Annotated in this window: 50 protein-coding genes (2 of these 50 only partly in view); 38 read left to right on the top strand and 12 right to left on the bottom strand. The window is 40.2% G+C overall.

Translation table 11 applies throughout. The features are described from left to right. The 16 genes from ACFQZJ_RS16770 to dinB form a co-directional block, all read left to right on the top strand. A protein-coding gene (locus ACFQZJ_RS16770) for an AAA family ATPase (protein ID WP_379936035.1) crosses the window boundary here: on the top strand, window positions 1–8 show its 3' portion. 994 nt of this gene lie to the left of the window's left edge; only the last 8 of its 1,002 coding nucleotides appear in the window; the start codon falls outside the window, past its left edge; the stop codon is at window positions 6–8. 94 nt (window positions 9–102) lie between these two features. Continuing rightward, window positions 103–966, top strand: a complete 864-nt coding sequence (locus ACFQZJ_RS16775; protein ID WP_379936036.1) for a DUF58 domain-containing protein — start codon at window positions 103–105, stop codon at window positions 964–966. Then, window positions 966–2,651 carry a hypothetical protein gene (locus tag ACFQZJ_RS16780; protein WP_379936126.1) on the top strand — a complete coding sequence of 562 codons (1,686 nt, stop codon included), beginning with the start codon at window positions 966–968 and terminating at the stop codon, window positions 2,649–2,651. The genes ACFQZJ_RS16775 and ACFQZJ_RS16780 overlap by 1 nt, the downstream gene beginning before the upstream one ends. Further along, a complete protein-coding gene (locus ACFQZJ_RS16785; protein ID WP_379936037.1) occupies window positions 2,652–3,650 on the top strand; it encodes a vWA domain-containing protein in 999 nt (332 codons plus the stop codon). A gap of 3 nt (window positions 3,651–3,653) precedes the next feature. Continuing rightward, a complete protein-coding gene (locus ACFQZJ_RS16790) occupies window positions 3,654–4,700 on the top strand; it encodes a VWA domain-containing protein (protein ID WP_379936038.1) in 1,047 nt (348 codons plus the stop codon). A 1-nt stretch (window position 4,701) separates the two neighbouring features. After that, on the top strand, window positions 4,702–5,559 hold the full coding sequence (locus ACFQZJ_RS16795) for a tetratricopeptide repeat protein (protein ID WP_379936039.1): 858 nt from the start codon (window positions 4,702–4,704) through the stop codon (window positions 5,557–5,559). Between the two features lie 8 nt (window positions 5,560–5,567). Further along, a complete protein-coding gene (locus ACFQZJ_RS16800) occupies window positions 5,568–7,346 on the top strand; it encodes a BatD family protein (RefSeq protein ID WP_379936040.1) in 1,779 nt (592 codons plus the stop codon). A gap of 4 nt (window positions 7,347–7,350) precedes the next feature. Further along, window positions 7,351–8,109, top strand: a complete 759-nt coding sequence (locus ACFQZJ_RS16805; protein ID WP_379936041.1) for a tetratricopeptide repeat protein — start codon at window positions 7,351–7,353, stop codon at window positions 8,107–8,109. A gap of 64 nt (window positions 8,110–8,173) precedes the next feature. Then, window positions 8,174–8,464: a hypothetical protein gene (locus tag ACFQZJ_RS16810; protein ID WP_379936042.1), complete on the top strand. Its 291-nt coding sequence runs from the start codon at window positions 8,174–8,176 to the stop codon at window positions 8,462–8,464. A 442-nt stretch (window positions 8,465–8,906) separates the two neighbouring features. Beyond that, window positions 8,907–9,536 carry a carbonic anhydrase family protein gene (locus ACFQZJ_RS16815; RefSeq protein ID WP_379936043.1) on the top strand — a complete coding sequence of 210 codons (630 nt, stop codon included), beginning with the start codon at window positions 8,907–8,909 and terminating at the stop codon, window positions 9,534–9,536. Window positions 9,537–9,700: 164 nt separating this feature from the next. Then, window positions 9,701–11,593, top strand: a complete 1,893-nt coding sequence (locus ACFQZJ_RS16820) for a SulP family inorganic anion transporter (RefSeq protein ID WP_379936044.1) — start codon at window positions 9,701–9,703, stop codon at window positions 11,591–11,593. 127 nt (window positions 11,594–11,720) lie between these two features. Next, the gene (pheS, locus tag ACFQZJ_RS16825) at window positions 11,721–12,740 is read left to right on the top strand and encodes a phenylalanine--tRNA ligase subunit alpha (RefSeq protein WP_379936045.1); all 1,020 of its coding nucleotides are present in this window, start codon (window positions 11,721–11,723) and stop codon (window positions 12,738–12,740) included. A gap of 42 nt (window positions 12,741–12,782) precedes the next feature. Then, window positions 12,783–13,178: a hypothetical protein gene (locus ACFQZJ_RS16830; RefSeq protein WP_379936046.1), complete on the top strand. Its 396-nt coding sequence runs from the start codon at window positions 12,783–12,785 to the stop codon at window positions 13,176–13,178. 325 nt (window positions 13,179–13,503) lie between these two features. Continuing rightward, the gene (locus tag ACFQZJ_RS16835; RefSeq protein WP_379936047.1) at window positions 13,504–14,202 is read left to right on the top strand and encodes a carbonic anhydrase family protein; all 699 of its coding nucleotides are present in this window, start codon (window positions 13,504–13,506) and stop codon (window positions 14,200–14,202) included. Window positions 14,203–14,233: 31 nt separating this feature from the next. Further along, window positions 14,234–15,895, top strand: a complete 1,662-nt coding sequence (locus ACFQZJ_RS16840; RefSeq protein WP_379936048.1) for a SulP family inorganic anion transporter — start codon at window positions 14,234–14,236, stop codon at window positions 15,893–15,895. A 533-nt stretch (window positions 15,896–16,428) separates the two neighbouring features. Beyond that, on the top strand, window positions 16,429–17,538 hold the full coding sequence (gene dinB / locus ACFQZJ_RS16845) for a DNA polymerase IV (RefSeq protein ID WP_379936049.1): 1,110 nt from the start codon (window positions 16,429–16,431) through the stop codon (window positions 17,536–17,538). 65 nt (window positions 17,539–17,603) lie between these two features. On the opposite strand, the gene ACFQZJ_RS16850 is transcribed toward dinB, so the two are convergent. The 4 genes from ACFQZJ_RS16850 to ACFQZJ_RS16865 form a co-directional block, all read right to left on the bottom strand. Beyond that, complete coding sequence (locus ACFQZJ_RS16850; RefSeq protein WP_379936050.1) at window positions 17,604–17,981, bottom strand: plastocyanin/azurin family copper-binding protein; 378 nt, start codon at window positions 17,979–17,981, stop codon at window positions 17,604–17,606. 464 nt (window positions 17,982–18,445) lie between these two features. Then, complete coding sequence (locus ACFQZJ_RS16855) at window positions 18,446–18,994, bottom strand: carboxymuconolactone decarboxylase family protein (protein WP_379936051.1); 549 nt, start codon at window positions 18,992–18,994, stop codon at window positions 18,446–18,448. Window positions 18,995–19,151: 157 nt separating this feature from the next. Beyond that, the gene (locus tag ACFQZJ_RS16860) at window positions 19,152–19,307 is read right to left on the bottom strand and encodes a hypothetical protein (RefSeq protein ID WP_379936052.1); all 156 of its coding nucleotides are present in this window, start codon (window positions 19,305–19,307) and stop codon (window positions 19,152–19,154) included. A gap of 92 nt (window positions 19,308–19,399) precedes the next feature. Beyond that, entirely contained in the window at window positions 19,400–20,248 is an 849-nt protein-coding gene (locus ACFQZJ_RS16865; RefSeq protein WP_379936053.1) for a helix-turn-helix domain-containing protein, read from the bottom strand. A 202-nt stretch (window positions 20,249–20,450) separates the two neighbouring features. On the opposite strand from ACFQZJ_RS16865, the gene ACFQZJ_RS16870 reads away from it, so the two are divergent. Next, window positions 20,451–20,972, top strand: a complete 522-nt coding sequence (locus tag ACFQZJ_RS16870) for a PAS domain S-box protein (RefSeq protein ID WP_379936054.1) — start codon at window positions 20,451–20,453, stop codon at window positions 20,970–20,972. Between the two features lie 69 nt (window positions 20,973–21,041). Here ACFQZJ_RS16870 and pyk read toward each other — a convergent pair whose 3' ends face one another. From pyk to ACFQZJ_RS16895, 5 genes are all read right to left on the bottom strand, one after another. Then, window positions 21,042–22,484, bottom strand: a complete 1,443-nt coding sequence (pyk, locus tag ACFQZJ_RS16875) for a pyruvate kinase (RefSeq protein WP_379936055.1) — start codon at window positions 22,482–22,484, stop codon at window positions 21,042–21,044. 2 nt (window positions 22,485–22,486) lie between these two features. After that, entirely contained in the window at window positions 22,487–22,948 is a 462-nt protein-coding gene (locus tag ACFQZJ_RS16880; protein WP_379936056.1) for an IPExxxVDY family protein, read from the bottom strand. Window positions 22,949–23,066: 118 nt separating this feature from the next. Then, window positions 23,067–23,801 carry a ribonuclease III gene (gene rnc, locus ACFQZJ_RS16885; RefSeq protein ID WP_379936057.1) on the bottom strand — a complete coding sequence of 245 codons (735 nt, stop codon included), beginning with the start codon at window positions 23,799–23,801 and terminating at the stop codon, window positions 23,067–23,069. An 8-nt stretch (window positions 23,802–23,809) separates the two neighbouring features. After that, complete coding sequence (gene fabF, locus ACFQZJ_RS16890) at window positions 23,810–25,060, bottom strand: beta-ketoacyl-ACP synthase II (RefSeq protein WP_379936058.1); 1,251 nt, start codon at window positions 25,058–25,060, stop codon at window positions 23,810–23,812. A gap of 110 nt (window positions 25,061–25,170) precedes the next feature. Then, on the bottom strand, window positions 25,171–25,404 hold the full coding sequence (locus ACFQZJ_RS16895; protein ID WP_008269813.1) for an acyl carrier protein: 234 nt from the start codon (window positions 25,402–25,404) through the stop codon (window positions 25,171–25,173). A 286-nt stretch (window positions 25,405–25,690) separates the two neighbouring features. On the opposite strand from ACFQZJ_RS16895, the gene purN reads away from it, so the two are divergent. The 4 genes from purN (at window position 25,691) to ACFQZJ_RS16915 (ending at window position 30,071) form a co-directional block, all read left to right on the top strand. Next, entirely contained in the window at window positions 25,691–26,272 is a 582-nt protein-coding gene (purN, locus tag ACFQZJ_RS16900; RefSeq protein WP_379936059.1) for a phosphoribosylglycinamide formyltransferase, read from the top strand. Window positions 26,273–26,332: 60 nt separating this feature from the next. After that, window positions 26,333–26,968, top strand: a complete 636-nt coding sequence (locus ACFQZJ_RS16905; protein WP_379936060.1) for a ribonuclease H1 domain-containing protein — start codon at window positions 26,333–26,335, stop codon at window positions 26,966–26,968. A 147-nt stretch (window positions 26,969–27,115) separates the two neighbouring features. Continuing rightward, complete coding sequence (locus ACFQZJ_RS16910; protein WP_379936061.1) at window positions 27,116–28,042, top strand: PfkB family carbohydrate kinase; 927 nt, start codon at window positions 27,116–27,118, stop codon at window positions 28,040–28,042. A 130-nt stretch (window positions 28,043–28,172) separates the two neighbouring features. Next, window positions 28,173–30,071, top strand: coding sequence for an amidophosphoribosyltransferase (locus tag ACFQZJ_RS16915; protein WP_379936062.1), 1,899 nt, complete (start codon window positions 28,173–28,175; stop codon window positions 30,069–30,071). Window positions 30,072–31,657: 1,586 nt separating this feature from the next. Here the strand turns inward: ACFQZJ_RS16915 and ACFQZJ_RS16920 are convergent. Then, window positions 31,658–32,266, bottom strand: coding sequence for a superoxide dismutase (locus ACFQZJ_RS16920; protein WP_379936063.1), 609 nt, complete (start codon window positions 32,264–32,266; stop codon window positions 31,658–31,660). 118 nt (window positions 32,267–32,384) lie between these two features. Here ACFQZJ_RS16920 and ACFQZJ_RS16925 point away from each other — a divergent pair, with 118 nt between their 5' ends. The 4 genes from ACFQZJ_RS16925 to ACFQZJ_RS16940 all read left to right on the top strand — a co-directional run bounded on the left by ACFQZJ_RS16925 (window position 32,385) and on the right by ACFQZJ_RS16940 (window position 40,951). Next, window positions 32,385–35,486 (top strand): UvrD-helicase domain-containing protein, encoded by a 3,102-nt coding sequence (locus tag ACFQZJ_RS16925; RefSeq protein ID WP_379936064.1) that lies wholly within the window; start codon window positions 32,385–32,387, stop codon window positions 35,484–35,486. Window positions 35,487–35,493: 7 nt separating this feature from the next. After that, complete coding sequence (gene kbl, locus ACFQZJ_RS16930) at window positions 35,494–36,687, top strand: glycine C-acetyltransferase (RefSeq protein ID WP_379936065.1); 1,194 nt, start codon at window positions 35,494–35,496, stop codon at window positions 36,685–36,687. A gap of 113 nt (window positions 36,688–36,800) precedes the next feature. Continuing rightward, window positions 36,801–38,141 carry an OmpA family protein gene (locus ACFQZJ_RS16935; protein ID WP_379936066.1) on the top strand — a complete coding sequence of 447 codons (1,341 nt, stop codon included), beginning with the start codon at window positions 36,801–36,803 and terminating at the stop codon, window positions 38,139–38,141. Window positions 38,142–38,212: 71 nt separating this feature from the next. Beyond that, window positions 38,213–40,951 carry a PD-(D/E)XK nuclease family protein gene (locus ACFQZJ_RS16940; RefSeq protein WP_379936067.1) on the top strand — a complete coding sequence of 913 codons (2,739 nt, stop codon included), beginning with the start codon at window positions 38,213–38,215 and terminating at the stop codon, window positions 40,949–40,951. Window positions 40,952–40,955: 4 nt separating this feature from the next. Here the strand turns inward: ACFQZJ_RS16940 and ACFQZJ_RS16945 are convergent, their stop codons facing one another. After that, the gene (locus ACFQZJ_RS16945; RefSeq protein ID WP_379936068.1) at window positions 40,956–41,657 is read right to left on the bottom strand and encodes an SDR family oxidoreductase; all 702 of its coding nucleotides are present in this window, start codon (window positions 41,655–41,657) and stop codon (window positions 40,956–40,958) included. 78 nt (window positions 41,658–41,735) lie between these two features. Here ACFQZJ_RS16945 and ACFQZJ_RS16950 point away from each other — a divergent pair, with 78 nt between their 5' ends. The 13 genes from ACFQZJ_RS16950 to ACFQZJ_RS17010 all read left to right on the top strand — a co-directional run bounded on the left by ACFQZJ_RS16950 (window position 41,736) and on the right by ACFQZJ_RS17010 (window position 54,885). Then, window positions 41,736–43,109 carry a sugar porter family MFS transporter gene (locus tag ACFQZJ_RS16950; RefSeq protein ID WP_379936069.1) on the top strand — a complete coding sequence of 458 codons (1,374 nt, stop codon included), beginning with the start codon at window positions 41,736–41,738 and terminating at the stop codon, window positions 43,107–43,109. 109 nt (window positions 43,110–43,218) lie between these two features. Further along, window positions 43,219–44,307, top strand: a complete 1,089-nt coding sequence (locus tag ACFQZJ_RS16955) for a sensor histidine kinase (protein WP_379936070.1) — start codon at window positions 43,219–43,221, stop codon at window positions 44,305–44,307. 2 nt (window positions 44,308–44,309) lie between these two features. Next, entirely contained in the window at window positions 44,310–45,629 is a 1,320-nt protein-coding gene (locus ACFQZJ_RS16960) for a sigma-54-dependent transcriptional regulator (RefSeq protein WP_379936072.1), read from the top strand. A 235-nt stretch (window positions 45,630–45,864) separates the two neighbouring features. Next, a complete protein-coding gene (locus tag ACFQZJ_RS16965; protein WP_379936073.1) occupies window positions 45,865–46,323 on the top strand; it encodes a GreA/GreB family elongation factor in 459 nt (152 codons plus the stop codon). Window positions 46,324–46,330: 7 nt separating this feature from the next. Beyond that, window positions 46,331–46,693 carry a hypothetical protein gene (locus ACFQZJ_RS16970; RefSeq protein ID WP_379936074.1) on the top strand — a complete coding sequence of 121 codons (363 nt, stop codon included), beginning with the start codon at window positions 46,331–46,333 and terminating at the stop codon, window positions 46,691–46,693. Window positions 46,694–46,835: 142 nt separating this feature from the next. Continuing rightward, complete coding sequence (locus ACFQZJ_RS16975) at window positions 46,836–47,480, top strand: hypothetical protein (RefSeq protein WP_379936075.1); 645 nt, start codon at window positions 46,836–46,838, stop codon at window positions 47,478–47,480. Window positions 47,481–47,690: 210 nt separating this feature from the next. Further along, window positions 47,691–48,983 carry a Glu/Leu/Phe/Val family dehydrogenase gene (locus ACFQZJ_RS16980; RefSeq protein WP_379936076.1) on the top strand — a complete coding sequence of 431 codons (1,293 nt, stop codon included), beginning with the start codon at window positions 47,691–47,693 and terminating at the stop codon, window positions 48,981–48,983. Between the two features lie 323 nt (window positions 48,984–49,306). Next, window positions 49,307–49,726 (top strand): GreA/GreB family elongation factor, encoded by a 420-nt coding sequence (locus tag ACFQZJ_RS16985; RefSeq protein ID WP_379936077.1) that lies wholly within the window; start codon window positions 49,307–49,309, stop codon window positions 49,724–49,726. Further along, window positions 49,723–50,112, top strand: coding sequence for a hypothetical protein (locus ACFQZJ_RS16990; protein WP_379936079.1), 390 nt, complete (start codon window positions 49,723–49,725; stop codon window positions 50,110–50,112). Before ACFQZJ_RS16985 ends, ACFQZJ_RS16990 begins: the two co-directional genes overlap by 4 nt. Before the next feature lie 289 nt (window positions 50,113–50,401). Continuing rightward, window positions 50,402–51,763, top strand: coding sequence for a Na+/H+ antiporter NhaA (gene nhaA, locus ACFQZJ_RS16995; protein WP_379936080.1), 1,362 nt, complete (start codon window positions 50,402–50,404; stop codon window positions 51,761–51,763). 108 nt (window positions 51,764–51,871) lie between these two features. Then, on the top strand, window positions 51,872–53,113 hold the full coding sequence (locus ACFQZJ_RS17000; protein WP_379936081.1) for a mechanosensitive ion channel family protein: 1,242 nt from the start codon (window positions 51,872–51,874) through the stop codon (window positions 53,111–53,113). A gap of 64 nt (window positions 53,114–53,177) precedes the next feature. Continuing rightward, window positions 53,178–54,398 carry a sulfite oxidase gene (locus tag ACFQZJ_RS17005; RefSeq protein ID WP_379936082.1) on the top strand — a complete coding sequence of 407 codons (1,221 nt, stop codon included), beginning with the start codon at window positions 53,178–53,180 and terminating at the stop codon, window positions 54,396–54,398. A gap of 4 nt (window positions 54,399–54,402) precedes the next feature. Next, window positions 54,403–54,885 (top strand): monoheme cytochrome C, encoded by a 483-nt coding sequence (locus tag ACFQZJ_RS17010; protein WP_379936083.1) that lies wholly within the window; start codon window positions 54,403–54,405, stop codon window positions 54,883–54,885. A 1,284-nt stretch (window positions 54,886–56,169) separates the two neighbouring features. On the opposite strand, the gene ACFQZJ_RS17015 is transcribed toward ACFQZJ_RS17010, so the two are convergent. After that, window positions 56,170–57,671: the 3' portion of an FMN-binding glutamate synthase family protein gene (locus tag ACFQZJ_RS17015; RefSeq protein ID WP_379936127.1), read on the bottom strand. 88 nt of this gene lie beyond the right edge of the window; the window shows 1,502 of its 1,590 coding nt (coding positions 89–1,590); its start codon lies beyond the right edge, outside the window; the stop codon is at window positions 56,170–56,172.

The following is a 57,671-nucleotide window of genomic DNA, read 5'->3' on the forward strand; positions in this document are numbered from 1 at the left end:
TACCATAGAGCAAAGCTCTCAGTAGGCAGTAACAGCATGCAGTATCCTACTGCCAACTGCCAACTGCCAACTGCCACTGAACACTGCCAACTAATATTTAGGATGGATACGAAGGAACTACTCAAAAAAGTACGTAAAATAGAGATAAAGACCAGACGTCTTTCCGACCATATTTTTGGTGGGGAGTATCACTCTACCTTCAAGGGAAGGGGTATGACCTTTAGTGAAGTTAGGCAATACCAATTTGGGGACGATGTGCGAAGCATCGATTGGAACGTTACCGCAAGGTACAACGAGCCGTACGTAAAAATATTTGAGGAGGAACGCGAACTTACCATGATGTTGGTAGCGGATATTAGCGGCTCCGAGCTTTTTGGCACCACTAATCAGTTTAAAAACGAAATCATAACCGAAATCTCCGCAACCTTGGCTTTTAGTGCCTTACAGAATAACGACAAGGTAGGCCTCATTCTATTTTCCGACCAGGTAGAACTTTTTATTCCACCAAAAAAAGGAAAGACCCATGTGCTCCGGATTATTAGAGAGTTACTGGAGTTTAAACCAAAAAGCAATAAAACGGATATCTCCCAAGCCCTTAAGTACTTGACCAATGTAATGAAGAAGAAGGCAATCGTTTTTGTCCTTTCGGATTTTATAGCATCCGGTTATGAACGGAGCCTAAAGATTACGGGCAACAAGCACGATGTTACAGGGATACGTGTTTATGACGAGCGTGAAGAAAGTATCCCTAATCTGGGAATGGTACAAATGATGGATGCGGAAACAGGCGCGCTCCAACTCGTAAACACCCGTTCCAAGAAAGTACGCAACGCTTATGCCAAGTTTCATATTGAAAAAGTATCCTATTTTAAGGAAACCTTTAAAAAATCCGGTTGCGGTGTATTGGACTGCAGGGTAGACGAGAGCTATGTTAAAAAACTTTTGGGCTATTTTAAACGAAGATGATGCAAGAGATCCCTAGAAAAAATGCCGGCTCGGCGCCGCTAAGCCCCAATTGCTTCAAGACCACTTTTAAACTCAAATGTGGTCTTGTTGTGATATTGCTAGCGCTGGGATTTCTAGGATTTTCTCAATCCAAACCAAGCATAAGCACCCAAGTTGACACCACTTATATTAGAATCGGTGAGCAGGTGCAATGGACGGTTTCCGTTGAAATAGACTCCACCGATCAAGTGATTTTTCCGGAAGGCCAAACCTTTTCTCCCTTAGAAACCGTAGAAGCTTATGCTACAGACACTACTAGAAAAAAAGACCGTCTCACTTTACAAAAAATATATGCACTTACGCAATTTGATTCCGGTTCTTACAAACTACCAAAGCAACGCATTGAGATTAATGGAATAGGGTACTTCACAGATTCGCTCCAAATTAACGTAGAAACCGTTCCCGTAGATACTTTGGCCCAGAAAATGTACGATATAAAGCCATTGATGGCGGTCGACAAAACTAATCCCGATTGGTGGAAGTATCTTCTAGGCGGTCTTTTGATCTTAGCTATTTTGGGCGGACTCTTTTACTGGTTCGTGCTGCGCAAAAAACCATTGACCGAAGAAGAAAAAGTAGCCTTATTGCCCCCTTATGATCGTGCGCTCCTAGAATTAAAACGTTTGGAAAACTCCAAATACCTAATTCAGGACGAGTTTAAGGCATACTACTCCGAACTTACGGATATTGTGCGCTCGTACCTAGAAGAGGACGCCAACATACAGGCCATGGAAAGCACCACAGGGCAATTGATAGAAAAATTGGAACTGTTGAGCGATTCGGGAGAATTGGAGTTGGAAAAAGATACGATCAACCAGTTCAAGAACATCTTGCAAACGGCAGATTTAGTGAAGTTCGCAAAATCCAAACCGGCTATGTCCATTGCAGAGCAGGACCGCAAAATTGTAGAACAAATTGTAGAAAAGACCCATGAGGCCATTCCCGAACCAACAGCGGAAGAGTTAATGCATTTGGCAGCGTACCAAGAAGAACTGGAACGTAAAAAGAAAAAGAAAAAAATCATGTTGGGCGCAGCCACTTTAGCCGCTTTGCTCATTATCGGAATTACTGTTGCCGGTTTCAAATATGGGTTCACCTATCTTAAAGATTCCGCTTTAGGCAATCCTACCATGGAACTATTGGAAGGTGAATGGGTATCTAGCCGATACGGGTTTCCTCCCATCAGTTTAGAAACACCAAAAGTATTGATACGGCAAGAAGTCAAACTTCCGCCAGAGGCAAAAGCCAACATTAACGAAATGCAAGCATTCGCCTACAGAAGTGCCGAAGGTCTTTTTACGGTGGCAACGACCTCCGTCACCTTGGCCCAAGAAACAGAGCCCGATTTCTCCCAAACAATAGAACAGATTATTAAAAACTTTGAAGATCAGGGTGCCAAGAACATCATTACAAAACAAGAGGAGTTTAACACTATAAGTGGTGTTAAGGGTATTAAAGTATACGGTAGCGGAAAATTTACCGCACCGAGCTCCCAGGACCTTATTCAGGGAAAATACACTGTACTGTTGTTCGGTGGTAAAGGTTTTCAACAATATATTATTTTAACATGGCTGGACGATGACCCGTACGCAGACCAAATTGTAGATAGAATATTAACCACGGTTGAGGTAAAAACGGAATTTTAGATGTTCGAGAACATAACATTCGCAAATCCTGATTTCTTTTGGCTCTTTCTATTGCTGCCGTTCGCTATTGCATGGCAGTTCTTTAAACAGAAAGAAGAAACTGCGTCTGTTCGGATATCAAGTTTAAAAGGGTTCAACTATCCTAGTTTTTTGCCAAAACTTAAGCCCTTGCTTTTTATATTTCGGCTCCTGGCGATAAGTGCCATTATCGTAGCTATGGCAAGACCACAGACAGAGGATATTTCTACCCGGACAAAAACCACAAAAGGGATAGATATTGTTATGGCCATAGACGTTTCCTCAAGTATGTTGGCCCGGGACCTTAAACCAAATAGACTGGTAGCGCTCAAAGAAGTAGCAGCGGATTTTATCAGGCAAAGGCCCAACGACCGTATTGGCCTGGTTGCCTACGCCGGCGAGAGTTACACAAAAACACCGATAACCACCGACAAGTCCATAGTGCTCAACTCACTAAAAGACATTACCTATGGCCAGTTAGAAGACGGTACGGCAATAGGAATGGGATTGGCTACCTCGGTGAACAGGCTTAAAGAAAGTAAGGCAAAAAGTAAAATTATAATTCTTTTAACGGACGGTGTCAATAATATGGGCTTTATTGAACCACAAACCGCCGCCGATCTTGCCGTAGAGTTTGGTATAAAGACCTATACCATAGCCTTGGGTACGAACGGAAACGCCTTAACACCCATCTCCTATAATGCAGATGGTTCGTTTAGGTACGGAATGCGTCAGGTAGAAATAGATGAGGAATTGTTACAGGAGATAGCAAAGGTAACGGGCGGTACTTATTTTAGGGCGACCGATAACGAGTCTCTAGAGGAAATTTATGAAGAAATAAACAAATTGGAAAAAACCGAAATAGAAGAATTTAAATACTACCGTTACGAGGAAAAATTTAGACCTTGGGTATATATAGCCGGTATTTTACTCCTTTTGGAATGGTTCTTAAGAAATACGGTATTTAGAAGCTTTGTATAGACCATGATACAGTTAGACGAGAAAATATATTTTTATTTGCTGTTCATCATACCGGTGATCATTGTACTGTTTTTGCTGTTACTGGTCTGGAAAAAAAAGACACAGCAAAAATTTGCCGATGCCTTACTTTTGAAAAAACTGACGCCGAACCGTTCCTTTTACAAAGGCACGCTAAAACTTATTTTTTTTATTCTTGGGCTCTGCGGATTGATTATTGGTCTTGTTAACCCTAAAATTGGCACCAAACTAGAAACGGTAAAACGAGAAGGGGTAGATATTGTTTTCGCCATAGACGTATCTAAAAGTATGTTAGCGGAAGACATTGCTCCCAACAGGATAGAAAAAGCAAAAAGACTCGTCTCGGAAATCATTAATCAATTGGCAAGTGACCGGATCGGGATTATCGCTTATGCAGGACAGGCATTTCCACAATTACCGATTACGACCGACTACGGAGCGGCAAAGATGTTTCTACAGAGCATGAATACGGATATGCTAAGCTCTCAAGGCACTGCCATAAACGAAGCTATAGAACTAGCTACCACGTTTTATGATGACGAGGAGCAGACCAACAGGGTCCTTTTTATAATTTCCGACGGTGAAGACCACTCGGAAGGTAGTACACTAAATTCGGTAGAAGACGCGGTAGATGAAGGTATACGTATCTACACCATAGGCGTAGGAAAATCAAAAGGTGCCCCAATCCCGTTAAAACGCAGGGGAATAGTAGAAAGCTTAAAAAAAGATGCCCAAGGCGAAGTCGTAATAACCAAATTAAACGAGCAGGTGCTTGTTGATATTTCGGATGAAGGCAATGGCAAATATATAGACGGTTCCAATACAGATGCAGCGGTAGATTTGATCAAGGAAGAACTGCTTCAAATGGACAAGAAAGAATTCGAGGCAAAACAATTTGCCGAATATAAAGACCAGTTTCAATGGTTTTTGGGCGCCGCTCTTTTGTTTTTGTTCCTAGAAATTTTCATATTGGACCGAAAAACAAAATGGTTGAAAAAGTTAAATTTATTTAACGAAAAACAGATAGATTAAGATGAGAAAAATCACATACCTATTTCTGTTGTTTTTTGTAGCAACACCACTGCTTGCACAAGAAGAAGACCTGAAGGCTAAAGAAAAAAGCCTACGGGATTCAAAAAACCGTACTTGGGAAGGAAATAAAAAACTGTCCGAAGATAATTTTATAGCGGCCGAAGCAGATTACAGAATAGCTATTTCCAAAAGTCCTGAAAACGCGGCGGCTCCCTTTAATCTTGGAAACGCCTACTACAATAATGAAACCTACAGCGAGGCTTTTGGCAGGTTTAAGGAGGCGGGTGAAAGTGCCACGGCCAAACCAGAAAAACACAACGCCTACCATAATATGGGTAACGTTTTTATGAAGCGCAAAGCATACGACAAGGCGGTAGAAGCCTACAAAGAAGCCTTACGAAACGACCCTACAGATGAAGAAACCCGGTACAATTTGGCACTTGCCAAAGAACTCCTAAAAAAAGACGAGGAGAACAAGGACCAAAACCAGGATAATAAAGACGATAAGGACAAGGAAGATAAAAAAGACGAGGACAAAGAGGGAGAAAACGAGGAAGAAAAGGATAAGGACAAAAAGGATGAGGGAGATAAGGGAGATGAAGGGAATGAGAAAAATAAAGGCGACGAAAAGGAGGATGAAGATAAAGAAGGCGAGGGCGACCAGAAGAAAGAACAGAACAAGAAACCCGAACAAGGAGACAACCCTAAAGACCAGCCACAACCCAGACCCAACCAACTCTCCAAACAACAAATAGAGAACCTGTTACGGGCCATGCAAAATGCAGAGAAGAAAGTACAGGAAAAAATCGATGCCAAAAAAGTACAAGGAGCCAAAGTAAAAACAGAAAAGGACTGGTAAAAATAAAAATGGATTTTAAAAAAGGTATCTTATTTGTAGGCGTATTTCTGTTGGCCTTTGTTTTAAACGCACAAGATGCGACAGATGTAACGTTTGAAATGAAACTAAGCAAATCCAAACTGGGGCTTAACGAGCGTATACGCGTAGATTTTATCATGAACAAGGATGGGGATAATTTTAACCCTCCGGACTTTTTGGGTTTCAAGGTTCTTATGGGGCCCTCACAATCTATAAGTTCTTCTTGGGTAAACGGGGTGCGTAGCTATTCCAAATCCTATTCCTATACTTTGGCTCCTACCGCAAGGGGAAAATTTACGATAAAACAGGCTACGATAGTCATAGATGGGCAAGTGTATAAATCCCTCCCGCAAGATGTTGAGGTAACGGCCGCCGTAGACAAACCTAGCGATCAAATGACCGCAGACGATATAGCGGATGAAAACCTTCATTTGGTAGCAGAGGTCTCCAAGAACGACCCGTACATGAACGAAGCCATTACGGTGGTATACAAGTTATATGTGAGTCCGTCTATTAGTGTCTCCAACTACCAGCCCTTGGACAATCCCAAGTACAATAATTTCTGGAGCCAGGATATTAAAGTTACCAGCCTAAATGCTAAAAACGGCACGTATAAAGGAAAGCCGTACCGTTATGTAGTTCTTAAGCGGGTGGTACTCTACCCTCAGAAATCGGGCAAACTGGAAATAGAGCCGCTTTCGTTGGATGTTACGGTAGACGTGCCCACCAACAAACGGGATTTTTTTGGGGGAAGGGTATATGCACAGACAAATAAAACAGTTTCAGCAGGAAATAGAACTATTGATGTTAAGCCCTTGCCATTAACAAACCAACCTGAAAATTTCAACGGAGCCGTCGGCGATTTTGATTTTTCTGTCACCACTAGCAAAACAAGTCTAAACGCGTCCGAATCCTTACAGGCCACTGTTGAAGTAAGTGGAAAAGGAAACCTAAAACTGTTTAAACTACCGGAACTGGACCTTCCGAGCTCACTAGAAGTGTACGAGCCCGAATTTACCGAAGGCGTGAGAACGACCCTAGGCGGTATGCAAGGAAAAGTAAGTAATAGTTATACAGTAGTTCCTGCGTTTAGGGGTAAATACCCACTACCGCCCATCGCTTTTAGCTTTTTTAATCCCAAGACGGGAACCTACACCACCCTTAATTCAGATGAAATTGTTATTAACGTTTTAGAAGGACCCAATAACGCGGCAAGTATATCAACGAATCCAAGCGCAACCAACAAACAAAGCGTTACCGCCAGTAACAATCAGTTTAATTTTATAAAGCTAAATCCCAACCTTAGCACAATCGGCGATACCTATTTTTTTAGATCAAACCGCTTTTATCTGCTATTTTTCTTGCCATTGATATGTATTCCTATCGCTATTCTGTTTCGCAAGAAAAGGGATGAAATAGCAAATGATGTTGTTGGCAACAAAATTAAAAAAGCGAACAGACTCGCAAGAAAGTACCTTTCCAAGGCCAAAAAAGAATTAGGCAACAAGGATTCGTTTTATATAGCCTTGGAAAAAGCATTACACAATTATCTAAAAGCCAAGTTAAAAATTGAGACCTCTGAATTTACCAAAGACAAGATATCCGAGCTGTTGCTTAAAAAACAGGTAAACCAAGAAACCGTAGACGGCTTTTTAGCGCTACTAAAGAATTGTGAAGCGGCAAGGTATAGCCCTTTTTCCAATGTGCAGATGCAACAGGACTACGAAAAGGCCAGCGAGGTAATTTCGTTAATAGATAAGCAATTATAATATCGTGAAAAACAATGTCATCATATTCATTTTATTGTTAGGCCTTGCAGGGACAGCTCAAAACGAAACCAATTTTGAACGAGCTACGGTTGCCTATAACGAAGGGGCTTACGAAAAGGCGATCGATCTATATTCCGGTATTTTGGAAAGCGGCCAACATTCCGCGGCAATTTACTATAACCTAGGAAATTCCTATTACAAATTAAACGATGTTCCCAACAGTATCTACTATTATGAAAAAGCATTATTGCTAAGTCCTAACGATCCCGAAATACTGAATAATTTGGGGTATGCACAACAGATGACGCTAGACGCCATAGAAGTCTTACCTGAAACAGGATTGTCAAAACTATACAAATCGGTTACAGACGTCCTTACTTTTGATCAGTGGGCCTATTTAGGAGTTTTCTTTATGTTCCTTTTTGTAATACTGTACATCGTATTCTACTACGCCTACTATTCCTCAAGAAAAAGGTGGGCGTTTATTGGAAGTCTTGTTTCTTTAACAGCTGCCCTAGTTACCGTTGTTTTTGCCTTTGTACAATATCAAGATTATAATACCTACAGGCCGGCCATTATTTTTGCGGACGAGATTGGAATACAAGCAGAACCCAATACCACCAGTGATGAAGTCTTTGTATTACATGCAGGTACCAAAGTAAACGTGCTAGAAGAACTAAATAATTGGAAAAAAATAGCACTTACCGATGGAAAGACCGGATGGGTATCTTCGGACAATTTAAAATTACTTAAAGATTTTTAGTTAATTTTAACATATTATAATAGCATTACTTTTATATTTACTTTTTTATTCTGAAAGCAATACTATGAAGCTAACCATTGTCCTATTTTTTTCTATGTTCTTTACAGCAATTATTGTTGCTCCGGCTTCTTTTTTGTTGTTGGGTATAGACCAGGAAATAGAGATTCTTCTAAATTTAAACGAAGAAGAACGCAACAAGGAAAGCAATAAAGAGCTAGAAGAAAAAGAAGTGTTCTATTATGAACCCTATACTGTTATTCCTGTAAAACCAACTTCCAAAAGTGTTTTATCTACTAGCTATGTAGAACGTTATTATGATATGTCCTTAGAGGTATTTCTACCACCTCCCAAATAAGAACCTTACTATTATTGTATCGCGTTTAGCAGCTGTGTATCGACTGTCTTGTTATCGCCTAATTTTCCAAAGGTCTGTTTAAACATTCTTTTCCTATCCAAAACGTAGTCACGGTTCAATACCAATAAGGGTTTTGAAGCCATTTATAACACTACTTTTAAGGGTGTCATTATAGCGAAAAAGGAAGATTCCTAAACAAGATTATCACGCAGCTTTAACGGCACAATAATCCATCATAGTCCAAACATATACTAAACAGAGTTAAAGGCTCTTAATAAAGAAATAAAATTAAACAAGTAGGTCGTTAGTCAATTCAAAAAGGTGGTTTTAAAAGCCAAAAAGATATTAAAATCTTGGCGGTACTATCATTAAAAAAATACCGTGCCAAAAAGTCTAAAATTGGAACCCTAATCGACCCTGAAAACGATTAACAAAACAAATTATGAAAGCACATACAAAAGAAACACAATCATCTATAACTCCCTTAAAATCATTACAGTTTTTAAAAGAGGGGAACCAACGGTTCCAAGACAATCTAAAAGCGAACCGTAATCTCTTAGAACAAGTAAACGATACCAGTGAAGGACAGTTTCCCTTTGCCACCATACTAAGTTGCATAGATTCACGGGTTTCAGCGGAACTCGTATTTGACCAAGGGCTAGGGGATATATTTAGTGTTAGAATTGCCGGAAACTTTGTAAATGAAGATATCTTGGGCAGCATGGAATTTGCATGTAAACTTGCAGGTACAAAATTGGTCGTAGTTTTAGGTCACACTAGCTGTGGAGCCATTAAAGGCGCTTGCGACCATGCCAGAATGGGTAACTTAACCGCTTTAATAAACAAGTTGGAGCCAGCCGTAGCTGCTGTTAAAGAACCAAAAGATGAAAAAGTGCGAAACTCTAAGAACCTTGAATTTGTAGATAAGGTGTCTGAAAAAAATGTACATCTCACTATTGAAAATATCCGAGAACGCAGCAGGATTTTATTTGATATGGAGCAAAACGGGGAAATAAAAATTATAGGAGCCATGTATGATATCACAACAGGAAAGGTAAATTTTTACGAGTAAACAAACATTAAATGGTTGCTTCCAAACTATCAAACTGCTCTCTATTTTATTTTATATAATTCTCCATTTAAAGCGCATATTGATAAGGACCTAAGACCATCTAAAAACCTATCTTGTGATTATACAGGATATTATAAGTTAATTTAATAATACGCTACTCACTCATGAAAAATTTATTCACAAACTTTAAAGGAGACCTTTTAGGAGGTATCACCGCAGGTATAGTTGCCCTACCATTGGCACTTGCCTTTGGTGTAAGCTCCGGTCTTGGCCCAACAGCGGGTCTTTACGGAGCTATTTTTATCAGCTTTTTTGCAGCACTCTTCGGTGGCACTAATACGCAAATTTCAGGTCCAACGGCGCCCATGACCGCAGTAAGTATGGTTATAATAGCCGGTATTATTGCCACTTTTGACGGGAGTGTCGAAAAAGCACTGCCGGCAATTTTAACCGTTTTCCTATTGGCAGGGCTTATGCAGATCGGACTCGGAATTATTGGGATAGGAAAGTACATACGCTACATTCCCTACCCTGTCGTATCCGGTTTTATGACCGCCATTGGGGTTATTATCCTCGTCACTCAAATACTCCCGGCTTTAGGCTATTACCCCAAAGAAGATATGTCATGGGTAACACCGTTTAAACCACAAGCAGAGGAGTTGATATTGGAAAATATCCTAAGGGAAGAGGCAAACGAGGGTATTTTGGTTCTCGAAGATTTTGAACAGACCATTGCCCGCTCCGGAGAGATAACCGAAGCTACAATTATGGAAGAGGCCGCAACATTGGCCGCTAAAGAAGCTTCCGGCGTACTAGGAGCAATAAAAGTGTTACCTAAAGCTCTAAAAAGTATTAACTGGTTGGAACTGGCGTTGGCGCTTATTACCATACTCATAATATATGGCTTTAAACGCATAACCACAACAGTACCCAGCACCTTGGTTGCACTATTGCTGGTATCGGGTACGGCTTACGCCCTTGGACTTGATTACCGTACTATTGAAAGAATACCGGAAGGTTTTCCAATACCAAACTTGGAAATCTTTACGGAATTTAAGATTGGAGCCATAGCCCCCTATATTTTTACAGCGCTTACTTTGGCTTTGCTGGGCGCAATAGATTCGCTGCTGACGTCAGTAGTAGCCGACAATATGACCAAGACCAAGCACAAACCTAACAAAGAACTTGTAGGGCAAGGTATTGGAAATAGTATCGCCGCTATTTTTGGAGGGCTTCCTGGAGCAGGGGCTACCATACGTACGGTAGTTAATATAGACTCTGGTGGAAAGACACGTTTATCGGGTATGATCGCGGGTATTTTATTATTGATTATCCTATTGGCCTTAGGGCCTGTTGCCTCGCAAATACCTGCTGCTGTTCTGGCCGGTATCCTTATCACCGTGGGTATTGCAGTAATGGACTACAAAGGACTCAAAGCAATTCCCAATTTACCCAAAGATATTAAAATAGGGCCTTTAAAATTAAGCTCGGAAGTTGTGGTTATGCTTGTGGTACTTGTTCTTTCCACATTTTGGAACCTCGTATATGCCGTGGGAATAGGGCTTGTTATAGCCTCGTTAATGTTTATGAAAAAAATGGGGGATTTGATGTCCGAAAGATCTGACGTAAAATCATTGTCCGAAGAAAAAGCGTGGGCAGACGAAAAAGATTTTCCTCAATCACTAAAAGAAGAGGTCTTTATCAAACATGTAAAAGGCCCCTTATTCTTTGGGACAACAAGCGATTTCCAGACCTTAACGGATCAAATACCCAATACGGCATCTTATGCCGTATTGCGTCTAGACCGTATGCAATACATGGATCAGTCCGGTCTCTATGCCATGGAAGATGCGTTACAAGAATTGAACAAAAACAATATCACCGTGCTTTTTGTTGGTCTCTTGCCACAGCCAAGATATATGATGGAACGTATAGATATCATCCCGGATTTTATACCGGAAAATCATATTTTTGAAAACTTTAAGGAGTGTACTACATGGATTAAAAGCTATGTAAAGGACAATGTTCAACCTAGTACGGCATCCTTACAAAAGTAATGGTCATTTTAAAAGTTAAACAGCGGGCCCCTAAACTAACAAGGGGCCTGCTTATTTGTTATAAGGTTGAAAAAACAAAATTCGAGGTTCAACAAAATGTCTTAAATTTGTCGCATTAGAGAAATCCATGATCAATACATTAAAAGGGCATATTGCAGAAGTAGAAAAATTCTCTGCCGATACACCGGAAGCTATCGAAGCGTTCCGCATAAAATATCTAGGCAAAAAAGGACTATTGAACGTTTTTTTTGCCGAATTCAAGAACGTGCCAAATAACCAAAAAAAAGAATTTGGGCAAACTATCAATGAACTAAAACAAAGGGCAACGGACAAGGTAAACGAATTAAAAAATGCCTTGCACCACCAAACGGAAGAAAAAGGAAAGTTTGGAGACTTGACCAGACCTGGAAATCCGATAGAGTTAGGAGCCAGACATCCAATTTCTATCGTAAAGAACCAAATCATAGACATATTTTCACGTATTGGTTTCAATGTATCCGAAGGCCCTGAAATAGAAGATGATTGGCACAATTTCACCGCCTTGAATTTACCGGAATACCACCCAGCAAGAGACATGCAGGATACCTTTTTCGTGCAGACCGATCCAGACATCCTTTTACGTACCCACACCTCGTCCGTTCAGGTGCGTTATATGGAAAACAACAAACCTCCAATTCGTACTATTTCCCCAGGAAGAGTGTACCGCAACGAAGCCATTTCGGCACGTTCGCATTGCTTTTTCCATCAAGTGGAAGGATTATATATTGATAAGGACGTCTCCTTTGCCGATCTTAAACAAACGCTACAATACTTTACGACAGAACTTTTTGGTAAATCTAAAATCCGTTTGAGACCTTCCTATTTTCCCTTTACGGAGCCCAGCGCAGAAGTAGATGTGTACTGGGGGCTAGAAACAGAAACCGACTACAGGATGACTAAAGGGACCGGTTGGCTAGAGATTATGGGCTGTGGTATGGTAGACCCGAATGTGTTAAAGAATTGTGGTATAGATCCAGAAGAATATTCCGGTTTTGCATTTGGCATGGGTATAGACCGTATTGCCTTGTTGTTGCACCAGATTTCCGATATTCGCTTATTGAGCGAAAACGATATCCGATTTTTAGAACAGTTTAAGGGCGCATTGTAATAGTCGTTACTCGCCATCTACTAAATACCATGGCATATTTTTATGAAAAAAGATATAGAGATACCCATTGCTAAAGATGTTTACGTAGCTCTTGTTGATGAATGGAACAAAGAATTTTTGGCCAAAGAATGGAATGCGTACCTTCTTAACGATAGAGAAACCGCAATTGAAATGGTCATCATTGTTTCCAAAGGTTTTGATACGGAAAGAAACACCTCTACTATGCGGCATGCCATTGGTGAAGTTGGAGCCAAATCTTTCGAAAAGATAGAAATGGTACAAGAAGACGTCCTGGAACTTAATAACGAATTCTTTGTAACGTATTATGCCGATAATAAACTATACGAAAAACGTTTTATGTTCGAAAGCGGTAGTATAAGCTCCACCAATTTAAAACTTATTTCACTAATCGAAAAAGATGGGATTTTAGCAACGTAATGAGCACCGCTAAATGTAGACCTCCTTTTACACTAGTTTAGAAATCTTTTTCAACCTAGCACCTTAATTTATCTAAAGTAAAGTGCCATGTAGGTTTCCTTAGTGTGCCAAAGTTGATGGGTTCTGCCCCGAATCGGATTACACATACTTTTTATTAGAAAGGCCTTTTTGTACTTAAGTGTCTTCAACTGCTGTGTTTTTATGATTTTATGAAAATACATTTAGTTTTATTAATGCAAGCCATAATCATTTGTTATAGGTTAAATTTTAGAAAAACCCTTATCGAGTTTACATTTAACCATATTTAAACCATTAACAAAACACAATGAGCTCATTTAAAAAATTGACCATACAGGTCGAGTCTAATACGGGAGAAATAATCACAAGGGAAATAACTCCTTTAGTAGAACAGGTATTGACCGCAGATGAACAAGCGGCCTTAACTCCGGACAGCGTCATTCAAAGTTTACAGGAAGGCAACCAAAGATTCGTTGAAGGAGATCTTACGGCACGTGACCACACGGAACAAATACGGAAAACCGTTGGAGGTCAATTTCCAAAAGCTGTGATATTATCCTGTGTAGATAGTCGCGTACCTGTTGAAGATGTTTTTGATAAGGGTATAGGCGATATTTTTGTAGCACGCGTTGCCGGCAACTTCGTAAACGAAGATATCTTAGGTAGTATGGAGTTTGGTTGCAAGGTGTCCGGATCTAAAGTAATCTTGGTTTTAGGACATGAACATTGCGGTGCCGTTAAAGCTGCGGTAGACAATGTGAAACTAGGAAATATTACGGCGATGTTATCCAAAATAAGACCGGCCGTAGCCTCGGTAGCATATAACGGGGACAGAAGTTCTAAAAACGAGGAATTTGTGCACTTGGTATGTGAGCACAATGTAAATAAAACAATTCAGGACATACGCGACAACAGTCCTATTTTGAAGGAGATGGAAGACAAAGGTGAAATCAAGATTATTGGTGGCGTCTATGATATGGATACCGGAAAAGTAGATTTCCTATAACCTCCTTTATTCCAACCTTTAATCTATATACATGTTAAAGAATATTTTTGATTTTAGTAATATCAAGGGAGATATCACCGGCGGACTAGTGGCCGGTGTAGTAGCACTTCCTTTAGCCTTGGCCTTTGGTGTACAATCTGGCTTGGGAGCTATAGCTGGATTGTACGGCGCCATTGCCGTGGGTATACTAGCCGCACTTTTCGGAGGTACGGCAACTCAGGCAAGTGGCCCTACAGGCCCCATGACCGTAGTATCCGCAGCTTTGGTAGCCAACGCCATTGAAGTTGCCGGTAGCTTGCAGGATGCCATGGGAATCATTTTACTCAGTTTTTTGGTAGGTGGCGCCTTGCAAATTATTTTTGGATTGATAAACATTGCAGGCTATATAAAATATTTTCCCTATCCGGTAATCTCAGGCTTTATGAGCGGGGTGGGTTTGATTATCATCATTCTTCAGGTTTTCCCTTTTGTAGGTTTGGACTCGGCAAAATCGACCTTGAAGGTTATGGCCGATTTACCAAGGTTGTTCAGTGACTTTAATTGGCAAGCGCTAGCCTTGGGAGCAATGACCGTTGCAATCTATTACTTGTTCCCTAAAATCAATAAAAGCGTTCCCAGTCCCTTGGTGGCCTTGATCGTTGTTTCCATTTTTGCCTACTTTATCCAATGGGATGTACCTATTATAGGTGAAATTCCTTCGGGACTACCTTCATTACAATTAGATGGTTTGTTCACTATAGATAGTAGTGCCTACTTTTTAGTATTGGAATACGGTATGGTACTAGCCGTCCTAGGCTCTATAGATTCCTTATTGACCTCTGTCATTGCGGATAACATGACCAAGACCAAGCACAACAGTAACCGCGAACTTATAGGTCAAGGAATAGGCAATATGGTAGCGGCCTTGATCGGTGGTATCCCGGGAGCGGGTGCAACTAAAGGAACCGTGGTGAATATAAATTCCGGAGGAAGAACTAGATTGTCCGGAGCATTGCACGGGGTATTTCTATTGGCCATTTTATTGGGGCTAAGCTCTTTGGCGGCCTATATCCCACTAGCTGTTTTAGCGGGAATCCTAATCCCGATAGGATTTAAGATAGTTGATATGAAAGGGCTACGACATTTAAAATTAGTACCGAGGGCTGATGCCGCCGTTCTTATTTTGGTATTGCTCTGGACTACTTTTGGAAGTTTGATACAAGCCGTAGGCATAGGCGTAACGCTTGCTGCTCTTTTATTTATGAAACGAGCGAGCGATATCGGCGAGGAAGGTATGCAAGTAGGAACCTTGGCCGGGTTTGATGGAGAAAAACCATGGGAAGACGAAACAGCGTTTTATGAGAAGTTTAAAGATAAAATCTATATCAAACACTTATACGGGCCATTGTTCTTTGGTTTTACCTCTCACTTTCAAGAGCAGGTAAAAAACATTGATGCAGGCATAAAAGTACTAGTTATACGTATGGATCGGGTGCCCTATGTAGATCAATCAGGTATTTATGCACTGGAAAACGCCATATTGGATTTAGCGCTAAAAGATATAAAAGTAGTCCTTACAGGGTTACAGGAACAGCCTAAAGACTTATTGACTTCCATAGATATTATACCGGACCTAGTCCCCAAAGAACAACTTTTCGACACTATAGACGGTAGTTTTAGTTGGGTTCAAAAGCATTTGAACGGACAACAATAATCCTTCTACAAAGTCCAAAACATAGAACATGCAACGGTATTCAAAACCAAAGAAGCTATCCATAGTTTTGTTTGGCACAATTGTTTTCCGTAACACTTACGGATGCGGAAGGAACCGACCTTCTCGCCAACGGCAGCTGTTCGCCAGCAGGGATTAGCGTTACCAAGCAAGGTCGCAAGGTGAGCATCTCGGTTACAGAACCCAGCTCAGGGATTGTATTTTTTTGAGCGGCAAAGAAGGTGCAAACAGCTATCGAATACAGCTGAACAAATCCGAAACGGATATTTTGTTACTAAAGCTAACCATGGAGATTGAGGGTAGCGAACGCAGCGCGACAATTTTTACCATCAGTGAGGCAACTTACAATGGCGAACCACAATAAATTATAAGGGAAGAGGGAAAGCTAGACCGTATTGTCATAATAAAATACCCGTCAACTAGCTATTCTATAATTAGAACGGATATCCAGCTTCAATTATAACGGCACCTAAACAAGCTAACCCGGTCCATATCCCTAACTTTGTAGGGCTTAGATGGAGAATACAAGGCACATACCGCAAAGAAAGATCATTCATGTAGATATGGATGCTTTTTATGCCTCTGTAGAACAATTGGACAACCCGGAACTTAGGGGAAAACCCATTGCCGTGGGCGGAAGTTCCCAACGCGGAGTGGTGGCCGCGGCCAGTTACGAGGCCAGAAAATTTGGGGTACGCAGCGCCATGAGCAGTGTGCTGGCCAAAAGAAACTGCCCGGACCTTATTTTTGTAAAGGCACGCTTTGATCGTTATAAGGAAATCTCACAAAAAATACGTGCCGTTTTTTATGCATATACCGACTTGGTGGAACCCCTTTCTTTGGACGAGGCCTATCTGGACGTGACCATCAATAAAAAAGGAAATCCCTCCGCAACCTTGATCGCCAAGGAAATACGACAGCGTATTTTGGAGGAAACGGGACTTCATGCATCTGCAGGTATCTCCATAAACAAGTTTATTGCCAAGGTGGCCAGTGATATCAACAAGCCCAACGGACAAAAAACAGTAAACCCTGAAGAGGTCCTTCAATTTTTGGAGGACTTGGACATTCGTAAATTCTATGGGGTAGGCAAGGTAACGGCCGAGAAAATGTACCAACTGGGTATTTTTACGGGCAAGGACCTAAAAACGAAATCGGTCGCGTTTTTAACCGAGCACTTTGGGAAAAGTGGCGGGTATTATTATGATGTTGTGCGCGGTATCCATAAAAGCGAGGTAAAACCGCATCGGATTCCAAAATCGGTTGGAGCGGAACGTACCTTTAGCGAGAACCTGAGCAGCGAGATTTTTATGCTAGAGCGCTTGGACCATATTGCAGCAGAACTGGAGCGAAGACTTAAAAAAGCGGATATCGCGGGAAAAACCATCACCCTAAAAATTAAGTATAGTGATTTTACCTTGAACACACGTAGTAAGACCTTGCCCTATTTCATTGCCGATAAGGATTTGATCTTGGAGACCGCAAAGGAATTGTTATATCAGGAAGAACTTCAAAACTCCGTTCGTTTGCTTGGCATTTCCCTTGCCAACCTCAACACCGATAAAAAAGAAACGGCCAAAACCGGGGAAGAAGCTATTTTGGTCCAGTTAAAATTCGATTTTTAACCAAAGAAAAACTCCCGTAAGAAAGTTATTCTTAGGGGAGTTGGAGCATTGCTGGATTCCCGTACTTATTTAACGGTCAGCGTGTTGTCAGTGGCCGTTGGGTTCAACGGACAAAAATACACGTATTCCCCTTTTGCCAAGGTGGTAGGGCTGCTCTGCTGTTTTTGGCCATCGGCTACTTGTTCTGTTACATAAGCCGTTTGTATGTGGTTTTCCGGATTGGACAAGTCCGAGCCTTTTTTGGCCAATACAAAGCCTACATTATGACCTACAGCGTTGTTTGTAATCTCAAAGATGTAGGTACCCTCGTTCAGGGTCAACTGCTTTGTGATAAACTCACCGGGCACTTGCTCCAAGGAAACTATCTTGGCCATTTTATCTTGGGCGTTACCGCTTACTAAAGTTCCAAATACTAAAAATGCTACTGCTACTAATTTTCTCATAATTACGTGATTTAATTTCTCCGGGTTACGGAAATGTTGTTATGTTATTTCTTTTTTTTGACCCTACTTTAACGGAGGGCCTACGTTTTACTTCTGTTCAAATATTAAAATCGCAATCAAATCGCATGGCCACAATAATCGTTGCTTTATCTCGGGTATGTATTTTGTACATAATGAAGTTATTTATACTTTTCCGTTCGTTAAAAAATTGCTCTTTCTCGCCGCGCGCGGCAACTGGCTCCTCATTCAAAAGCCAAATTGTTGGCTTTGTTTCGGCCCTGTCTTTTTTCCTTCCGTAGCGATGCTATGCAACTCAAAAAAGTATTCAAATGTTCAAAAAATCACTAATTTTAGCTTGACCGTGAAAAGCTTAAACCACTTCTATCCTTGTTTTGGCAGCCAAAAGACTTGAATTGGTTTTAGGAATGATCTTCTCTTCCTAAAGGTGCACTATACATTTCCTTTTAGGCACTTACCGTTTCCAATGGTAGTGCTGCAGGAAAGTCTACAGGTACGTTGGTCGTTTTGTGCAAGTAGTTGGATATGGTCTTATCGCCTACGAGGACAATGGTGTCTATTAAATGCTCCTTGGTCCAGCCTGCGTTTAGAAAATCCGTTACTACCGCGGCGTCCGTAGCTCCCCTGTTTTCGGTCATGTTTTTGGCTAGTTTGGCCAAAGCGTCGAGTTTGTGGTCAAAAGAAGCCTGTCCGGCCCTAAGTTCCAAGATTTGCGCATCGTTAAAACCGTTCATTTTTCCTATGGCCGTATGGGCCGCCAAACAATAAAGACATTCGTTCACTTGGCTTACGGCCAGGTTTACCACTTCTTTCTGTTTGGCGTTCAAAGACGTTTTGGCGCCACTAAGAGCCAAGTAGTTGCCAAGGGCATTTTGGGAATGTGCATAAGTGGCGTAGAGGTTAGGTACAAAACCTAGGGCATTGTTAAGGTTGTCAAAAATTGCTTGGTTGGCCACGGTGACCTCTTCTCTTGTAGGTACATTAAATGTGCTCATAATTACGTTGTTTTTGTTATATTCCTAGCGTACCGCTATACCGTTTAGGTATCTCGGTACCAGCAGGAATATTTATGTTATTTTTTTGTTATTGTCTCGAAGCTTTATATCCATTTTTTGCATGCTTCGTTACAATACCGGTTTTGTTATTTTGTTTTTAAATGGATATATAGGGTCGTTCCGCATCGCAATAGAAATCATGATGCTGTTTTTGTTCGCAATGCGCTTCGGTATTGATAGGAATGACCTGCGTTTTTTTCGGTTGCCGAAATATCTCAATAAGATTAAAAATAGAAGGCTGTTTGTTTTTCATCTTTACTATATTTTTAAATACAGGACAAAGATGAGGCAACAAAGAAGGTATTTGTTAGGCGCTATTGCCCGAACGCTTGTACTTATTTCCCTTTATGCGGACAAACTGTTGTTTTCCCGATATTGGGAGGGCGAAAGCCCGGTCATCTTTTTAAAAAAGCGGCTAAAATGCGCTGGGTCGTTAAAACCAAGGTCATAGGCAATTTCCTGGTTCTGCTTATCCGTAAAACTCATAAGGCGCTTTGCCTCCAGTGCCAAACGTTCCAAAATAATCTGCTGGGGCGATTTTTGGTTGTACAGGGCAAAGAGATTGGACAGGGTCTTGGGGCTTTTAAAAAGCATTTCGGCATAATCACTTACCTTTCTTTTGGTCCTAAAATGGGTGTCTACCAATACGTTAAATTTCCGTACCACGTCTATCTGGTCATTATTCATTGTTTTTACGATCAACTGTTCTTTGGCCAACCGCGTACATATAATGATAAGGCGCTTTAGAAGCATTTGCAGCATATCACCTTGGATCTGGTCCGATGTAGAAAACTCCTCAATAAAGATCTCGTGCAACAGGTCAAATTTGGTCAACTGATCTTCCGGTATGGTAATAATGGGAATGTCCTGTGTTCCAAAAAATAGGATTCCATTACAGGACACTTCACTGTCATGGTCGTTGATACAATAGAATTCCCTATTAAAAAGAAAGGCCGTTAAGGGAGCCTCCATGGGTAAATAGGTCACATGCTGCAAGTAGGTAGTGGTGACCAATTGATCGGGGAGCAGTTCCATTTCCAGTCCGTCTATCCGCAAACGAACCGGTACCTTATTTTTATTCCATAACATATTGATGTTTCCCGACACGATGGAAAATTGGTTTTGATCATTCTTAATGTCATTGCTAAACCCTAAAAGCGACCCTAATTTGGCATCGTGATATTCGTAATACATAACAAAACGGGATTAAATACGGTTGTTTTCGATACGTTTGGTCTCTTTTTTTGTTCATACTTTACGATCTAAATGGAAAATAATTCGTATTAACTATTAAACAAGACTGTTAATCATTCCTATTAATTTGAAGGCTATAAACGGTTTTAATAGCTTTATAAGCTATTGCTATGAAAACGATTATTAATATTATTCAATCAATATGGATATTGGAAATTATGATGATGCGGTACGAAAATTTTATAAGACGCTAAAAATTACACAACTACCCGTATCTTCTTGGGATTTTTATGCTACGAATTTCGACAAGGTCTGTGAAACGGCAACGGACCTAACATCTCTTTTTAAAATCGCCAAGGAACGTTCATGGGCGTTTGACCAGAATATACTTAAAGAGGAACTGGAACAAAAAGAACATGTCATTGTAGTTACGGATGCTAAACTAAATATAGTTTACGCTACCAATAATATTTGGAAAATGAATGGTTACAGACCGGAACAGATTATTGGCAACAAACCAAAAATGTTCCAAGGAGAAAAAACATGTAAGAAATCTTTAGAACTAATTTCTACGGCTATAAAAGAAGAACGATCCTTTGAGACCATAGTAACCAATTACCGGCAAGATGGTTCTACATATAAGTGTTGGATACATGGACAACCGATTTTCAACAAAACCGGGGAAGTTATTAATTTTATAGCTTTTGAGCGAGAGGTAGCTTAAAGCGCAAAGAGTATTACAAATTAAAAAACCCGCGATCAGCGGGTTTTTCTTTGGGTATTATTGGTTAAATTAAAAATTACAATTCTCTATTTCCGTAACCCGTAACGTGTTTACCATCCCCTTGTCTTTCATAGGCATGGCCGCCAAACTTACGAGCATATCCCCAACTTCTAAGAATCCCTTTTTACAAGCTATTTGATTTACATCCTCTATAGTTTCATCCGTAGAAACATACTTGTCATAATAGAAAGCCTTAACACCCCATAACAAATTCAATTGGGTCAGAATCCTTTTATTTGAAGTAAACACCAATATGTGCGCGCTTGGTCTCCATGCAGAAATTTGAAAGGCCGTATAACCGCTATTGGTCAATGTAGATATAGCTTTCGCTTTTATCTCATTTGCCATAAGCGCGGCATGGTAACAAACAGATTTTGTCATAAACCGCTTGGTTCTTATATGTGGTGGCTCATGAGGGACTTTAATTAGATCACTCCCTTCAACACTTTTTAAGATATTGGTCATTTTCTCAATAACCTGAACCGGGTAGTTGCCAACAGAAGTTTCCCCAGAAAGCATTACGGCATCGGCACCGTCCATAACAGAATTGGCGACATCGTTCACCTCTGCTCTCGTAGGTGTAAGGCTCGTAATCATAGTTTCCATCATCTGTGTAGCGATGATTACCGGTATTCTAGCTTTTTTAGCCCTTAACACCAATTGTTTTTGAATCAATGGTACTTCATGTGCAGGAACCTCAACCCCTAAATCACCTCGGGCAACCATTAGCCCGTCGCAATAGGCTACAATTTTGTCTATATTCTCAACTGCTTCCGGCTTTTCTATTTTGGCAATAATCGGAATCTTATGCTTGGAATGTTTGCTAATGATATTTTGCAGGTCTATAAGGTCTTGACTAAATCGCACGAAGGAAAGTGCGATCCAATCTACCTCGAGGGAGATTGCATATTCCGCATCCTTGACGTCCTTCTCTGTAAGTGCGGGCAGGGATATGTTCGTGTTTGGAAGGTTAACTCCCTTTTTCGATTTTAAAGGGCCTCCCTGTATTACTTTCGCCTTAACCTCTGTCTCGCCATTGGTCGTAACAACCTCGAACATTAGTTTACCATCGTCCAAAAGTATGCGTTCTCCAGGTTTTACATCTCTAGGAAATTCTTTGTAGTTCATGTATACGCGTTCTGCCGTACCTTCAAAAGGCGTTCCCGTAACAAAGGTGATTTCGTCTCCTGGGCTAACTACTACTTCTCCAGCCATTACGCCTACACGTAACTTAGGCCCCTGTAGATCTGCAAGGATAGAAGTGTTTATTTCTAATTCCTCGCTCAACTCACGAATCATGGCTACACGCTCCTTTACATCTTCATAGTCGGCATGTGAAAAGTTGATCCTAAACACATCTACTCCCGCTAATATCATACTTCTAAGCACATCTTTCTTGCTCGTGGCAGGCCCTAATGTGGCTACTATCTTTGTTTTTTTACTAGTTGGCATACTTAAAATATTAAGTTTTTCTTTGATTTTAATTTATCTGTACTTACCGCATAAGCTGTAATTACTTTGGGCATTTTGGTTAAGACCTTTATTATTTCATCACTCTCCAGACCTTCTTCCTCCTCTATTTTTAGAAAGTAATCTACTTCTTTATATTCTGGGACAAGCCGAGGTCTACTATAGGTTGTTTCGTTCTGAAACAAGTCGTTATTTACCTGTAACTCTTGTTTTGTACTTTGGTTGGCAACCAGCACCCAATACCGGTCATTAAATTGGTCTACCCAGTCGAACCAAGGAAAAGAGCTGTTTTCCGACAGGTCGAAATCGGTATTCGACCTTTTAAAATTTGTTTTAAGCGTTTTGTTTAGGTGATATACTAAAGTGTAATCCTCCAAGGAACTATGAATGGCGATCAATAGAAATGAATCATCGTAAAAATCCTCGTTTATTTTGTAGACTGCCATTCATCGTTTAAACAAGCCGTAAATATAGAACTATTCACGAATAAAGCCTAAAAACAGCAGGCTTAAAAGCGATATTCAGCGTTACGAAAACGTTAGCGTTTCGTTGGTTAAAAGAGTATCACTTCGCCATTTTGTCCTGAAGCGCAAAAAATGCCCTTTTAGATGCGCGCTCCTCTGCCTTTTTTTTTGATGTAGCCCTTGCCTTAGCCACCACATTATCTCCAATTGATAATTTAACCGCGAAATGTTTTAAGGAGTCGTTGCCTGTATCTTCGTAGACGTTATAGTTAAAAGTCTTTTTTTTCTTTTGGCACCACTCTATTACCAAACTCTTATAACTAATTACCCTCCCCTCTAACTGCTCTATGTCTACATAGGGTTCAATAACTCTTTTCTTAATGAATCTCTCGCAATAGGGATAACCGCGATCCAAGTATATGGCCCCGACCAAGGCTTCAAAAACATTGCCATGGATATTCTCGCCAAAATGGGATTTAGGGATCCTACTTTCTACAAAATCTATCAATTTTAGACCCTTACCTAATTCGTTCAAATGCTCCCTACTAACTACTTTGGATCGCATCTTGGTAAGGTAGCCTTCGTCCCCATTGGGTACTTCATTATAAAGGTGTTTGGAAATTATTGTTCCCAACATAGAGTCCCCTAAAAATTCTAACCGCTCATAGTTCATTGGATTGCCGTTTTCATCCCGTTGGTTCAGGGACCTATGTAGAAAGGCTTTTTTATAGTACTTTAAGTTTTTAGGTTTAAAACCAAGTATTTTTTTTATCCCTAAAAAAAAATCCCCATCCTCTTTGGGATGGGAATTAAATATATTTTTAGGAAAATCCATTACTAGTATTACTTTATTTTCTTAAAGACCACACAGGCATTATGGCCTCCAAAACCAAAGGTATTGCTCATAGCAACATTGACCTCCCTTTTTTGTGCTTTGTTCAACGTTAGGTTTAAACTTGGATCTATATTCTCGTCTACTGTGGTATGGTTGATCGTAGGAGGTACAACACCATGTTCCATTGATAATATAGAAGCAATGGCCTCAATGGCACCTGCCGCTCCCAACAAATGTCCGGTCATGGATTTTGTAGAATTAATATTGATATTCTTCGCGTGTTCCCCAAAAACTTCGGAAATCGCCTTAAGTTCTGCAACATCTCCCAAAGGTGTGGAGGTTCCGTGGGTATTGATCGCATCTACCTCTTCTATTTTCATTCCTGCATCACGCAGGCAATTCTGCATTACCCTCACTACTCCAATGCCATCTGGGTGTGGTGCTGTCATGTGGTAGGCATCGCTAGAAAGCCCTCCGCCTGCAACTTCGGCATAAATTTTGGCCCCTCTTGCCTTGGCATGTTCATATTCTTCAAGTACCAACGCTCCGGCACCTTCGCCCAGTACGAATCCGTCCCTGGTAGCATCAAAAGGTCTTGATGCGGTTTCCGGACTATCGTTTCTTGTAGATAAGGCATGCATGGCACCAAAACCACCCATACCCGCTATGGTGACCGCTGCTTCGCTACCGCCCGTAACAATAACGTCGCAATGCCCTAAACGAATGTAGTTAAGCGCATCTATCATCGCATTCGCCGCAGAGGCACAAGCCGAAACCGTAGTGTAGTTAGGCCCCATAAAACCGTGCTTTATTGAAATATTCCCAGGAGCTATGTCCGCTATCATCTTGGGAATGAAGAAAGGATTAAATCGTGGTGTTCCGTCGCCAGCGGCAAAATTCAATACCTCGTTCTGAAATGTTTCGAGTCCACCGATACCGGCACCCCAAATAACGCCTACACGGAATTTATCTACTTTGTCCAAGTCGAGTTTAGAGTCCAAAATTGCCTCGTCAGAAGAAATTAGGGCATATTGTGCAAACTTATCAAGCTTCCGCCCTTCCTTCCTTTCAAAATGGTCCTCTATGTTATAGTTTTTGAGTTCACAGGCAAATTTTACCTTAAATTTTTCCGAATCGTAATGGGTTATCGGTGCCGCACCGCTTTTACCGTTCACAAGACCGTCCCAATACTCCTCAATATTATTGCCTATTGGGGTAAGTGCGCCCAACCCCGTAACCACAACTCGCTTTAACTGCATCGAATTTTATTTTAGTTTATCCTATAAACCAATGTAAATTAAAAAAAATTATCCATGCGGAGCATTTACCACATGGATAATTTGAAATTCTATCTAAGAGAAATCATAAATTACTTCGCTTCTTCTATATAGCTGATTGCTTGGCCAACTGTTGCGATGTTCTCGGCTTGGTCGTCTGGAATTTGAATATCAAATTCTTTTTCGAACTCCATGATCAACTCTACAGTATCCAATGAATCTGCCCCTAAATCGTTAGTAAAGCTAGCTTCCGTTACCACTTCGTTTTCATCAACTCCTAATTTATCAACGATGATAGCTTTAACTCTTGATGCAATGTCTGACATAATAATATTGGTTTTAAAAATTTAAATTGATGGCAAAAATAAAAAACTTTGGTTTAATAACACGTTTTGTCGTTAAAATGTGTTGTAATTTAATCAAATTAAACACAAGAGTAGTAATTTTACCTTAATAATTATTTGGTTCTGGCAAAGTTTGTGGTTATTGAAAATAGTAGTTGAAAAGATAGGAATGTTCTAATTATATGATAGGTTCCCTTTTCTTTTACTTTGTTCGATTTTCCATGTTGTTGCTAAAAACCGGATTCTTTTTACACTAAATCCTTTTCTTTTGAAACCCAAACAAATAATTTTACTTGCCTCCGGTTCCGGTTCCAATGTTGAAAATATTGCTACGTATTTTAAGCACGACCCAAATGTTACCATCGCCGCCGTACTAACCAACAAAAGGGATGCCAAAGTTTTGGATAGATGCAATCGATTAAAAATCAATGCCCTGTACTTCAATAAGCATTCGTTTTTCGATAGCGATTGTGTGCTAAACCTTCTAAAATCATTAAAGCCCGATCTAATTGTTTTAGCAGGTTTTCTGTGGAAAATCCCCGAAAATCTGGTCAAAACATACCCTAATAGCATCATAAACATTCATCCTGCGCTGTTGCCAAAATATGGCGGTAAAGGCATGTATGGAATGAACGTACACAAAGCGGTAAAAGAAAATAGAGATACCGAAACCGGTATTACGATACATTATGTAAATGAAAACTACGATGAAGGCGCAATTATACGGCAGGTTAAAACAATCGTTTTGCCCGAAGACAGTCCTGTGCAAATAGCAGAGAAAGTACATCAATTGGAGTATGAGCATTTTCCAAAGGTGATCAAGCATTTATTGTTCCCCCATGGTAACTGAGGTAGTATTACTTATGCTGCATCATTAAAACGGATCAAAAGGTTAGGAGTTATTTGTAGTATGACGAAAAAAACAAAATTCTACGTAGTTTGGAAAGGAAAACAACCCGGTATTCATAAAACTTGGGCGGCTTGTAAAAAAGCTATAGAAGGTTATACCGGAGCGGAATTCAAGTCTTTTGAGAATTTTGAACTAGCGCAAAAAGCTTTCAATGGAAACTATGCCGATTATAAGGGCAAAAAAAAAGGAACTAGTACCCTTTCGCCGCAAGAGCTGCTTACCATTGGCCAGCCTAACTACCATTCCATCTCCGTAGACGCGGCTTCTAGTGGAAATCCGGGCATAATGGAGTACCAAGGGGTAGACACCAAAACTGGAAAAAAATTATTTAAACAAGGTCCTTTTCCACAGGGCACTAACAACATTGGGGAGTTCTTGGCCATAGTACACGGACTTGCTTTTTTAAAGGAACGGAACAGCGACCGCATTATTTATACCGATTCCCGCACCGCTATGAGCTGGGTACGAAAGAAAAAATGCAATACAAAATTACCCGAGACATCCAAAAACAGAACCTTGTTCGAAATAGTACAACGTGCCGAAGATTGGCTTAAAAAAAACCAATATGCTACCCCGATCGTAAAATGGGAGACCAAGGCTTGGGGTGAGATTCCTGCGGATTTTGGGAGGAAGTAAAGACCCTTTCGTTATTCTATGCAAAATCAAACATTTACTTTTTTAAGAGGTTTTAACTTCTATCTCAAAAAATCAGCTTTCCATCGAAAACCAATTTATATTGGACCGGTAAAACTGTATATTTGCAACCAAATTTCAAAAAGGTATATGGGCAAGTTGGTTATTGTAGGTACAGTTGCGTTTGATGAAATCGAAACTCCCTTCGGAAAAACAGATAAAATATTGGGAGGCGCAGCAACGTTCATAAGTTTGGCAGCGTCACAGTTTGATGTGGATTCTGCTATTGTTTCCGTAGTCGGGGAGGATTTTCCCCAACAATATTTAGACCTACTAAAGAATAAAAACATCGATATTTCCCAACTGCAAGTCATTAAAGGGGGAAAAACCTTTTATTGGAAAGGAAAGTACCATAACGACCTTAATTCAAGAGACACGTTGGTTACCGAGTTGAATACCTTGGCAGACTTTAACCCCGTAGTTCCCTCATATTATAGCGGTGCTGAAGTAGTAATGCTAGGAAATTTACATCCAGGCGTGCAACTGAGTGTAATTAATCAGATGACTAAACGACCAAAGCTCATTATACTGGACACCATGAATTTTTGGATGGATAACGCCTTGGACGATTTATTGGAAACCATTAAGCATATTGATGTTATTACCATAAACGATGAAGAGGCCCGACAACTGACCGGTGAGTATTCCTTAGTGAAAGCAGCACGTAAAATTTACGATATGGGCCCCAAGTACGTCGTTATAAAAAAAGGGGAGCATGGTGCGCTACTATTTAACAGGGAACAGATTTTCTTTGCTCCGGCTTTACCGTTGGAAGAAGTTTTTGACCCTACAGGGGCAGGAGATACTTTTGCAGGAGGATTTTCCGGATATCTTGCGGCTACGGGAGATGTGTCCTTTGAAAATATGAAGAAAGCGGTTATACACGGGTCCAATTTGGCATCGTTTTGCGTAGAACGTTTTGGCACGGAGCGCATGATAAACTTGGATAAGAAAGAAATAAACAAAAGATTACATCAGTTTAAAGCATTGACACAATTTGAAATTGAGCTAAACTAATCACAAACCCCAAATAACCGGGGTTTTTTTGGCTGTAGGTTCAGGAAAAGAATGCCGTTACAGAAAAAGGGTGCGAACAAACAATATGATTTATCTTTAATTAATAAAAGGTCATTAAATACAGTTAGTAATGAGCGACGCTATTAAGCACGAATGTGGTATCTCGGTAATCCGACTCCTCAAACCTCTTGAGTATTACAAAGAGAAATATGGTTCTGCATTTTATGGAGTAAATAAAATGTACCTGATGATGGAAAAACAGCATAACCGCGGTCAGGACGGAGCCGGTTTTGCCAGCATTAAGTTAGATGTGGAACCTGGAGAACGCTATATGAGCCGTATACGTTCATGCGAACAACAACCTATACAGGACATTTTTGCCCAGATCAATGATCGTATCAACAATGAGCTCAAGGAACATCCTGAATATGAGGGTAATGTGGCACTTCAGAAAAAGAACATTCCGTACATTGGAGAACTGCTCATGGGCCACGTGCGATACGGGACCTTTGGAAAGAACAGCATCGAAAGCGTACATCCGTTTATAAGACAGAACAACTGGATGCACAGGAACCTTATCGTAGCCGGCAATTTTAACATGACGAACGTGAACGAACTGTTCGACAACCTTGTACAGCTGGGCCAACACCCTAAGGAGATGGCCGATACGGTAACGGTTATGGAAAAAATAGGACATTTTCTGGACGACGCTGTTGCGAAACTGTACAAAGAGATAAAAAAGGAGGGGTACAGTAAAAAAGAAGCTTCTGCAATTATCGCAGAACGGCTTAACGTTGCCAAAATACTCCGTAGGGCAGCTAAAAATTTTGATGGTGGCTATGCCATGGCAGGTTTGCTTGGGCATGGTGATGCTTTTGTACTCCGAGATCCTGCGGGAATAAGGCCTGCTTACTATTATAAAGACGATGAAATAGTTGTAATAGCTTCCGAAAGACCTGCCATACAAACAGTTTTTAACGTGGCTTATGAAAAAGTTAAAGAACTGGATCCAGGCCATGCCATTATTATCGAGAAAAATGGCGAAACAAGAATAAAGCGCATCGTAACACCTACAGAAAGGAAAGCGTGCTCCTTTGAGCGTATTTATTTTTCAAGAGGAAGCGACAAGGAAATATATCAAGAAAGAAAAGAACTGGGTAGATTGGTATTTCCCCAAATTTTAAAGGCGATCGACTCCGATATCAAGAATACGGTATTTTCTTATATCCCGAACACTGCGGAGACTTCGTTCTTTGGTATGGTGAAAGAAGCACAGAACTACCTGAACAAGAAAAAGGAGGAAGAAATTCTTGCCATAGGGGCAAAAATTACAAGCGCGGAACTTCATTCTATTTTAGAGGTGCGCCCAAGAATAGAAAAAGTTGCCATAAAAGATGCCAAACTAAGAACTTTTATCACCCAAGACGATAGTAGGGACGATTTAGTGGCCCATGTTTACGACATCTCCTATGGCTCTGTAAAGAAGGGGGATAATCTGGTAATCATCGACGATAGTATTGTACGGGGAACCACACTTAAAAAAAGTATACTGCGTATTCTAGATAGGTTATCGCCTAAAAAAATCATTGTCGTTTCTTCCGCGCCACAAATAAGATATCCCGACTGTTATGGCATTGATATGGCCAAGCTAGAGGATTTTATCGCTTTTAAAGCAGCACTGGCCTTGCATAAGGACCATGGCTCCATGAACCTTGTTGACACCATTTATGAAAAGTGCATACAACAAGTAAAATCTAAGGATACGGACGTAATCAATTACGTTAAAGAATTTTATGCTCCGTTCTCCGCAGATCAAATTTCGAATAAAATAGGTGAATTACTAAGTTCGGATGCCATAAATGCAGAGGTTCAGATAATCTACCAAACCATCTCCAGCCTTCACGCAGCGTGCCCTAAAAACTTGGGGGATTGGTATTTTACAGGTAATTATCCAACACCGGGCGGTAATAGAGTAGTAAACAAAGCCTTTATCAATTTCTATGAAGGTAAAAATGAACGCGCCTATTAGTCTTATTGATAAAAGCACAGATTGAGTATTTCATCGATAAAATTGGTGTTTCAACGTCACAATGGGTAGTTTGAATCTAACAAATATATTTTTAGGCTTACCATAGCATAAGTAGGTTAAGTTCATGGTAAGATTTGGGGCAAAAAAGGTGGAGACTTCTCCACCTTTTTTATTGTTGTAGATCTTGGAAAACAAAGATGCACGACAATCCCGCATAAGGGCGGGGTACCCTATTCTTTAAACACTGAACTAAGCTTTGTGCCATACCCAAGATTTCCGGCACTCCCGCACGCCCTCACCAAGCCTTCTTAATTGAAGGCCTATCAAATTTCTAGATGTGGATATCGCTCGCAGGAGTATCGGCTTTTTTCCATCCACCATTGGATATCTGCCTTTGAACCTAATAAATTGGGTGTTTGACCGATACCTTTTTATAATGGGAACATGCGCCATACCTTTGAAGAACCATAGCATAAGTAGGTTAAGTTCATGGTAAGATTTGGGGAAAAGGCGGAGCAATGCTCCGCCTTTTTAATTCTCCATAATAGTTCAACTTAACTAATAATTACGCAGTTGATTACCTCCATTTACCTACTGTACCAATATGCCACCGCCACATTAATTCTGAGTTGACCAACCAGATGAACAGCCATTACGCTACCCTGTAGCTAATCTTGGTACAATCCTCCAACATACCAAGTGAAGGCTAAACAATACTATGGGCCGGACAATAAACAAATGGTAGATGTGTTCGCCAAAAACAACAAATGCAAAACTTCACCTACAAATTCATCTATCCGCATCAATAATGGTATTTCAACCAAGTAAACGGAGGTTTGTCCAATTCCTTTTTATAACGGGAACATGCGCCATACCTTTGAAGAACCATAGCATAAGTAGGTTAAGTTCATGGTAAGATTTGGGGAAAAAAGGTGGAGCAATGCTCCGCCTTTTTTATTGCTGTTGTACCGGTTTCTAAAGCAACTAAATCCTATCAGGGAAATACCAACAAGTACATAGCAGTAACGAAACCACAATTAATTAATACGTTTCACAGTTATTTATTCTGGATAACTCAATAATCAATAACAAGTTCTATTGCTACTAAAATGTTTATGGAAAACACCATAGCTACACTGAAGCTATAAGGTTTCAAACTTTACCGGGTCAGAAAATTGATGAAATAAATCAACTCCCAACACAGGCCTTACGGTTATTGCCCCGTTTTAATTTAGTCTAAGGACCCAAAAACAGTCCATTCTGCTCGGTATTATCATTGGCCCTAGCCAACGCTGTAGCAACAAAACTGCCTGTATAGTATTACTAATCTATGTCCCTTTTTTGCTACTACAAAAACCCATATTTAAAAAAGAAACTGTTTTTTTTTAACATTTCTTTTTTTATTTCCCACAATACCAGTAATTTAGTATCGCCATAGCATAAGTAGGTTAAGTTTATGGTAAGATTTGGGACGAAAAGGGTGGAGACTTCTCCGCCCTTTTCTATTTTTGAACATAAAAAAACCACCTAGAAGAATTTCTAAGTGGTTCTAAATGTATTGCTTAACAACTATTATCTAGATAATACTACTTGTTTTCCGCATATAACTTAGCTACTTCCTCCCAGTTGATAATATTAAAAAAGGCATTTACATAATCTGGCCTTCTATTCTGGTAGTTTAGATAATAGGCATGTTCCCAAACATCTAGTCCTAAAATAGGAAAGCCTCCACATGCTACACCGGGCATTAACGGATTATCTTGGTTCGGTGTAGAACAAATTTCCAGTTTACCGCCCTTATGTACGCAGAGCCAAGCCCATCCAGAGCCGAACCTAGTACCGGCCGCAGCACTAAATTTATCCTTAAAGGCTTCAAAAGAACCAAAAGCACTGTTTATAGCGTCTGCTACTTCTCCTGATGGTTCTCCACCACCAGTTGGAGAAAGTATATTCCAAAAAAGTGAATGGTTATAAAACCCACCACCGTTATTTCTAACGGCACCGTTGTTCATATCCAAACCGGTTAAGATATCTTCTATCGATTTACCATCTAAACCGGTTCCTTCTATGGCACCGTTCAATTTAGTAGTATACCCGTTGTGATGTTTTGTATGATGTATTTCCATTGTCCTAGCATCTATGTGAGGTTCTAACGCTTCATAGGCATAAGGCAATTTTGGTAATTCGAAAGCCATAATTTTTGTTTTGTAGTTAATATTATTTTCCGTCCAAATTTACAGTTTTTAACATTTATATTCCCCTAATAATTTGTTAAGAACTGTTTGATATTGCTTATTTTGCAACTAAAAGCAAGTGCAGGAAAGTTCCTTTAAAATATATAACGCTTCGGCCGGTTCGGGAAAGACCTATGCCCTCTCCAAAGCGTACTTGAAAATTGTACTTTCTTCTCCGCGTAGTTTCAAACGTATTTTAGCGATAACATTTACCAATAAAGCGGTAAATGAAATGAAAAGCCGTATTCTGGACAGCCTTTTCGCGTTTAGCAAAACAACAGCTGTAGAGGAAGCCTCCCCCTTGTTCAAAGATATGATGGCAGAACTAAAATTGAGCCAGGAATCCCTTAGAACACTGAGTAAAAACAGTCTTAGGGATTTATTGCACAATTATGCTTTTTTTGATATTTCAACCATTGATAAATTTACCCACAGACTTATCAGAACTTTTGCAAAGGACCTTAAAATCCCTCAGCATTTTGAAGTAGTTCTTGATACGGACTTGTTACTGGACGAGGCGGTTTCCAGGGTTATAGCAAAGGCGGGGGAGGATATGGCCTTGACCAAGGTGTTGATGGATTTTGCATTGGAGAAAATAGATGACAATAGAAGTTGGGATATTGCGTATGACCTTACCAAAATTGGAAAATTATTGTTCGATGAGGGGAATATACCCCATATCAAAAATCTAGAAGATAAATCGATAACCGATTTTTCGGCCCTGAAAAAAAATATTTCTAACGCGATCACAACCTGTCAAAAGGAAATAATATCGAACGCCGATCTAAGTTTGCGGCTGATAGAAAATAACGACTTGGAGTTTAAGGATTTTTCCGGTAGCTATTTTCCTAAATTTATGTCCAAGTTTGCCGATGGAAACCTCAAACAGGATTTTAATAGCGGGTGGAAACAAAATTTTGAAAGCAAACCCCTGTATAATAAGTCCTGTAAAGAACCAACTAAAGCTATTTTAGATGGCCTTCACTCCGAATTTGGCAGACTTTTTAGGGAAATCGAGTCCCAATTAATGCGCTTTAACTTTTTACAGAACGCTTACAGAAACCTTGTTCCGCTTACCTTGCTCAATGCCATTCAAAAAGAACTAAAAGGCATACAAAAAGAAAAAGACCAACTCTCCATTTCTCAGTTCAATACCATTATAGCTAACGAAATAAAAAATCAGCCGGCTCCTTTCATATACGAACGCCTCGGTGAGAAATACCGTCATTATTTTATAGATGAATTTCAGGATACCTCGGAAATGCAGTGGAGCAACCTTATTCCATTGATAAGCAATGCTTTGGAAAGTGAGGACGAGCAAGGCCAAACAGGGTCTCTTTTTCTGGTTGGCGATGCCAAACAGGCCATTTATAGGTGGCGCGGAGGAGAAGCAGAACAATTTTTAAAATTAGCCACCTCCCGATCCAATCCATTTTCCGTTCAAGGAAAAACCCATATACTTCCAAAAAACTATCGTAGTTATGACGAAATCGTTCACTTCAACAACAGTTTTTTTCAAAGTATAAGCCCGTTTTTAGAGCATCCTAAATATAGGCAGTTCTTTGAGGACGGAAACCGGCAAGAAACCAACAACAAAAAAGGCGGTTATGTGCACCTCTCTTTTTTGACCGATGCAGATGATGATCTTTATGGTCTAAAAACTTTACAGCATATATCGGAGTCCTCGGCACAGGGATATGATTATAGGGATATCTGTATCCTTGTTCGCAAAAAAAAACATGGTGTCCTGTTAGCAAACTACCTTATGAAAGAGGGTATTCCTGTAGTTTCATCAGAATCACTATTACTTTCTAGCAGCCCTAAAGTTAAATTTTTAATTTCCTTGGCCAAACACGCCATGCAACCAACCGAGGCGGAACTTAATTACGAGGTACTACATTTTCTGGCAGATGGGCTAAAGGACAAACATAGGTTTATAGCGACTCATTTAACTAATTTGAAATCCCTTTTACACGAGTCTTATGGCTTTAACGTCGCTCTTTTTAGGGAAACCGCTATTTATGACGGCATGGAACATGCAATAAAAGTATTTGACCTTGTTCCAAATTCCGATGCCCACCTCACCGCGTTTATGGATACCGTTTTTGAAGTGCAACAAAAACATGGCGCGGATATACAGTCCCTTTTAACGTATTGGGAGAAAAAAGGAAACAAATTAAGCATAAGTACCCCGGAGACAACCAATGCCGTACAGATAATGACTATTCATAAATCTAAAGGTTTGGAGTTTCCCGTAGTTATTTTCCCCTATGCCAATACCTATATTTTTGAAGAGATAGAACCAAAAATATGGACTACCGTAGCACCCGAATCCTTTTCAGGGTTTCAAGAGCTCCTTCTCTCAAAAAAGCAAGAGATACGGGGTTATGGCACGCAAGAAGCTGAACTCTTTGATGCCGAACAACAAAAATTACACTTAGATGCGTTTAACCTTTTATACGTGGCGCTAACTAGGGCGGAAACCTCGCTTTACATTATAAGTGAAAAAGACCTGAATAAAGACGGCTCCCATAAACCAAGCTTTTTTTCCGGCCTATTTATACATTATCTGCAATCTAAAGGAATCTGGGATACCAATACCGAAGATTATAGTTTCGGCACACTCCCAAAACGCAATAAGGAGAAAAATTTGGTACCGGCGCATCTAGAAATTCCTTATAGTTACACTCATAAGAACAGACCAAGTTTTAAAATCTTGACAAAGGCCGGCATGCTCTGGGACACCACGCAAGAGGAAGCCATTAAAAAAGGAAATGTTATTCATTATATACTAAGCCACATTAATTATTCTAACGATGTGGATACTGCAATGAACATCGCTTTAAGAAAAGGACTGATAACAAAAGCAGAACACATCCTTATAAAAGACAAGGTCTTACAGGTTGTTACCCATCCAAAACTAATATCTTTGTTCAGTAAAGGAAACACCGTATACAATGAAAAAGAGATTCTCTTGGCAAATGGACAACGGTTGATACCGGATAGGATAATCGTCCGCAACAACAAAGCTTGTGTAATAGACTACAAGACAGGAGGTAAAAATCCTAAATACAGGGAACAAGTACTAAGTTATGCCAACGCTTTAACCAGCATGGGATATACCTTAGACCAAAAAGTAATTGTATATATAGATACGACTATAACTACAGAATTTATTTAACACTATTATGTACGGAAAAATCAAAGAACATTTAGAGACAGAGTTACAACAAATTAAAGCGGACGGTTTATTTAAGGAGGAACGCATTATTGTTTCACCACAGGATGCTGTTATAAAAGTTTCTACAGGACAGGAAGTAATCAACTTTTGCGCCAACAATTATTTAGGCTTGTCCTCTCATCCAGAGGTCGTAAAAGCGGCAAAGGACACGTTGGATTCCCATGGCTTTGGAATGTCTTCGGTTCGTTTCATTTGCGGCACGCAAGACATACACAAAACACTGGAAGCTAAAATTGCGGACTTTTATGAAACAGAGGACACTATACTGTACGCAGCCTGTTTTGATGCCAACGGGGGCGTGTTTGAACCGCTGCTCACGGCCGAAGATGCGATTATTTCAGATTCCTTAAACCATGCGTCCATTATAGATGGCGTTCGTTTATGTAAGGCAAAAAGATATAGGTACGCCAATAGCGATATAGCAGATCTGGAAAAACAACTACAACAAGCCAATGAAGACGGTGCGCGATTTAAACTCATAGTTACAGATGGTGTGTTTTCCATGGACGGTTTAGTTGCTCCCTTAGATGAAATATGTGACCTCGCCGATAAATATGATGCTTTGGTGATGATAGACGAGTGCCATGCGACAGGATTCATAGGCGCAAAAGGAATAGGCACCTTAGAAGAAAAGAACGTCATGGGACGTATAGATATTATTACCGGTACATTAGGAAAAGCTCTTGGAGGTGCTATGGGAGGCTATACTACAGGTAAAAAGGAAATTATAGAACTATTACGCCAACGCTCCAGACCCTATCTGTTTTCCAATTCGTTAGCACCCGCCATCGTAGGTGCCTCTATTAAGGTATTTGAAATGTTAAAAGACGATACCGCCTTAAGAGATACGCTCCAAGAAAACACCGCCTACTTTAAAAAAGGTATAAAAGCGGCGGGTTTTGATATTATTGATGGGGAATCGGCCATAGTTCCCGTAATGCTATACGATGCCAAACTATCACAAATTATGGCAAACAAACTTCTTGAAAAGGGTATCTACGTTATCGGGTTCTTTTATCCAGTGGTTCCCAAAGGTAAGGCTCGTATACGTGTACAACTATCCGCAGCACACACCAAAGAACATTTAGACAGAGCTATAATGGCGTTCACAGAAGTAGGAAAAGAATTAAAAATCGTTTAAACGCAGCATTTAATCTATCAAATGCGTTAAAAAAAATAGGAAATTGATTTTGTTAATAATATTTAACAAGTTACATTTGCAGCTAATAAACACTTAAACTTAAAAATTTGAACATGAAACATCTTAGCAAATTAATGCTTGTTGCCCTACTAGTTGTAGGTTTTAACAATGTACAAGCGCAAGACGAGAATAATCCTTGGCAAGTACAGTTTGGGGTTAACGCAATTGACGTATATCCTACTGGGGATGTCTCTTCATTTGGAAACCAATTCTTTAATGCCAACGATCACTGGAATATCCTTCCTTCTATCTCTTTCATTGGACTGTCAAAGTCTGTTGGAGGCGGTTTTTCTGTTGGAGCAAGAGGTTCTTTAAACAAGATTAGCAAATTAGGAGACGTAGCTGTTGATGATTTGTCTCACTATGCTTTAGATGGTACAATTAAATACAACTTCCTGAAGAATAAAGTAGTCGATCCTTTCGTAGAAGTAGGTGGTGGTTATACTTGGGTAGATGAAATTGGAGCTGGTACCGTTAACGGTGGTTTAGGTGTTAATTTCTGGTTTACAGAAAACCTTGGCCTTACATTACAATCTTCTTACAAGCACGCATTTGAGGATTATGGCGTTACTCATTTCCAACACTTAGCAGGTCTTTCCATCAAATTTGGTGGAACGGATACTGATGGTGACGGCATATATGACAAGGATGATGCTTGTCCAGAAGTTGCCGGTTTAGAAGCTTTCAACGGTTGTCCTGATGCTGATGGTGATGGAATCGAAGATAGTAAAGATAGCTGTCCTAACGAGGCTGGTTCTAAAGAGATGAACGGTTGTCCTGATGCTGATGGTGATGGTGTTGCCGACAAAGATGACGCTTGTCCTAACGAAGCTGGTCTTGCCGCTTTAGCTGGTTGTCCTGATGCTGATGGCGACGGTGTTGCCGATAAAGATGATACTTGTCCTAACGAAGCTGGTCCTTCTGAAAATAAAGGATGCCCATGGCCAGATACCGATGGTGACGGTGTACTTGACAAAGATGACAAATGTGTTGACGTTGCCGGTACGGTTGCAAACGCTGGTTGCCCAGAAGTAACAGAAGAAGTTCAAAAGCAATTGAACGACTATGCTAGAACAATCTTGTTCGACACTGGTAAATCTTCTATAAAAGCTGAGTCAACTTCAGTTATGGTAGATATCATTACTATCCTTAAAGAGTATCCTAATGCTAAATTTACAGTAGAAGGTCATACGGATAGTGTAGGTAGCGCTAAATTAAACCAAAGCCTTTCTGAGTCAAGAGCACTTTCTGTAAAAGAGTTCTTGGTAGAAAAAGGTATTGAAGAATTTAGATTGTCCGCTGTTGGATATGGTGAGGACAAGCCAATTGCTACGAATAATACTAGAACTGGTAGAAAACAGAACAGAAGAGTTGAAATTAACTTAGTAAAATAAGTTTCTAAAAACTAAGTGTTTTAATAATTAAAAAGCTCCGCAACTCGCGGAGCTTTTTCTATTTTTACCCCATGCGAACTTTTATTAATGAAGTAATAGATAAGGTCTGGGAAAAACACGAATCAATAACGGATGTTATCTTTATACTCCCAAGCAAACGTGCAGGAACTTTTATAAAGGAGGGTATATCGATAAAAGCTGGCAAGACAATGTTCGCGCCTGTTGTTTATAGTATTGAAGAATTTATCGAAAAAATTTCCGGTCTATCCTACGCAACCGCTACAGAACAACTATTCGAACTTTATAGCGCATATCTTCAAACCGGTAACTATGAGAAAGAAACTTTTGACACGTTTTTAAGCTGGGGAGAAACACTATTGCAGGACTTCAATGAAGTAGATCGCTATCTTGTCAATGCAGAAGAACTTTTCTCCAATTTATCCGCAATACAGGAAATCAACCATTGGTCCACCGATCCCGAAAAAACAACGCTGATTAAAAACTACCTTAGCTTTTGGCAAAACATTCTCCCTCTGTACCAAAAGTTCAATAGTAATTTATTAAACCAAGATAAAGGTCACCAAGGTTTGGTGTACAGACAGGCTTCCGAAAATATAAATCAATACATACTACAATATGGTACCGCACACGTATTTCTAGGGTTCAATGCGCTTAATGAAGCGGAAAGCCGCATCATTCAAGCCTTATTACAATCAACACCGTCAGAAATATATTGGGATATTGATCCGTATTTCCTTGATGACAAAATTCATGATGCAGGACTTTTCATTCGCCAGCACCGCGAAAAATGGCCTTATCTTAAAGACACCGAACTAAAGGGCACCAGCAACTATTACGGTGAACATAAACATATAGAGATCATAGGTGTTCCAAAAACAGTGTCCCAAGCAAAGTATACCGGAAACCTCTTGTATCAATTACAACAGTGCAATCCCAAATCCTTAAAGGATACGGCCCTTATTTTGGGTGATGAAGCATTACTTACGCCCTTGCTAAATTCCATTCCGGACTCCATACCCGCTGTAAATATTACCATGGGACAAAAATTGGAGCTTACGCCCTTAGCAGGTCTATTTCTCGGATATTTTGACCTACATGAGCAGACCAACAACAAAGGCTGGTTTTATAAAGACTTTATAACATTTATTACCCATCCATTTTGTAACGCCCTACTAAACCACTACAATATTGATTCTACCACTATTCTAGTAACCATAAAGACCAGAAATTGGACATATATAACCCTTAAAGAAATTGAAAACATAATTGGAACTAGCCAACCCGTAATACCTTTATTATTTTCCAAAGAGAGCAATAGTCCCAAACACTTTCTCGAAAAATGTAACGGGCTAGTTACAGTTTTAAAGGAAACATTTATAGCAGAGAAGAACAACTTGATATTGGAACAGCTCTATAAGTTTCACACCTTATTCTCACAAATAGACCAGCTTGCAGCTACCTACGACTATATTACCAACCTCAAAGCACTTAAGAACCTCTTTAAACAACTATTGTCCAAAGAAACGCTGGATTTTCAAGGAGACCCACTAGAAGGTTTGCAGCTTATGGGCATGCTGGAAAGCAGAAACCTGGATTTTGAAACTGTATTACTTACATCTGTAAACGAAGGTATCCTCCCTTCCGGAAAATCGAACAACTCCTTTATTCCGTTCGATTTAAAAATAGCGCACAAACTACCTACGTACAAGGAGAAAGATGCGGTGTATACGTATCACTTCTATCGTTTACTACAAAGAGCAAAAAATATCTATATCCTATACAACACCGAGCCGGACGTTTTGGAGGGCGGAGAGAAAAGTAGATTGATCACACAGCTACTTACAGAAGAAAACCGAGATAACATTATCGAAAAAATAGCCTCTCCCCAGTTACAACCTATCGTTGGTATCCTTGACTCCATTTCAAAATCCGAATCTTTGATGCATACCATTGTGGAGTATGCTAACGAAGGCTTCTCCCCTAGTTCATTAAGCAACTATATCAGAAATCCGGTAGACTTTTATAAACAAAACCTATTGGGCATCAAGGACACCGTTGCCGTAGAAGAGACCATAGCAGCCAACACCTTTGGCACCATAGTTCATGACGCTTTGGAAGAATTATACACACCGTACGTAGGCACTGTACTATCCAAAGAAAATCTTATTCACGCTAAAACCAAACTTAACGAAACCATACACCGCAACTTTCTAAAAACCTACATGGACGGCGATATTGGTACTGGCAAAAACTATTTGTCCTTTCATGTAATCAAGAAGTATATTTCCAATTTTATAGACATAGAACTAAAGGAGTTAGAACAACGTTCCGTAAAAATAATTGCGTTGGAACAATCCATGAACATTACCTTACATATTAAAGGAATAGACCATCCCGTAACGCTAAAGGGAAAATTGGACCGTATAGATGAAATAGACGGCACCACGCGAATCATCGACTATAAAACCGGTAGGGTAGAACGTAACCATGTAGAAATCATGTCTTGGGAAAACCTAATTCATGACTATAAATACAGTAAGGCATTTCAACTACTTTGCTATGCTTATATGTACGCAAAAAAGCAACCGAACCAACCTATGGAAGCAGGTATCATCTCGCTCAAAAACTTAAATGAAGGCACCCTTCTTTTTGCGCTAAAAGAAGCCCCACGCGGCCCCAAAAACACCCTTATAGATACTGAAGTACTTTTTAAATTTGAAGCAGTACTACATGAACTGATACTGGAAATACACAACCAGGACCAACCCTTTCTAGAAAAAGAGGTATAAGTAACTATTTCTTATCGGGACGTGTGGGTCTTACCTCGATCTTACTGGGCAACGTTCTAGGGTTCATTTGCAATAAATCCACAACCAACGCACCAATATCCTCTGGCTGTATTTTCCATGCATCCGTATCATCGGGTTCGTTATTATTAAAATGTGTAGCTACGGAACCTGGCATTATAGTGGTTACTTTTATCCCATATTTCCGTAAATCCAACATTGCGGCTTGTGTAAAGCCCACAACACCAAACTTTGTGGCATTATATCCTGCACCCGATGCAAAAAAATTGGTGCCGGCCAAACTTGCTATGGTCATATAATAACCATTTGTTCGTTTTAATGCTTCCACTGATGCTTTTAAGGTATGGAAAACACCGTTAAGATTCACGTTTACCATTTGGTGCCAGTCGTCCTCGGACAGTTCGTCAATTGGGGCGAAATGTCCTAGTCCTGCGTTCGCCACAACGACATCAAGTTGTCCCCAACTCTCAAGAATACGCTTTACCGCTGCTACTTCATCCTTTAAACAGGAAACGTCGGACACTATGCCAATGACCTTATCATCGTTTAGCTCTTTCAATGCTCTATCTACAGTGTCTTGAGTTCTTCCGCTCACGGCCACCTTCATACCTGCCTCTAATAAACGTTTTGCAATACCAAAGCCTATTCCCTTAGTTCCACCTGTAATATATGCTACCTTCTCTTTCATATAAATTCTTTAATTAACCCCTATTAAACCTGCTTCAAAGATACTTATCCTAAATGGGAGGTGCGTTAAACTTTTGTTTTGTTATATTTAGAAACTGTTAAAACTTTACGTATGAACAAAATCGTAATTTGGTCCATTACCGTAGCCCTTGCGGGCTTTTTGTTTGGCTTTGATACTGTAGTTATAAGCGGAGCAAACGAACCTATAAAACAGTTATGGGACACCTCTCCTTTGTTTCACGGTACATTTATAATGAGTATGGCCCTTTGGGGTACCGTATTCGGGTCACTATTTGGAGGCATTCCTACCAAAAAAATTGGACGTAAGAAGACCCTGTTTTGGATCGGCATACTCTTCTTCGTTTCGGCCATTGGCTCCGCCTTGGCACAAGACCCCTATTCGTTTTCGTTTTTTAGATTTATCGGTGGTTTTGGAGTGGGGGTATCTTCCGTTGCTGCTCCAATATACATTTCGGAAATCACATCAAAGGAAAATCGGGGCAAAATGGGCGGACTATATCAATTTTGGTTGGTATTCGGAATTATGATAGCCTTTGTGTCCAACTGGCTGTTAAAGGGTTTTGATGGCGCAAACGATTGGCGTTGGATGCTTGGCGTAGAAGCTATACCAGCCTTTATCTATACGCTTATGGTTCTAAAAGTACCCAACAGTCCTAGGTGGCTGTCCCTTCATAAGAAGGATGATACGGCGGCATTGAAGGTGCTGGAAATTATACATACCAAAGAAAAAGCGAACGAACAGTTACTGGAAATAAAATTGGATTTAAACCACTCCAAAGAAAGTGAAAATCTGTTTCAAAAAAAATATTCCAGAATCCTTTGGCTAGGTTTTTTCATCGCCTTCTTTAATCAGTTATCAGGAATTAACTTTGTCCTCTATTACGCACCGGAGATTCTGGAGCAAGCAGGACTAGGTGGCAAGGAATCCCTCTTCAACTCCATTTCCATTGGTATCGTTAATTTACTGTTCACCATAATAGGTGTTCGTTTACTGGACAATCTAGGCAGGCGACAACTTATTATCATTGGTTCTTTAGGGTATATAATAAGTCTAGTAATGGTGGGCCTATGTTTTCAGATGCAACTCGGCTCCACATTGACCCTTATATTTATCTGCACCTTTGTAGCCTCCCATGCTATAGGACAAGGTGCCGTTATCTGGGTCTTCATTTCAGAAATATATCCGAACAGTGTTCGCGCATACGGGCAGTCTTGGGGCGTAAGCGTACACTGGATTTTTGCCGCAATAATCACATTGATCACTCCGTTTTTCTTGGATGCTACGGAGGGAGTCCTGAGAAACGCTGTATGGTACATTTATTATTTCTTTGGAGGTATGATGGTGCTACAGCTTGTATGGGCCTTGACCAAGATGCCTGAAACAAAAGGGGTTTCCTTGGAAGCATTAGGTAAAAGACTTACAAAAAGCTAGGTTTACAGAAGCATTTCCAATCTCATAAATCCGGTTACACCCATAAATTTTCGCTATATTTAAAAATACTGGCGCATCTTTTTGGCCTTTAACTTACTCCCTAATAATAATGACAACGGCAGAAGCTAAATTAAAAGAACGGGTAAAAGAACTTACTTGTTTATACGAGGTAACATCGATTATCGTAAATTCCGATTACGATGAACTGCAAACGTCTCTAGAAGCTATTGTGTACTGTCTAAAAAGGGCCTGGCAATTTGAAAATGATACTGAAGTCTATTTACAGGTGGCCGACTATGAATCGAGGACCAAAAATTACAGTTCCGAGATGATTTTCCTACAGGTAGACATCAAGGTATTCAACAGAGTAGATGGCCTAATAAAAATCGGATATCCGGCCGACCGCTATTCAGAGGTAGACTTTCTTGAAGAAGAACGTACTTTATTGCATAATGTTAGCCTTGCCATTGGCAATCTAATGGAACGTAAACAGATACGGGATAGCGAAATGGCGGCAAAAAGACAAGTGGAGCGTGCGGATCGCTTACATATACTAGGGGAAATCACAGCAGGGATAGCACATGAACTAAACACACCCTTGGCCAATATTCTAGGTTTTGCCGAATTATTGAAGGACAAAGTAAAAAACAAAGAAAACTATAGAGATCTTGAAAAAATTATTGAAAATGCGGTCTTTAGTCGCGAAATTGTAAAAAAGCTAATGTTCTTTGCTTGTGAAATGCCACATAAGATGGATAAAATACAGCTCAATACCTTGGTTGAAAACGCCTTAAAACTACTTTCTCCCTCCTTAAACGATAAAAACATACAGCTTAAAACGTCGTTCAGCCATCCTAATATATTGTTACGTGCAGACTCGGTACAATTGACCCAAGTACTTTTTAATCTGATTATGAACGCAATTTACTATTCTCCAAAAGGTGGAAAAATAGAAGTGGTTCTGACCGAACAAACAAAAACCATCCAAATATGTATTTATGACGAAGGAAAAGGTATAGCCCCTAAAGACGAGGACAAAGTTTTTGAGCCATTTTTTACTACAAAACCCATAGGAGAAGGTTCGGGGCTAGGGCTTAGTGCGGTGCATGGCATTATCGATAGCCATAAAGGCAAGATAACACATAGACCCAATACCCCAAAAGGCACTATTTTTACGATAGATTTCCCTAAATTGTGAGTATGGCCCTACGGAAAGAAAACATCCTTCTTGTTGATGATGATGTCAATATTTTAGAACTCCTGCAACGGCATCTGCAATCCATGGATTATCATACCTACAAGGCCGTATCGGTAAAGGAAGCACTTTTTATACTAAAGGACACCTTTATAGATTTATTGATTACGGATATCCAAATGCCCGAGGTAGACGGTCTACAGTTGCTTAAATTCACCAACGAACACTACCCAAAAATGCCGAAACTTATGGTCACCGGCTACCCCTCGAAAAGCGGCACTTTAGAAGTCATAAAATCGGGTGCAATAGATTACTTGACCAAGCCATTTACCAAAGAAGAGCTAAGGGAGGCCGTTACTAAAGCATTTGAAAAAAGTAAAGTATCTAAAATCGAACCAGGACAAAAAACCCCTAAAGTCTTATATGGGGATATGGTCGGTACCTCTAAACCTTTTCATAAGGTTATAACGATAATTGATAGGGTAAAGGACAACAAGGCTACCGTACTCATAACCGGGGAAAGTGGCACAGGAAAGGAACTGGTAGCAAGGGCCATACATTATTCCGGCAAATATTCACGTGCCCCTTTCATTGCCGTAAACTGCGGAGCCATACCGGAGAATTTGCAAGAAGCGGAACTCTTTGGCTATCTAAAGGGTGCATTTACAGGAGCAAACGAAAACAGAAACGGGTTTTTCCAAGCTGCACAGGGCGGCACGTTGTTCTTGGACGAGATTGGATCGGCTTCCCTGGCCGTGCAAACAAAATTATTGCGCGCTTTACAAGAAAAAGAAATTACCAGGATAGGCTCTAGAAAAGTAGAAAAAGTGGATCTACGAATTATAGCTGCCACAAATGCCGATCTCTTGGAAGATATCAAAAACAATTCCTTTAGGGAAGATCTTTACTATAGGTTAACCGTAGTAGAAATACTTGTGCCTCCCCTTAGGGAACGTAAAAACGATATACCGCTGTTAGTAGAAAAGTTCTTAAGAAAATATGGTGTTGAGTATAAAGACCGTCTTTTACGAATATCCCCAGAAGCCATTCTAATCTTGCAACGCTACAACTGGCCGGGAAACATAAGGGAGTTGGAGAATATAATCCAACGGGCGGTAATTATGTGCGATGGCATGATTGAAGTAAAGGACCTTCCGGACTTTTTAAAATTCAAAATAGATTTTCCGGACACAGAACTACTTCCCCTTAGGGAAATGGAAAAAGAATACATAAAACGAGTTTTATTACATACCCAAGGTAATAAGACAAAAGCTGCGGAAATACTTAAGATAGACCGTAAAACATTAAGGGATAAGTTAACTTGAACCTAGCCCAAAGTAGCCCGGAACAAGTTTCCGGTTATTGTAGTGTACTGGGGAAATTTTCCTCGATCGAGGAAAATTTCCCCAGTTAATAAAATACTATACTATATTTATTGATATTTTAATTACTTGATTTTAAAAGATTTACGCCGATTTAGCCTAATACTCCAGTTTATAGGAACAGATTTTGCCTGTAGGAAAACGCAAAACAAAGTTAGGAACCAGTTATCGGAAACAGATGAAATACGGAAAACTAATACTGGAAAAAAATGAATTCAAGTTAATAAAACAGTACCTGAAACTAAATCATACATACCAGGACTATGCACATAAAAACACTTTGGATACACTAGAAAAATTAATGTCGGAAGCCATGATAGTGGATGAAGAGCATGTACCGTCGGATGTTGCCCGGTTGTATTCGTCCATTACCGTAACATGCAATTCCCAATGGCAAGAGATGTTTATTTTAGTGGCTCCATCAGAAGAAAACATTAGAAGGAACAAAACATCTGTTATGAGTACCTTAGGCGCCTCTATCATTGGGCTATCTCAAGGTGATGTTATTAAATACGGCCTACCCGGAAGCAGTATGTCCTTAAAAATAGAAAAGGTAGAGCCCCGTAAAAATAGAAATAACCGATCGTTGTCAAAAGAAGTATTGGATAGTACAATGTCTGAAGTCGATAAAAAATAATACAGCTATGTTTAGATTTTTTTTAATTCTAATTTTTGCCATGGGTATGCAAAATGTCCACGGCAATAACAATGAGCCCCAACAAGAGGTGCAAGTAGGGGATATTTATGAAATAGGAAAGTCCGAAACCGGCACTTATCAATACATCAGTTTTCCGCGTGCGAATTTCATTATTAAGAAAGGTGGGGTTGCCAATTATAATCATGCAAAAGGAAAGAGCGTTGTGGTAACCTCGGTTGAAGAAAAAAAGGACGGAACTACACTAATAACTATTAAACGACAAGACGGCGGCCGTTTTTTCGGAAGCCATACATTCGTATCCGTAAGCTTTAATGAAGCTATTACGTCTGGAGAACTACAGGCGAAATAGTAGTTTTGGTTGATGTGATCCACCTGGTCTATTTCCGTTTTGTTTTGCTCAAATCAAAGACAATAGCCGGGTGGATTTTTTTTTAAACACAATTCGTATAATTTAGTAAAATAAAATTATAGAGAACCTTAAAAAATAGATAATGTTTACAAAACTTACAGTTTTACAACGTATTTCGGTAGGCTTGATCCTAGCCATCGCATTTCTTTTGGTTCTGGGTTCCAACCGTTTGGACAAAAGACATTTCTCCACCATTCAAAATACGGTCAACTCAGTTTATAAAGACCGTGTAGTAGTACAGAATCTAATTTATGAAGCCAGCACTATTTTCCACAAAAAAGAATTACGGTACAGTCTGGACAAAACAAACCCTTCGGTACACGGTATAGAAAATGAACAGTTAGAAAGCATTCTTGCTCAATTTAGAAAAACAGAATTAACATCAAAAGAATACAACCTACTTCTTGAACTAACTGCGAGTTTTGAAGAATTTTTATCCTTGGAGAAGGACCTATCCAATACCGCTATTACCGAACCCAAAAAAATAGCGGTACTGGCCGCTATTAATGTAATGGAACAGCAGCTTCACGGACTTGCCAAAATTCAACTTGAAGAAAGTGAACAATTAACAGAACTTTCAAACAAATCTTTGGATATGAACGTACTCATGTCAAGATTGGAACTGGGTTTTATGATCGTCATAGGAATAGCCATGATGGCGCTCATCTTTTATCCAGTAAAAAAAATGGTACCCTCCACAGAGGATCAGGTATCCAAGCGAACATAACTCACAGCACAATGTAAAACGCACGAACAGCAATTACTAAAAAGACCTAGATTCTACGCATTGTCCCCTATCAATAAGGACGTTATAAGTTCCTGATGAGAAAGCTGTATGGCTTGGGTAGAATTTACAAAGCTTTTTTCAAAGAGTTTATCGAAATCACTTCAGATTATCTAGTTTTAGCGTATCGAACAAATATTTTAAATCAAATATATGACTACAAAAATAGCAACGGTAAAAAAGAAGCGAAAGCAGGGCATGTTGGATAATGTAATGCGCCAGTTTGACCATGCGGCAGACATCATTCATTTGAATGACAACATTAGAAAAATACTCGAGGTAACCAATAACGAATTGGTAGTACATTTTCCAGTTCGTATGGATAACGGCGAGGTAGAAATTTTTACCGGATACCGCGTACAGCACAATAACGCCCTAGGGCCATATAAAGGTGGTTTAAGGTACCACCCAACCGTGGATATCGATGCCGCGCGGGCATTGGCAATGTGGATGACCTGGAAAACCTCGTTGGCCGGTCTTCCCTATGGCGGCGCAAAAGGTGGTATACAATTAAATCCAATAAAGTACTCACCATCGGAATTAGAACGGATTACAAGAAGGTTCACCTATGCGCTAGGAGATAACATAGGCCCGGAACTAGATATTCCCGCACCCGATGTGAATACGAATCCACAGACCATGGCCTGGATTCTAGACACCTATATGTCTACCAAATCCCCAAATGAACGCTCTAAGAATTCCCATGTGGTTACTGGTAAACCTATTGGTGCCGGAGGCTCTCAAGGTAGGGATCGCGCTACGGGTTATGGAGTGTTCCTAACCATTAAATTTTGGGCAGAAGCTAATGGAGTTAGCCTTAAAGATAAAAAATTCATCGTTCAAGGCTTTGGAAATGTGGGCTACTGGGCAGCTCATTTTCTTGAGAAAGAGGGTGCCCTACTAACCGGCGTTCAAGATGCCTATGGCAGTATTTACTTTGAGACGGGGATTTCGGTAGAGAATTTATTGGAATACACAAAGGCCAACAAAGGCAGTATAGTGGGTTATGCCGGCGCAACACCGTTGGACAATTCGGATTTCTATGCCCTGGACTGTGATATTTGCATCCCTGCAGCCTTGGGAAATCAAATAACGAAAAAAAACGCCGGTAGTATAAAAGCGAATCTGATCGCAGAAGGTGCAAATGGCCCAACAGATGTAGAAGCTGAAGAAATTCTGCTTAAAAAAGGAGTAGACATCATTCCGGACATCCTTTGCAATGCCGGTGGTGTTATCGGTAGTTACTTTGAATGGCTACAGAACCGTAATGGAGAAATTTGGCAGTTGGACGAAGTGTTGACAAAGCTGGAAAAGAAAATGAAAGAATCTTTTTTAAAGGTTATGGAAACAGCTACAACCAGAAATGTAGACATGCGTACCGCTGCATTTATAATAGCCATAGAAAGACTGGAAGACACCTATGTTCAGCGTGGTATTTTCCCATAAATTAAACCTTGGCCCAATGGTTTCTTTCAAAAAAAACTTAAGAGGCTCAACTTTAGTAAACTACCTCGGGGCAAGCCCGCGAGGCATTCAAAGGAAACGAACCTTTAATTTCGAGGCAAGCCTCGGGGTATTATACCCTTTGGCGGTGCCAATAAAAATAGATATTGCAAAGCGAACCTTAAAAATGACAAACGGTCTTGGGGTCCTTTCTAAGGTTTAGTGATAATCACTCTAAGACCATGTCATTTTTTAAACCTCCCTTTTTTGAAGAAACTTAACCCGTTTCTTATTTGTAAGTGGAATCGTTAAAAAAAATTATACCTATGAAATACACCAATCTTATTATAGAAAAAAAAGAATATGTTATTCTAAAGCGTGTGCTCAACATATCTGGCTACCACCAAGACATAACACTGCGTAAAGCGGTAGGCAAGTTGGTTAAAGAACTTGAATCTGCAAAAATTTGTGACGAAGTTGATATGCCTGCGGACGTGGTTCGCTTCAATTCCGAAGTTACCATTGTTTCAGAAAACGGATGGCACAAAAAATTTCAGTTGGTACTGCCAAAATCAAGCGATGTAAAGAACAATAAAATATCATTGTTAACCCCAATGGGTGCAGCGGTTATGGGGTATGCCGAAGGAGATTCCCTAGTATGGGAGTTTCCGTCAGGGGAACAGAACCTTACCATAGAAAAGGTATCGCAGGAAAATATACAAATAAACGTAAACATGATATTATGAACGCAACAAGACCATTTTACAGTCATGAGCCCGATGATAAGATCATGATCAAAAAAGACCAATTAGAAATTGGAAACTGGACAGATGACCTAGAATACATTAATGAAGAACTGGAATATCTGTTAGATATAGAGGACCGCATAATCAATAATGCCCAATTATATCAAAATTTACATGAGATAAGACGGGAAAACCAATTGCGCTTGGGAGAGTTATACCGCTACGAAGGTAATATTAGAAATGCAAGAGAATGTGACACAGCGGCGTGCGATGCCTTTTATCTTTATAACCATGAGAAAACAAGAACTAATTACATGGCACATCTAAAAAAATACAGAAGTATTAAATCAAAAATATTTTCTCAAATATTGCAAAACCGGGATTAATCCGAGACAATGGCAATACCGATTATTACCATATAAGTAGCCCCGGAAAATGACAGGTATTGTAGGTAGCATTCATATAAGGATGTCAATTTTAAGACCTTGCAGGAAGAATTAATCCCTAATCCAAAGAGCATCTGTTCTTTGCTATGCCCATCCTTTTTAGAAAACGGTGCAGCCCCTATGTTCCGAGCCTTTTATGCGTAGTGGTTTATGAATCTGCCTAGCATAATAGACTAAAGCAATTACGATAAACAAAAAACTAGCTAGCGCTTTTATATAATTTTACTATATGATCAAAACTATACTACTCACTCCATTTCAAAAATTTGTCAAAATTGAAAGTTTTAGTGGAATCCTGTTACTTGTTACCACCATTATCGCACTAGTTTGGGCAAACTCACCGTGGGGGGAGGTCTATAGTTCACTTTGGCAGTTCGAAATTGGTATTACCTCAAGCTATTTTGAACTTAAAAAACCTTTACTTCTATGGATCAACGATGGTTTTATGGCCATTTTTTTCTTTCTCATAGGTTTGGAAATAAAGAGAGAGCTGTTGATCGGGGAACTAAACTCAGCAAAAAAAATGGTGTTCCCATTGGTTGGTGCTATCGGTGGTATGGCCATTCCCGTACTATTTTATGTCTTTCTTAATGAAAATCCGGAGACGTTCAAGGGATGGGGAATACCCATGGCAACTGATATTGCCTTTTCCCTGGCCATTCTAAATCTGTTAGGAAGCCGTGTACCGTTAAGCTTAAAGATTTTTTTAACTGCCTTTGCCATTGTAGACGATATTGGTGCGGTACTTGCCATAGCCATCTTCTATAGCAGTAATATTGACCTCACCATGCTAGGTAGTGCTTTTGTCCTCTTAGGCATTCTATATGCACTGTCTTACCGCGGTTTTTTTTCAAAGTTTTTACTCGTGGTCTTCGGAGCCATAGTTTGGACCCTTTTCTTAAAATCGGGTATACATCCTACACTGGCCGGAATCTTGTTGGCCTTTTCCGTACCTATTCAACAAAAAATAGAGACACATGCTTTTATAGACAATCTTGAGGCAATTATTCAAAAAATCAAAGGTGCAAAACGACTTGATACCCCTATTTTATCCAGAGAACAGATTGCACATATAGATGATCTTGAAAATTGGACAGACAGGTATCAGTCTCCGCTACAGCACTTGGAGCATGGTTTACATGATTGGGTCGCTTACTTTATAATACCGCTTTTTGCACTGGCCAACGCGGGCGTTATTATTTCCGCAGACCTAACCTTGGACACTGCCATGATCGTTACCCTTGTTGTTTGTCTCGTCTTAGGCAAAGGCCTTGGGATAACCGCAGTAGTTTTTATAGCGCAAAAACTTAAGATAATAGAGATTCCGAAAGACCTAAGACCACAACATATCGTTGGTGTGGCCTTCTTGGCGGGAATTGGGTTTACCATGTCTATTTTTATAGGTAGTCTAGCCTTTGCGGACAGTCCAATGTATATAGACTCCGCCAAAATAGGAATTCTCATAGGGTCTTTTGTTTCAGCTATTCTAGGCTATGCGGTACTAAGGTTCACCAAAAGAAGTGATAGTATTACACCAGATTTGCAAACTATCATAAAGGAACGACCGGAATACGACAAAACCATTCTTTAAAGGTCCAATCCGTAATCTTTGTCGGGTACTTAGAAATGGTATTGCCCTATCATTTGTACGGTTCTGGGAATAGAATTAACTCCTGTATATTTGCAGTAAGAATACTATATGAAAGACGGAGCTAGCAGAATACTGTATGATTATTTGTTAAAAACAGGAATGAGCGAAAATGTAGCTGAATACCTAAATATGGGTATTTTGCTCTTTCTGGTTTTTGTTCTTACCTATATTCTGGATATCATTGTTTGGAAATTACTACGTTCCCTATCCATAAAATTAGCAAGAAAATCAAAGACCAATTTTGATAATTTTCTTGTGGCACATAAAGTACCACGTTATGTAGCACATATACTCCCCATAATATTATTGTTCGATTTGGTTCCCTTGGCCTTGGCAGACTTTGAGTACGCCGCAAAGATTGCGGAAAAAATACTTCAAGTACTGTTTGTAGTCCTCGCTATTACCGTGGTAAAAAAAGTATTGCGAAGTACGAACGGCTACCTAAAAACTAAACCAAGGTTCCGGGACAAGCCTATGGACAGTTACATCCAGGTCTTTATGATATTTATGTGGATCATAGGTATACTCACCATATTCGCCATTGTTACAGAAGTTAGCATTCTAAAATTCTTTACCGCCTTAGGAGCCGGCTCGGCCATAATCTTATTGCTATTCAAGGATTCTATCTTAGGATTTGTAGCCAGTATACAAGTAAGCATCAATGACATGGTCCGCATAGGTGATTGGATCACGTTTGAAAAATACGGCGCAGATGGAGACGTAGTAGAGATTACATTAGCTACCGTAAAAGTGCAGAATTTTGATAAAACCATTACTACTATCCCTACCTATGCACTTATATCGGACTCTTTTAAGAATTGGCGCGGTATGCAGGATTCAGGAGGCAGACGTATTAAACGTGCCTTGATCATAAGTCAAAAGAGCATTTCTTTTCTTTCGGAAGACGATATCGTTGCGCTACAGAATATTCAATTGATAGCGCCCTATTTAAACGCCAGAAATAAACAAATTATAGAGTACAATACCCAAAACAATGCGAACAAGGATTTAGCGATAAACGGAAGGAACCTGACGAATTTGGGCGTTTTCAGAAAATACATTTCGGAATATCTGGAAAACCATTCCGCCATCAATAAAGGTATGACCTTAATGGTACGCCAATTGCCGCCTAGCCCACAGGGAATTCCGTTAGAGATCTATGCCTTTAGCGCAGATAAGCGTTGGGAAAACTATGAATATGTAATGGCCGATATTTTTGACCATCTCTTTGCGGCGCTACCCTATTTCAAGCTTAAGGTGTTTGAGCTGCCTACGACCTTGGCACAATAAAATGAATCGATCTAACGGTCAAAAATCCTAAAAAGTCATATCTTGGAGTTATAAAGAATGTACTATGAAAAGAAGAAAGTTCATAGGCCGAACCGCTTTAGCAGCGATAACCAGTGCCTTGGGTTCCGAAATTGTCTTTGGCAATACTTTACCGGACGGCTATACCCTTTTGGGATTACAGGATCCAGACCCGTTTTCCATGTTCAATAAAGATAGTGGCATGGTGCTACTAAACGACAGGCCTTGGAACATGGAGGCACAGGCACATCTCTTAGATGACAAGGTAACACCCAATAAATACATTTTTATAAGGAACAACGGTTTGGTCCCGGAAAATATAGATGTAGACAATTGGACACTTACCATAGACGGCGAATCGGTTGTCAGTTCCAAAACGTATACTCTTGCCGAGCTAAAATCCAAATTTCAGCAACATACCTACCAACTTACATTGGAGTGCGGTGGTAACGGCCGTTCAGAATATAACCCACCTGCAAAAGGTAACCAATGGACTATCGGTGCCGTCTACTGTGCGGAATGGACAGGTGTCAGATTACGGGATGTACTGGAAGATGCGGGAATAAGGAACGATGCCGTATACATAGGATATCACGCTATAGACGAGCACCTTAGTAGGGACCCTGAAAAAGAACCTATTTCCCGTGGAGCGCCAATGGCCAAAGCCTTACAGGACGAAACCTTGTTGGCCTTTAAAATGAACGGGGAAGATATTCCACTGGTACATGGGCACCCCTTGCGGTTGGTTGCGGGTGGCTGGCCGGCATCCGTTTCCGGTAAGTGGGTGCAGCGCATTAGTGTTCGCAATAAGGAACATGATGGACCTAAAATGACGGGAGATGCCTATAGGGTTCCCTGTAATCCTGTAGCTCCAGGAGAAAAGGTCTCGGAAAAAGACATGTGCATTATAGAATCCATGCCCGTAAAATCGTTGATCACCTATCCCAAAACCGGAGCTATAATTTCCGAGGGGAAAAAACTGAATATAAGAGGTCATGCTTGGGCCGGCGAATTGGAGGTTTCAAAAATGGAATACTCCATAGATTTTGGAGCTACGTGGAAAGTCTGCACAATTGAAAAACCCGCAAACCGTTTAGCATGGCAACACTTTTCCGCACAGGTTAGTTTTCCTAAAAAAGGATATTACGAAATCTGGTCACGGGCAACCGACAGTCAAGGAACCGCACAACCCATGCTTATTCCGGGGTGGAATCCTAAAGGATACCTCAACAATGCATGCCAACGAATAGCTATTAAAGTCGGCTAAATAGATGGAGGATAAGACGGCTAAATTTAGGAAAAGTGTACGGGGTATTTATAGGTTGATGCTCATCCTCTGGTGTTTTATTGGTATCATAACCATAATAGGTGTTTACCTTATAGCAGATCCTAGTTTATCCGCATTTATAAATCAAGAACCCGAAAAAACTACAATAGCAATTTCAGGGGAAGATGATTACGATAGAATAGAGAATGGTATACATGTACGGACCGGACTTGTAGATGCTCCCGGACTTATGGAAACGGTTAACAACTGCACCAATTGCCATTCCTCTAAACTAGTAACGCAAAACCGAATGAGCAAAGAGCGTTGGAAAGCCACCATTCGGTGGATGCAAGAAACCCAGAATTTATGGGATTTGGGGAAAAACGAAAACGTAATTATTGATTACCTCGTAGAAAACTATCCTGAAAGAACAACCGGAAGACGAGAGAATTTAAGCGAAATAGAATGGTACGTTTTAGAACCATAGGACTAGGGCTTACAACCAAATTTCATATCTAAGCCAATATAAAAGCAGGTTTTGGAACTTTACAATTAACAATCCGATCGTTCTAGTTCAGTGTTATATGATTTAAAGGAACCTAAATTTTTTGAGCGACCAAGAAGTCGGTAATACTAAAACTAAGAGGGTTAAACACTATAGATCAAAGCGTGAAACGTCCTTATTTTGTTCCCATAAGATCTTAACCTAGCGATACAGTTCCTATGAAATTCCTTTATTCTGTTTAATTTGTTCATCTCTTTTTTCATAACTCTTTAGTTTTTTGACCCGTATGAAGCTACATAAAAGTATATTATATTTACAATTACTTAACGTTAATTTTACATAAAAATTGTATTTGTCATTAAAGAAGAGAAAGCTTGTTGACAATTTTCTGTATTAAGATTAACTGTTTGAGGTCTTACTATCGCACGGAAAAAAGAATAATTATGGCTTGGCCAAACTGCAAATCCAATTCACTTTTTATAGCAGTGGTTTAAACTTTTCGCGTTAAAGCGAAAATTAGCGACTGTTGAACATTTGAAGACTTTTTGGGTTGCGTAGCATCGCTGCGAAAGAAAAAAAGACAGGGCCGAAACAAAAGCCAACAATTTGGCTTTTGAATGAGGAGCCAGCTGCAGTGCGCAATGCAAAAAGAGCAATTTTTATCGAATTTAAAAAGTTTAAATTACTTAGCTCTAGTTAAAAACGGCATTGATTTACCAAATCCATAAACGTATCGTTTAAAAGCGGTCGCTAATGTTCGAAGCCCTTTGGGCTATGGATCGCTTGCCCATTTTTCTTGACAGGCACTCCTTTTTTTTGAACAAACTGTTCCCATTATGGTTCCTTCCCCTGCAAAGGGGAAGGAACACAGACCGAAAATGAAAGTGTATAGCGATAATTTCAAAAGGTTCTATTTTGCTTAGTACAACATAAAGCTGTCAACGCGAAATAAAACTACAGCCAATTACTTCATAAAGCAATAAAAAAAGACGGGCAAGAATTTCGAACGCTATTGTTCTTCAGGTAATTGGCTATGATGCTACTATACTTGCCGTCCAATCTAAACGCACCGATAAACAAAGCGAAGCAGATTGACGCCAACTGTAAAAAAAGTAAACTGCCTCGGGGCAAGCCCGCGAGGCATTCGAAGGAAACGAACCTTTAATTTCTAGGCAAGCATCGGGGTATTATACCCTTTGGCGGTGCCAATTAAGTTGAAATGGATTTTGGCCTTTTACTATAGCCAAAGTCGAACTAACGCATATTCTATTTCATGATTCGCGTCAACTGAAAATAACGGGCATAGCTTTCTGGAATTTGGGAAACATCCAACAGACTTCCTTCTGGGATATAGGGATAAATCTCGTCATAGTTCTTTACCTCGAACATGCCCATACGTTTGCTAATGTGTTCTCGGCGTAGCTCCTCCGGGCCATTGAGTCCGGCAGCTGCTATAAGTTCCAAGCAACTTTTTACGGTGGCATCATGAAAATTCTTTACTCTAGGCGCCTTATCCGCCACTACAAGTCCCTTCATAAGTGATTTGTTCTGGGTGGCCACACCAACGGGACAGGTATTGCTATTACACTGCAGGGCCTGTATACAACCTACGGCCAGCATCATGGCGCGGGCACTATTGCAGCCGTCCGCTCCAAGGGCCATGGCCCGCGCCATATCGAACCCGGTAATAATCTTGCCGGCGGCAATGACCTTGATATCCTTTCGTAATCCAAAACCCGTGAGTGTATCGTGTACAAAGATCAGTCCCTCGCGCATGGGCATGCCCATGGTATTGGAAAATTCTACGGGTGCCGCACCTGTTCCTCCCTCACCACCGTCTACCGTAATAAAATCGGGTGTGATACCGGTAAAGATCATCGCCTCGCAAAAATCCATAAATTCCTGTCTACGACCAATGCACAACTTAAAACCTACGGGTTTGCCATCGGACAGCTCCCTTAACTTTTCTATAAAATGCATAAATTGTATAGGGTCGTTAAAGGCCGAATGCGATGGTGGCGAATGCACGGCAATACCAGGTTTTACGTGACGTATCTTTGCTATTTCAGGAGTGTTTTTTATTGCTGGCAGAATACCTCCATGCCCCGGTTTGGCGCCTTGCGAGAGTTTGATCTCTATCATCTTCACCTCGGGTCTTAAGGCATTTTCCCTAAAGGTAACCTCGTTAAACGTACCGTCGTCCTTTCGGCATCCAAAATAACCAGTACCTATTTGCCATATAAGATCGCCACCGGGCTGCAAATGATAATCGCTAATGGCACCCTCTCCCGTATTATGGGCAAAGTTGCCCATTTTGGCCCCTTGGTTCATGGCAAGGACCGCGTTCTTGCTCAAAGAACCATAGCTCATAGCGGAAATATTCAAAAGACTGGATGAGTACGGTTGTTTACAGTCCTTGCCGCCGATCAACACTCTAGGAAAATCACTTATCTCTTTAGGATTGCTCTTCGCGTACATGGAGTGCTCCATCCACTCATAGCCAGATTGGTAAAGGTCCATTTGTGTGCCAAAGGGCTCTGTATCCGTTTCCCCCTTCGCCCTGCGGTACACGGTAGACCGTAAAATACGGTTCAAGGGTTTCCCCTCCGTATCCGTTTCCACAAAATACTGCATAATTTCGGGCCGTATCGATTCCAGCACATACCGCATTCTTCCGATTACGGGAAAGTTGCGCCGTATGGTATGGTGGGTCTGTAGCATATCAAAAATACCCATAAGGACCAAGGGCGCCACAAGTAAGAAAAACC

Origin of the sequence: Maribacter chungangensis (genome assembly GCF_042676845.1) — a bacterium.
In the GTDB taxonomy this organism is placed as follows: domain Bacteria; phylum Bacteroidota; class Bacteroidia; order Flavobacteriales; family Flavobacteriaceae; genus Maribacter; species Maribacter chungangensis.

Excerpts from the sequence above, each read along its gene's own strand:
- ACFQZJ_RS16775 (WP_379936036.1), top strand. The coding sequence starts at position 103 with ATGGATACGAAGGAACTACTCAAAAAAGTACGTAAAATAGAGATAAAG.
- ACFQZJ_RS16780 (WP_379936126.1), top strand. The coding sequence starts at position 966 with ATGCAAGAGATCCCTAGAAAAAATGCCGGCTCGGCGCCGCTAAGCCCC.
- ACFQZJ_RS16785 (WP_379936037.1), top strand. The coding sequence starts at position 2,652 with ATGTTCGAGAACATAACATTCGCAAATCCTGATTTCTTTTGGCTCTTT.
- ACFQZJ_RS16790 (WP_379936038.1), top strand. The coding sequence starts at position 3,654 with ATGATACAGTTAGACGAGAAAATATATTTTTATTTGCTGTTCATCATA.
- ACFQZJ_RS16795 (WP_379936039.1), top strand. The coding sequence starts at position 4,702 with ATGAGAAAAATCACATACCTATTTCTGTTGTTTTTTGTAGCAACACCA.
- ACFQZJ_RS16800 (WP_379936040.1), top strand. The coding sequence starts at position 5,568 with ATGGATTTTAAAAAAGGTATCTTATTTGTAGGCGTATTTCTGTTGGCC.
- ACFQZJ_RS16810 (WP_379936042.1), top strand. The coding sequence starts at position 8,174 with ATGAAGCTAACCATTGTCCTATTTTTTTCTATGTTCTTTACAGCAATT.
- ACFQZJ_RS16815 (WP_379936043.1), top strand. The coding sequence starts at position 8,907 with ATGAAAGCACATACAAAAGAAACACAATCATCTATAACTCCCTTAAAA.
- ACFQZJ_RS16820 (WP_379936044.1), top strand. The coding sequence starts at position 9,701 with ATGAAAAATTTATTCACAAACTTTAAAGGAGACCTTTTAGGAGGTATC.
- pheS (WP_379936045.1), top strand. The coding sequence starts at position 11,721 with ATGATCAATACATTAAAAGGGCATATTGCAGAAGTAGAAAAATTCTCT.
- ACFQZJ_RS16830 (WP_379936046.1), top strand. The coding sequence starts at position 12,783 with ATGAAAAAAGATATAGAGATACCCATTGCTAAAGATGTTTACGTAGCT.
- ACFQZJ_RS16835 (WP_379936047.1), top strand. The coding sequence starts at position 13,504 with ATGAGCTCATTTAAAAAATTGACCATACAGGTCGAGTCTAATACGGGA.
- ACFQZJ_RS16840 (WP_379936048.1), top strand. The coding sequence starts at position 14,234 with ATGTTAAAGAATATTTTTGATTTTAGTAATATCAAGGGAGATATCACC.
- dinB (WP_379936049.1), top strand. The coding sequence starts at position 16,429 with ATGGAGAATACAAGGCACATACCGCAAAGAAAGATCATTCATGTAGAT.
- ACFQZJ_RS16850 (WP_379936050.1), bottom strand. The coding sequence starts at position 17,981 with ATGAGAAAATTAGTAGCAGTAGCATTTTTAGTATTTGGAACTTTAGTA.
- ACFQZJ_RS16855 (WP_379936051.1), bottom strand. The coding sequence starts at position 18,994 with ATGAGCACATTTAATGTACCTACAAGAGAAGAGGTCACCGTGGCCAAC.
- ACFQZJ_RS16860 (WP_379936052.1), bottom strand. The coding sequence starts at position 19,307 with ATGAAAAACAAACAGCCTTCTATTTTTAATCTTATTGAGATATTTCGG.
- ACFQZJ_RS16865 (WP_379936053.1), bottom strand. The coding sequence starts at position 20,248 with ATGTATTACGAATATCACGATGCCAAATTAGGGTCGCTTTTAGGGTTT.
- ACFQZJ_RS16870 (WP_379936054.1), top strand. The coding sequence starts at position 20,451 with ATGGATATTGGAAATTATGATGATGCGGTACGAAAATTTTATAAGACG.
- pyk (WP_379936055.1), bottom strand. The coding sequence starts at position 22,484 with ATGCCAACTAGTAAAAAAACAAAGATAGTAGCCACATTAGGGCCTGCC.
- ACFQZJ_RS16880 (WP_379936056.1), bottom strand. The coding sequence starts at position 22,948 with ATGGCAGTCTACAAAATAAACGAGGATTTTTACGATGATTCATTTCTA.
- rnc (WP_379936057.1), bottom strand. The coding sequence starts at position 23,801 with ATGGATTTTCCTAAAAATATATTTAATTCCCATCCCAAAGAGGATGGG.
- fabF (WP_379936058.1), bottom strand. The coding sequence starts at position 25,060 with ATGCAGTTAAAGCGAGTTGTGGTTACGGGGTTGGGCGCACTTACCCCA.
- ACFQZJ_RS16895 (WP_008269813.1), bottom strand. The coding sequence starts at position 25,404 with ATGTCAGACATTGCATCAAGAGTTAAAGCTATCATCGTTGATAAATTA.
- ACFQZJ_RS16905 (WP_379936060.1), top strand. The coding sequence starts at position 26,333 with ATGACGAAAAAAACAAAATTCTACGTAGTTTGGAAAGGAAAACAACCC.
- ACFQZJ_RS16910 (WP_379936061.1), top strand. The coding sequence starts at position 27,116 with ATGGGCAAGTTGGTTATTGTAGGTACAGTTGCGTTTGATGAAATCGAA.
- ACFQZJ_RS16915 (WP_379936062.1), top strand. The coding sequence starts at position 28,173 with ATGAGCGACGCTATTAAGCACGAATGTGGTATCTCGGTAATCCGACTC.
- ACFQZJ_RS16920 (WP_379936063.1), bottom strand. The coding sequence starts at position 32,266 with ATGGCTTTCGAATTACCAAAATTGCCTTATGCCTATGAAGCGTTAGAA.
- kbl (WP_379936065.1), top strand. The coding sequence starts at position 35,494 with ATGTACGGAAAAATCAAAGAACATTTAGAGACAGAGTTACAACAAATT.
- ACFQZJ_RS16935 (WP_379936066.1), top strand. The coding sequence starts at position 36,801 with ATGAAACATCTTAGCAAATTAATGCTTGTTGCCCTACTAGTTGTAGGT.
- ACFQZJ_RS16940 (WP_379936067.1), top strand. The coding sequence starts at position 38,213 with ATGCGAACTTTTATTAATGAAGTAATAGATAAGGTCTGGGAAAAACAC.
- ACFQZJ_RS16945 (WP_379936068.1), bottom strand. The coding sequence starts at position 41,657 with ATGAAAGAGAAGGTAGCATATATTACAGGTGGAACTAAGGGAATAGGC.
- ACFQZJ_RS16955 (WP_379936070.1), top strand. The coding sequence starts at position 43,219 with ATGACAACGGCAGAAGCTAAATTAAAAGAACGGGTAAAAGAACTTACT.
- ACFQZJ_RS16960 (WP_379936072.1), top strand. The coding sequence starts at position 44,310 with ATGGCCCTACGGAAAGAAAACATCCTTCTTGTTGATGATGATGTCAAT.
- ACFQZJ_RS16965 (WP_379936073.1), top strand. The coding sequence starts at position 45,865 with ATGAAATACGGAAAACTAATACTGGAAAAAAATGAATTCAAGTTAATA.
- ACFQZJ_RS16970 (WP_379936074.1), top strand. The coding sequence starts at position 46,331 with ATGTTTAGATTTTTTTTAATTCTAATTTTTGCCATGGGTATGCAAAAT.
- ACFQZJ_RS16975 (WP_379936075.1), top strand. The coding sequence starts at position 46,836 with ATGTTTACAAAACTTACAGTTTTACAACGTATTTCGGTAGGCTTGATC.
- ACFQZJ_RS16980 (WP_379936076.1), top strand. The coding sequence starts at position 47,691 with ATGACTACAAAAATAGCAACGGTAAAAAAGAAGCGAAAGCAGGGCATG.
- ACFQZJ_RS16985 (WP_379936077.1), top strand. The coding sequence starts at position 49,307 with ATGAAATACACCAATCTTATTATAGAAAAAAAAGAATATGTTATTCTA.
- ACFQZJ_RS16990 (WP_379936079.1), top strand. The coding sequence starts at position 49,723 with ATGAACGCAACAAGACCATTTTACAGTCATGAGCCCGATGATAAGATC.
- nhaA (WP_379936080.1), top strand. The coding sequence starts at position 50,402 with ATGATCAAAACTATACTACTCACTCCATTTCAAAAATTTGTCAAAATT.
- ACFQZJ_RS17000 (WP_379936081.1), top strand. The coding sequence starts at position 51,872 with ATGAAAGACGGAGCTAGCAGAATACTGTATGATTATTTGTTAAAAACA.
- ACFQZJ_RS17005 (WP_379936082.1), top strand. The coding sequence starts at position 53,178 with ATGAAAAGAAGAAAGTTCATAGGCCGAACCGCTTTAGCAGCGATAACC.
- ACFQZJ_RS17010 (WP_379936083.1), top strand. The coding sequence starts at position 54,403 with ATGGAGGATAAGACGGCTAAATTTAGGAAAAGTGTACGGGGTATTTAT.